We start from the raw sequence: 55,654 nt of genomic DNA, 5'->3' as shown, positions 1-55,654 counted from the left end.
AGCGCGTCCCACTTCGTGCCGTGTTCGCGGATGTGGTCGCCCATCAAGGCCGCACCCTTGCGTCCGCGATCGTTCAGGCCCCGGTCGAAATCGCGCTTGTCGCTCTGGCCCCAATCGGATTTGGCATGGCGAAGGAGACCGAGGATCTTCACGTCTGTTCGCGCTCCATTGCCGAATCCGTAGCGTTCGGGTCCTCTGCTCCAACACCCTTGGCGACGCGCTGTAAAGCCTCGTCGAGCGTGACGCGCAGAACCGGCGTGCCTTCGGGGAAGGCGGAAAGCAGGCGGCTGGGGAAGGCGGAGGAGAGGACGACGAAGTGGCCCGCATCCTCGCGCGTGCGGATCAGGCGACCGAACGCCTGGGCGAGGCGGGCGCGGATAATGCGATCATCGTGCCGTTTCGCGCCGCCCTCTTCCGCCGCGGCGGCGGCGGCGCGGCGGGCACGGTGAAGGATGGTGGGGCGGGGCCACGGCACGCTTTCCATGACGACGCAGCGCAAGCTGCGGCCCGGCACGTCCACCCCGTCGCGCAAGGCATCGGTGCCGAGCAGGCTGGCGCGCGCATCGTCGCGGAAGATGTCGGTCAACGTGCCGGTGTCGATCGGATCGACATGCTGGGCGTAGAGCGGCAGGCCGGTGCGCGCCAGCCGGTCGGCGATCCGGCCATAGACCGCGCGCATCCGGCGGATGGCGGTGAACAGGCCTAGCACGCCGCCGTCGCTCGCCTCGATCAGCCGGGCATAGGCGCCGGCAAGGGCGGGCAGGTCGCCGCGCCTTATATCGGTGACGATGAGGACTTCGGCGCGCTTCGCATAGTCGAACGGGCTGGCGGCCTCGACCTGCTTTGGCGCAAGGTCGAGATGCGGTGCGCCGCTGCGGGTGATGGCATGGGGCCAGTCCGGCCCTTCCTCGCCCCGGTCGGTGAGGGTGGCGCTGGTAAGCATAACGCCGTGCGCGGGTTCGAGCACGACCTTTGCAAACGGCTGCATCGGATCGAGCCAGTGGCGATGGAGGCCGATGTCGAATTCGCGCGCATCGTTGCGATCGACGGCGAGCCAGTCCACGAAATCGGGGTCCGCCGGGCCGCCGAGCCGGGCGAGCAGCGCCTCCCACGCGGCCAGCAGGTCCACCCGCCAAGCCAGCGAATGCCGCGCCCCCTCGATCCGCGCGCGGCCCTGTCCGTCGAGCCAGTCGGGCGCGTTCTCCAGCACCGCCTCCAGCCGCCCGCCGAGCTTCTGGAGCGGTTGGCGGATCGCGGCAAGCGCCTGCGCCGCCACCATCGCCGCCTCGACGAGTTCGCCGGGAAGCTGCGCAGTCTCGGTCTCGATGCCGTAGCCTGCCTCCTGCCCGCTTTCGTCGCGCGCATAGGTGGTCGCCCGAACCTGCGCCAGCAGCGCCTCCAAAGGACCGAGCGGTGCGCCTTCCGCCAGCCGCCCGAGCCAGCCTTCCGACGGCAGTTCCTGCGCCGCCTTCACCGCCGCCTCGATCGCTTCGCCGCCCGCATCGTCGTAGCTGGCGACATCGGCGAGGCGGGCCGAAAGACCGCGCCTGCGCCCGCGCGAATTGCGTTCGGGGCCGACGATCCAGCGCCGAAGCTCGATCGCCTCCTGCCCGGTCAGCGCGGCGGAGAAGGTGGAATCCGCGGCATCGAACACATGATGCCCCTCGTCGAACACGATGCGGGTCGGGCGGCCGCCCTGATCGCGCCCCCGCGCCGCATTGACCATCACCAGCGCATGGTTGGCGATCACGAGGTCCGCCTGCGCGGCGCTGCGCGCGCTTCGTTCGATGAAGCACTTCCGGTAATGCGGGCACCCGGCATAGACGCATTCGCCGCGCTGGTCGGTCAGGGCGGCGATGCCCCGCTTCCTGAAGAGGGTGCCGAGCCAGCCGGGCAGATCACCGCCAATCATGTCGCCGTCCTGCGAATAGGCGGCCCAGCGCGCCACCAGATGCGCGAGGATCGCCGGACGCCCCGCGAAGCCGCCCTGCAGCGCGTCTTCCAGATTGAGCAGGCAGAGATAGTTCCCGCGCCCCTTGCGCACCACGACCGGCGGCGAACCGTCGGGCCGGGCGGAGGGCCATGCGCGCCCGCTTTCGCGCCGCAGCTGCCGCTGGAGGTTCTTGGTATAGGTGCTGACCCACACCGTGCCGCCCGCCTTTTCCGCCCACAGCGAGGCGGGGGCGAGATAGCCCAGTGTCTTGCCGATCCCGGTGCCTGCCTGCGCCAGCAACACGTGCGGCCGTTTCTGCCGGTCGCGCGGGGCGAACACGCTGCCCGCCCCTTTCGCGAACAGGCGCTGACCCTCGCGCCGCTCCGCTCCTTCGCCGGTCAGGCGTTCAAGATGCGCCTCGATCTCCGGCTCGTCGATCATCACCTGTGCAGGGCTCGGGCGTTCGGGCGCATCCTCCCATTCGGGTAAGCGGCTGAACAGCCATTTCTCCGCCCGTTCGGGCTTGCGAACATGGGGGCTGAGCACCTGCGCCCATGGCCACCGCAGCCGGGTGAGCGATTGCAGGGTGGACCACGCGCCTTCGCGCTGCGCCCACTCCGCGCTCTCGCACACCGCGACCAGCGCGCCCGCCGCCTGTTGCAGCAGCAGCGGCACGGCGGCATCATCTTCCGGCTCGACCAGCCCCAGCGCATGGGCGAGGCCCTTGGGCGTCGGCACGCAGAACTCCGCCGGATGGACGAACGCGAACAGTTCCAGCACATCGAGCCCCGAAAGATCGGGATAGCCCAGCCGGCTCGCCACCAGCGGCGCGTTCATCAGCAGCAGCGGCGTATCCGCCGCCGCCATCACCGCCTCGCCCTTGGAACACCCTCGCGTATCTCCATTCGCATCGCGCAGCCAAGTCCCGGCATGGCTGGCATGCAGGGCGGGGAGGGGGAGGGGCTGGCTCACATCGGGAGCGTTAGAACATCGGGGGAACGCGGGGCAAGTGGGCAAGTAGGGTGAGTGGTTTTACGGGGTTTGATTGCGCGACGGGATTTGGGGGGGAAGCGCGACGGCGCTAGAGAGGTCCGCATGGAGCGACATCTGACATTACGAGACTATGTGCGGCGGCGCACTGGGGTTCCGCTGGGTCATCGCGATTCGATGCGTAACATGCTCGACCGATCCCTGGGTGCGGCAAATTTTGGCGGCTTCTGGCGGCACTGGAACCCGATCTGGAGCTACGGACTAGCACGCTACATCATGGCTCCACTCACCCGGGCCATTCCATTTCCCGCTGCACTGGTACTAACGTTCGCCGCCAGCGGTCTGGTTCATGACCTCGTGATCATGGCCTTACGCAGGGAACTGGCCTTGCTGTTCACACCTTGGTTCGTGCTTTGCGCCTTGCTTGTGGTACTGGGTAATCGGTTGGGGTGGCGGGTAACGCATAAGCCGTGGGCAGTCCGCGCCGCTCTGAACCTGTTCCAGCTCGCCGCTACGGCTGGCATCGCGATGTTCACGATGGATAAGTTCGGGCTTTGGTGATCGGATACTGTTCGACACGAAGCTGGCGACATTTTGAACTTCTCAGAAAGGCGGGTGATCGCTTTCGATCCGAGATACGATCGCCTTCAGCGCCGGAAAATGGGGCCGTTAGCTGGCTGTTGGGCTTCGGGTCCGAATTTGGCAAAACAGCCAATCCGCTTTTAGGCCATTTGTTCATGCTGCCGGACGGCAGATATTGGGGTGGAAAGTGGACATTGCGCCAGCACTCGCGCGAAGGCATCATGCTCGGATGAACTATTCTGAAGCGCAATTCGTCGTCGAAGTGACAACGGACGATGAGATTGTCTGTCGAGCGCCCAGGCAGGCTGAACAGCGCATCAAGATGACAGACCTTGCTGCTGTTTATGTAAAGACAAACGACGGTGGCCCTTGGGGAGCAGACGTTTGGTGGCTTTTAAACGACAACACCGGCGTAACGAAGGTCGCCTTTCCTCAGTTGGCAACCGGCGAGATGGAGGCACTCGCTCGGCTGCAACAACTGCCCGGCTTCGAATTACGGGGAATGAACTCGACCGACAATGCGCGTTTCGAATGCTGGCCATCACCCGTCGAGTGAATGTCGGCAATTGGGTTGTTAACTGGCTGTTAGGTTTCGGGTCCAATCGCGTCAAAGCAGCCAGTCCGCATTTAGGCGGTTCATTCTACCTGTTGAACGGCTGCAATTGGGTGGGAAGCGGACATAAACGCTCATGACCTTTAGCGTGCTAATTGAGCTGCATCGTTCGCCGCAGCAACTGCTTCGATGGCCGCCGCTTCTACGGCATCTTGTAAGTCTGTCACCGCCTTGGGCGATATCTGAAAGTCCAATGACCGGGCCAACTCAATCGTCCCAGTTCGCGCGTTAACAATAATAAAACGCGCGTTCTCGGCTTCGTCCCAGACAATGGCGCTAAAGGTGTCGTCGTCGAGCTGCTGCGTTGTATCGAGAGCATCGATTTCGCGAGCGATCGTGAAGCGATTGAGGTCGGGAAAACTTACGAACACAAAATCGAAGACTGGTGTTTCACCACGCATTCCAGTCTTGATCAATGCAGCGCGACCGATGTCACCGACAGGCTTCTCTTGATAGATCAATGCTGTTGGATCACTGGCAACTCGCACAACATTTCCTGTACTCATCGACACGTAGCGAACATCACGAACCGCTTCATCGTCTCCAGGAACTTCCGATTTGTAGGCGGTTATGATCCCTTCCGATGTTTCAATTTCCTCGCCGTTTACCCGTTGGTCTTCTATTGGAGACTCCCATTCCTCAAATTGATTGGGCTCTTGTATAGCCTTCCACAGCAAAACGGAGAGCACTGCTGCTGCCACGAGAGCCCAAGTCAGGACAATCGCAAGTGCGACCTGGTTGTATCGCCGAAGCAAACGAACAATTCGCATTGGTCCACCTACAGAGACATTCGCCGCAAACCTTGCACGGTATTGGCAATAGCGCAAATCGTGGGGCGTCGTTGTTATCCCTAGACGAGGATGTTAGAAATGGGGTCGCTAGCTGACTGTCCGGTTCCGAGTTCAATCGCGGCGAAGCGGCCAGTCCGCTTTTAGGCGATGCATACCACCTGTCGAACGGCTGCAGTTGGGGTGGATAGGCGAATGGCTGCTTGCGTCCGATCGGACGAAGAGCCATCACGGCTATACCTGCAGGACGAGTTGCTCGCCGACCTTCTTGACTTTGTTGCAATGAAAAAGGTCGAGCGTGCTTTTGGCGTACAAAGCTCCCTCCAGCGACGTAGGCCAAGCACCGGGCTCGTCATTCACACCAACAGGTGACCAGCAGACCACCGTTCTGCGATCCGAACCTTCAGATCGAAAAGCCTTGATCGGCGGGCCATCTGGATAGCCTGCGAGTTGTGCCGCCGACCGCAGCTTGATTGCTTCGTCCCCGGAGATCTCCGTCAGCGTCGATCTCCCTTGCAGCCAAAGGCCGGCAGATCCCGCGCGTCGCTCACGCACCGTTATCACTTCAGCATCATGTAGAACCGTCTGTCGATCCAGACAGACCCCTTCCTCCCAGCATGATGGATCGAACGTCGCCACCAAAACGACTTTCGAGAACCGAAACACGTTCTCCTGTTCCTCTTCACCAAACCCCGTGCCTTCGATCAAGGGGCGGAAGCTGAGCGCAAGACACCTGTCTTCGTTGCGAATCTCAATGGTCATCGTGTCGGGGCATAATGAGCACTCCCAGCCATAGCACTCGCTAAGCTGGCCTGTGAGCTTGACCCGTTTTTCTGCAAAGTCGCCAGGGCTTGAGCGAAGTTGCAAAATGGTCGCCGAAACCGCGCTGTCGCCCTCTGAGGCAGACGCCGATCCGGCAGCAAAGTCCCGACATGCTGCCCCCCCAATAGCCGCGCCGATTAGGGCGACGAATGCAAAGGTTCGAGCTGTCCAATTCATCAACCCAGCATGTGAGAAAAAGCCAAAAGCTGCAATGCGTCAGCACAGCGCCGGTTGTCCAAAATTGGGTCGTTAGCGGAAAGTCGGCTATTAGGCGAAAAGTTCGCCGAAGCTGTCCTACACATCCCATTTTCGGTTACCCGAAAACAATGACGCCCGTCAGTAAATTGCACGTCGTTCCTTCTTCCCGGCCGTCGCACGCCCGCCCCGATAATTCGATCAAGGCCGTGTTCCACCCGTTCCATCGAGCAGGGACGGTGCCCCGCCATTCCAAATTTCGTCCAACATTTCGCACTTGCAGCATTTGGTTTGCCGACTTACGATTCGACGATGCCCGACTTCTTGGCCGTGCACCTCTCCTTCTTGCCGATATGGGCCGTGATAGCGCTCGTGGCCGCTGCCGCCGTCGCAATCGTTCTGGTGCTGCATTACCTCGGGTTCTGCCTGTTGAAGCGGCTGGCGCGGGGCACCGAGAGCCACTCCGACAATATCGTGGTGCGCAAGCTCGAACGGCCGAGCCGTTGGGCTGTCGGGATGCTCGCCATCGTCGCCGTTGCGGCGATCTTCCCGGCGCTGGGTGCGATATGGGAAGGGATCGGCGCATTCGTCATGCCGTTCTTCATCGGCTGGACGGTGATCGCGGTGCTGCACGCGCTGGTCGAGGTCATGATCCTGCGCAACGACGATTCGATGGCCGACAACCGGGCGGCCCGTCGCCGGCGTACGAAGCTCGCCATCTTCAACCGCATAGCCACGTTCATAATCGTCTTCGTCGTATTCGGCCTGATGCTGCTGGCGATCCCCGGGGTGCGCGATATCGGGGTCACTCTGGTAGCTTCGGCCGGTCTAGCGGGCCTCGCCGTAGGTGCGGCAGCGCAACCTGCGCTTAAATCCCTGATCGCCGGCATCCAGATGGCGCTGACCGAGCCGGTCATCGTGGGCGACGCCGTTGTTATTGCCGATGAGTGGGGCTGGATCGAGGAGATCCGTACGACCTATGTCGTGGTAAAGGTCTGGGACGAACGCCGGCTGGTCGTGCCGACGTCCAAGTTCCTCGACGAGACCTTCCAGAACTGGACCAAGACGACCGCGCAATTGCTGGGTACGATCATGCTGTATGTCGATCCTGCTACGCGGCTCGATCCGATCCGCCGGCAATTCGAAAAGCTGGTCGAAAGCAATGCCCGCTGGGACGGGCGCGTGAAGCATATGCAGGTCACCGAACTGACGCGCGATGCGATCGAGGTACGGTTTCTCGTAACGGCGAAAGATTCGCCGACGCTCTACGATCTGCGCTGCGACATTCGCGAGGCGCTGATCCAGTGGCTTGCCCGCGAGATGCCCGAAGCGATCGTGCGCAGCCGCATAGCCCCCGTTGCTCCGGTCGAGATTGCGGGACCGCCGTCGGGCGAGGTGCTGCACCAGATGGGCACGACGAACGCGTAAGCCGCCCATTTCGCTCTTGCGAAGGCGGCGGTCTCGCGCGACATGCAGCGGCATGAGCATGACCGAACTGATCGACGCCGCCCGCACCTCCAAGGCCTGGCCCTTCCAGGAGGCGCAGCGTTTGCTCAAGCGCTATCCGGATGGGGTGAAGCCGGACGGCTCGCCGGTGCTGTTCGAGACGGGTTACGGCCCCAGCGGCCTGCCGCATATCGGCACCTTCCAAGAAGTGCTGCGCACCACGCTTGTCCGCCGCGCGTTCGAGGCGCTGATCGGGGCGAAGCCGGAAGACGGCAGGACGCGCCTCGTCGCCTTTTCTGACGATATGGACGGCCTGCGCAAGGTTCCGGACAACGTACCGAATCCACAAGTGCTGGCGGAAAACCTGCACAAACCGCTGAGCCGCATTCCCGACCCCTTCGGCACCGATCACGGCAGCTTCGCCGCGCACAACAACGCGATGCTGCGCGCATTCCTCGACCGGTTCGGCTTCGATTACGAGTTCATCGCGGCGAGCGATCGCTACAATGCGGGCGCGTTCGACGAGGCGTTACGGCAGGTGCTGCGCAAGAACGATGCCATCCTCGACATCATGCTGCCCACCTTGCGAGAAGAACGGCGGCAGACCTACTCACCGGTCCTTCCCATCAGCCCGACAAGCGGCAAGGTTCTGCAAGTTCCGGTCGAGGTGGTGGATGCCGAAGCGGGCACGATCCGCTTTGCCGACGAGGACGGGACGAATGTGGAGCAAAGCGCGCTCGGCGGGCGGGCCAAGCTGCAATGGAAGGTCGACTGGGCGATGCGCTGGTACGCGCTCGGCGTCGATTACGAGATGTACGGCAAGGACCTGACCGATAGCGGCGTGCAGTCGGGCAAGATTGTCCAGGTGTTGGGCGGACGCAAGCCGGACGGGCTGATCTACGAACTCTTCCTCGACGAGAAGGGAGAGAAGATTTCCAAGTCCAAGGGCAACGGCCTGACGATCGAGGAATGGCTGGAGTACGGGACCGAAGAAAGCCTCGGCCTTTACATCTTTCCCAATCCAAAAAGCGCCAAGCAGCTTCACGCCGGCGTTATCCCGCGGGCGGTGGACGATTACTGGCAGTTCCGCGAACGGCTGGCAGAGCAACCGCTCGATAAACAACTTGGCAACCCGGTGTGGCATCTGGCGCGTGCCAATGGCGGGTTCGAGGGCGCGGAAGCGCCGGGGGCGGGGGATCGCCTGCCGGTGACCTTCGGCCTGCTCCTTAACCTGGTCGGTGTGCTGGGCGCGGAAGCGGACCGGGAGCAGGTGTGGTCCTATCTCGGCAACTACGTCGAGGGAGCGGACCCTGAGACGCATCCCGAACTCGACGCGCTGGTGACGGCAGCGCTGGCCTACAACCGCGAATTCGTTGCCCCGACTATGCAGCGCCGCGCACCGGAGCCGAACGAGGCAGCCGCGTTGCGGATGCTGGACGAGGTGCTGGCACGTTCGGACGAGGATACTTCCGCCGAGGATTTACAAACGCAAGTCTACGAAATCGGCAAGCGTGAGGAATTCGGCTTCGAAAATCTACGGAATTGGTTTCGCGCGTTATATCAAATACTGCTGGGAAGCGATCAGGGCCCGCGTATGGGGAGTTTCATTTCCCTTTACGGGGTTGCCAATACGCGTAACCTAATCAGGGAATCACTTAACCGATAGCAGTCATGTGGGGGGCATATGACGGACGATGACGGGGCATCGCCGCACAATACAGGGGATCAGGCAGGAGAACCGATCGGTAACCGAACGGTAAACAGCGGGCCGAACGCCAGACCGGAAGAGTTGCAGATCGATCCGACCGGTCTGTTCATTCAGGCAATCGAACAGACCCGGATGGCGCTTGTAGTAGCCGATCCGTTCGAAGAAGACTGCCCGATCGTTTATGTGAACGAGGCATTCGTTCGGCTTACCGGCTATTCGCGCGAAGAAAGCATCGGCCGCAATTGTCGTTTCTTACAGGGGCCCGATACGTCGCCCGAAACGGTTGCGCGAATGCATCGAGCGATCGAAGCGGAAGAAACGATCGTCGTCGACGTTCAAAATTACCGTAAGGATGGATCCGTTTTCTGGAACGCCCTGCATATCGGTCCGATTTTCGGAGATAACGGCGAGCTTGCCTATTTTTACGGTTCCCAATGGGACGTTACCGAGCTTCTCGAAGCCCGGGAAGAGCAGATCCGGCAGGAAATTATCGCGCAGGAATTACAGCACCGTACCCAGAACCTGTTTTCGGTTCTTTCAGCGATGATCACGATTACCTCTCGCGGTGAGACAGACGCCAAGATTTTCGCCGAGAAGCTGAAAGCTCGTATCCGCGCTTTGAGCAAAGCGCATACTGCCTCGATCGCAGCAGGAGGCCGGGCTGGCGAGCCGGCCCACTTAAAGGAACTCGCGCAAACGATCATGCAACCCTATCAGCGGGAAGAGCGCGAGGCGATAAGGTTCGTCGGAGATGAAGTTGCGCTACCCCGGTCGCTCGTCACACCGGTCGGGCTGACCCTGCACGAATTGGCGACAAATGCGATGAAATACGGTTCGCTAGCGGGGGCCCGGGGTACGGTCAGTCTCGATTGGTCACACCAGAATGACGAGATCGTTATCCATTGGCTGGAAGACGGCGAAAAGCCGGATGCCGATGAATTGGCTTCGGTGACGCCGACCGGTAACGGGTCGCGTTTGATGCTGGGTATTCTCCAGCCACACGGCGGGACCTTGAACCAGTATTTCGACGAAGCCGGTTTCCGCGCGGAGATCCGGTTACCATTACCTGACGCGCATCGGACGCCTCAATGATGCTTGCGCGTGCGATACCACTTGGTCAGCACGTATTTTGATCCCTTGATGACGGGTGTGCCTGCATGTTTCGTATCGATGTTCGGCGTGCCGTCGGGTTTCGCATTGTTCCAGATCAGCAACACGCCCGGCTTCGGCTCGATCGAGGCGCCCACTTCGGTGAAGTGCGTATGCCCGCCTTCTTCGACCACGTTGAGAAACGCCATCGCCGTCCAGCAGCGTTGGCCGCCACGCTTGCGTTCGTCCTTCCAGTATTCCTGATCAGTGTAGAACCAGTCGTTGTGCGGCTTGAACTCCTGGCCGGGCAGGTATCGTTGGCCTTGGATGTTCTCGCCGCATAGCGGGTTCATACCCAAGCAATCGTCGATCCTCCGGCTAATCGATTTTACGAACGGATCGTGCGGGTCGAAATTGCCGGAATAGGATGTGCGGAACTTCTCGATGTAGGCGGTGCGATGCAATTCGCTCGGCCGGGCCACCACGTCGATCATGGTGATAAAACGGCGGCATTCGTCGGGGCTGAGGAAGTCCGGAAGGGCGAAGATTTCCGCCTTCTTGGTCGGCACCTTGTAGATATCGGGATCGCTTTCCAGCCGCTCGCGGACCTTGGCGCCCACCCGGCGCAGCGCATCCTGATCAGGGATCGTGGCAGTCTTGCTCATGCCGCTTCGATATTCATGCACCGCCGCGAGAGCAAGACTTTGCCTTGCCGTAACGCCGCGAGGCGTTAGGTTCGCGCGACTTCCAGGGAGATGTATATGGGCCTGACCACGACTGCGAAATCGCGCTATTCCTACGGTGCGATGATATTTCACTGGATCATCGCGGTCGCGGTTATCTGGAACTGGCGTTTGGCCGAGAACGCGCATCATGCCTCGCCCGAAGAAGCGGGCGCGATCTTTGCGGATCACAAGGCGCTGGGCATTACCATTCTTGCGTTGACCGTCGGCCGAATCCTGTGGCGCCTTACGCACAAGATGCCTGCCTTGCCGTCGAATTACGCAACTTGGGAGAAAGTTCTCGCCCGTGCGACCCACGCGGTCTTCTACTTCCTGCTGATCGCGCTGCCGCTGGCGGGGTGGATCGCCAATTCCCTGTCGGGCCGTTCGATCGACGTATTCGGGCTGTTCACAATTCCGCCGCTTCCGGTCGGTGAGAACGACAAGCTCGGGGGCGACATCTATTCGGTCCACGCGACGGCGGGTTCGATCATGATCTATCTGATCGGCCTTCACATTCTCGGTGCCTTGAAGCACACGTTATTCGACAAGGATGGCGGCATCTTCCGTATGCTGCCTTTCGGCAAGGTCGGGACGACTGCCCGCCACTGAACGGAAAAAGCCCCCGCCGAACATACGGCAGGGGCTCTGTTCTTGCGTCTTTTCAGCGCGGTTATTCGCCAGTCGCTTACCAGAAGAAGTCGTTGATTACGTCGACCACTTCCCCGCTGTAAATATTTACCAGCAACACATCGTCATAGTAGCGGACCCAGCGATACGGGCCGTAGACCTCGGGCAGGCGATACTGCCACGGATCGTTGATCCAGTAGCGGCTGCCGTAAAACGCGCTTCCCAACTGGAAGCCGATGTTCACCCGGTTGTAGCGGTAATTGCGATACGGCGAATAGTACCGACCGAGCCGGTAGAGACTGCGATTGCTGTGGCGATAGCCACGCCAGTCGTAGCGGCGGTTGTCGCGCCAGCGGCGGGTGTCCCACCGGTCGTAATTATGCCAACTACGTCCGTCGTAATACCGGGCGCGGCGATCACGGCGGGCATCGCGAATGTCCTCCCGGCGGTCGCGACGGGCATCGCGCACGTTCTCGCGGCGCTGGTCGCGGCGGGCTTCACGGCGAATGCGTTCGATCCGCTCGGCCTGTTCACGCGCCCCGTCACGGGTCCGGCGCCGGTCAACATATGTGCGATTACGATCGCCGGTGTAGCGAGTGTTGCGACCGTTTGTTGCACGTTCCCGCGCGGCGCGGCGGGCGGCTTCGCGCGCAGCCTGTTCGCGCGTGCTATCTCGGCGTGCCTCCCGGATGTTATCGATCCGTCGCTCCTGCCGCTGCTCGCGCGTGTTTTCGCGGCGATCCTGCCGGGTATCGCGGCGTTCGGCCCTACGTTCCTGGCGGTTGTCGCGCTGCTCGCTGCGACGCTCCTGCCGGACTTCGCGTCGTTCCTGACGAGCTTCGCGCCGTTCCGGTCGGGCCTGTCGTCGTTCCTGTCGGACCTGACGGCGCTGCTGTACCTGCGGGCGACTCCCGCGTTCGACACGAGCGCGACTTGGATTGCGGTCTCGCTGTTCGGCGCGCTGGCTTTCCGCGGCCTGGGCAGGCGCGGGCAGGGCGGTGAAGGCAAGAGCGGCAGCAAGCGCGCCAAGCGCGGTGCCTTTCATTAGCTTGGTCAACGTCATCGTAGCGTTCCTTTCCTGAACCGAGCCGTCCCATCACCACCGGCCTTTCGATGACCGTGTTCTACCATATCGCGCTGACGCCTTTCTGAACCGCTTATATATGCTGCTGTTCATAATAAATCTCTTTGAGATGAACAATTCGAGGCGGACACTTTTGCGCAGTTCGCCCGTTGCCGGTCCATGATCGAAACGCTCGATGCTGTAAGAGATGACGCCATTCGCCGCCTGAAAGAAGGGGCAGAAAGCCGCTATTCCGCCATGCATACGCCTGTCCTCGCAACCGCCGATGCCGATGTACGGGTGCTGGTCCTGCGCGGATTCGACGCGGACAGTTGGACATTACGGTTCCACACAGATTCGCGATCGCCGAAGGTGGACGCGATTGCGGCCGACCCGCGCGTCGGCGTCCTCGCTTACGATGCGGAAGCGAAGGTCCAGCTCAGGCTAAGAGGCACAGGGCGGGTAGAGCGCGATACGGAGCTTGCCGATTCAGCTTGGAGCGAGAGTACGGAATTTGCGCGGCGTTGCTATCTGGGCGCGGCTCCGGGAGAGACCCGGGACGGACCGAACAGCGGACTTCCCAATTGGGCGGAAGGGGAACAGCCGACCGAGGAGCAACTTGCCCCGGTGCGTGCGAATTTCGCGGTGCTTCTGGTTAAAGTGGAGGAGATCGACTGGTACTGGCTGTCGAACGACGGCCACCGCCGCGCACTGGTTCGCCGCGACGGCGGGCGCTGGCTGACGCCGTGACGTCGCATTAGCGACGCTCGAACCCGCTTAGCCCTTCGGGTTCGATTTGCCTTTGCTCGATGCGCTCGACATCGGCGCGGGGCGGGCCGTCATGCATCGCCGCGATCATCCGTTCGACGGCATCGCTTGCGCCTTCAAGCTGCGCCTCGACCGTACCGTCCGGCCGATTGCGAACCCAGCCAGCGAGGCCAAGCGAGCGGGCGGTATCGACCGTCCAGTCGCGGTAGAACACGCCCTGCACGCGGCCGTGCAGGATGAGGTGGCGGGCGGTGGTCGGACCCTGTGTCATAAGCCGATCCGACTGTCCGCCCACCGCATAATGGTCAAGCGGCCTGCTTGATGTCGCGCAGGGTGAGGTCGAAAGTGATGTCTTCGCCCGCCAGCGGATGGTTGCCGTCGGCCTTGATCTGCTCTTCGCCAACTTCGACGACATAGAGCGTCATCGGCGTGCCGTCGGGCTGCTGCGCCTGCAGTGCCATGCCGGGCTGCGGGGCGGGTTCGGGCGGCAGGTTGGCGCGCGGAATGTCGATCACGAGTTGATCGTTGCGCGGACCGAAGGCGTTGGCGCAGTCGATCGCGATCACCTTGTTCTCGCCGACTTCCATGCCAGTGAGCGCCTGTTCGATCTGCGGGAAGGTCTGTCCCGCGCCGAGCTGAACCTGCTGCGGCCCGACTTCCTGCGTGCTGCCGACCACCTCGCCGTCGCCGCGCTTGAGGGTGTAGTCGATGGTTACGGTGTCGCCGTTATTGGGAGTTGTCATACATATCCTTTGAAGATTTCGCGTGTCCGGCAGAAAAGCGTCGGTCCGAACGCACCCGCGATCCGGGCACTGTCACGCGCGGGTCTGTCAAAGATGGGTGGGGGGTGTCAAATCTGCTTCTATCAGGCAGCTTCGCGTTTACTTGAAGGCGCTTCGTTAACATCATTTCGGCGTTGCGAACTTCTCAGCCAAAGTTCTCCGATCTTTTCATCGAGCGCCGCCGGTTCGAAGGGATCTAGTCCCGAACCAGGGTAGAACGTGACTTCTCCGAATTTCGGCTTTCCGTCGATCTCGTAGAAATCCACGCGTGCAAAATCGAAGCCTTCTGCAATACGTTCTGCGTTGGAAATCATGCTGTCCAGATTTTGCGGAGCCGGGACGGAAGCTTCGTTCAGCTGAGAGATCTGGTTCCATTCACGATCAAAAAGGATCCAGCGGTGATTGCTGTTTCGTTCGACATGGACCTGAATGAGGGCAGCAACACCGGAAAAGACGTAAATTTTGTAATCTACGGGAAGGATCGGCCCTTCACCGAGATAGGGTTCGACGATCAGGCCGCGTGGCACGCTTCGATAAGCCCATTCATCCAGCCATAAGCCATAAGATTTCGCGGGCCATCGGTTGATATGTTTGCGTGCTCGTTCGAGATCGGCACAATCGTGGCAAATCACGTTCTGGTTGCAGCCGTGGCTCGCCTTAACGATTACGGGAAACAGCCAATCCGGTTCTGTCGGCAAAGTCGTCCCGGTCCAGATTGTGGGGATCGTCCAATCTTCACCGAACAGGCGTGAAGCCACGGTTTTGGCGGTCACTTTATTGACCAACAAGGGCATTCGCGGATCGCGATCCACCAGCTTTCGCCGCTGAACCAGCTCGGTAAAGCGTTTTGGGTTTTTAAGATCAGGGAGCCGGCCGTGTCGCCAAAGATAGGTCAGACTTATCCTGAGCTTGGGATAAGGGATCAGCCACCGTGGCAGGGCCGGCAAATTTCGCAGATTCACGCCGGGGGATACGGGCAAGCCGGTGTTCCGTTCCCCCCGGCGCGGATCGCGCGAGTTATCTGGTCAGCTTCTTGTAGGCCAACCGCGTAGGCCGGTCAGCGGCGTCGCCCAACCGGCGCCGCTTGTCTTCCTCGTAGGCCTCGAAGTTACCTTCGAACCATTCCACGTGGCTGTCGCCTTCGAACGCCAAAATATGCGTCGCCAGACGGTCCAGGAAGAAGCGGTCGTGCGAGATGACCACGGCGCAGCCGGCGAAGTTCTCGATCGCCTCTTCCAGCGCGCCTAGCGTTTCCACGTCGAGGTCGTTGGTCGGCTCGTCCAGCAGCAGGACGTTGCCGCCCTGCTTCAGCATCTTCGCCATGTGGACGCGATTGCGTTCACCGCCCGACAGCTTGCCGACGTTCTTCTGCTGGTCCTGCCCCTTGAAGTTGAATGCCCCGACATAGGCGCGGGTGGACACGTCGTGGCCGTTGACCTTCATGTAATCATGGCCGTCGGAGATTTCCTCCCACACATTGTTGCCTGCGGTGAGGTCGTCGCGGCTCTGGTCGACATAGCCGAGGCGCACGGTGTCCCCGACTTCGATCTTGCCATCGTCCGGCTCTTCCTGCCCGGTGAGCAGCTTGAACAGGGTCGATTTGCCCGCGCCGTTCGGCCCGATTACGCCGACGATGCCGCCCGGCGGCAGCATGAAGGACAGGTCTTCGAACAACAGCTTGTCGCCATAGGCCTTGGTGAGGTTCTTCGCCTCGATCACCTTGCCGCCGAGGCGTTCCGGCACCTGGATAACGATCTGCGCCTTGCCCGGCTTGCGATCGTTCTGCGCGTCCTGAAGCTGCTCGAATTTCCGGATACGGGCCTTGGACTTGGTCTGGCGCGCGGCCGGTGTCTGGCGGATCCATTCCAGTTCGCGTGAGAGCGCCTTCTGGCGACCCGATTCCTCGCGGCTTTCCTGTTCGAGGCGTTTGGCCTTCTTTTCGAGATAGGTCGAATAATTGCCCTCGTAGGGGTAGTAGCTGCCCCGGTCGAGTTCGAGGATCCAGCCCACCACATTATCGAGGAAGTAGCGATCGTGGGTGATCATCAGCACCGCGCCGGCATATTCCTTGAGATGGTTCTCCAGCCATTCGACGCTTTCGGCATCGAGGTGGTTGGTCGGCTCGTCCAGTAGCAGGATCGAGGGCTTCTGGATCAGCAGACGCGTGAGGGCGACACGGCGCTTCTCGCCGCCCGATAGATCGGTGACGGGCCAATCGCCCGGCGGGCAACGCAGCGCTTCCATCGCGATCTCGAGCTGGTTGTCGAGCGTCCACCCGTCGACCGCGTCGATCTTGGTCTGCAGCTCGCCCATCTCGTCGCCGAGCTTCTCGTAGTCGGCATCGGGTTCCGCCATTTCGGCGGCGATGGCGTTGTAGCGTTCGACGAGATCGGCGGTTTCTCGCGCGCCGTCCTTCACGTTTTCGAGCACGGTCTTGCTCTCGTCGAGCTGCGGTTCCTGCGCAAGGTAGCCAACGGTGATGTTCTCGCCCGCCCAGGCCTCGCCGGCGAAATCGGTGTCGATCCCGGCCATGATCTTCATGAGGGTTGATTTACCCGCGCCATTGGGCCCGACGATGCCGATCTTCGCGCCCTGATAGAACTGCAGGTTGATATTGCTGAGCACCGGCTTGGGGGCACCGGGGAAAGTCTTGGTCATGTCCTTCATGACAAAGGCGTATTGCGCGGCCATCGGGCGGGTTCCTTCGGGTCGTAATCTGGAAAAACGGTGACGGCGGGCGAGCCGCCATACGATCGGGCTTGCAGATAAGGGCAGCGGCGCGTTCGGGCAAGCCTGTGGCGACTTTGCACGCCCACGCGCATTCGCCCTTGGCTTTGCCGCGCGGCCTGATAGCTAGCGGGACCATGAAAACATCGCTTCTCGCACTCGCCGCTCTTTCGCTCGCCACGCCCGCTTTCGCGCAGACCGCGCGGGAGCAGGCAGAGACCGCCCGGCAGTCCGACGAATGGGCATGGGACTTCGTGGAAGGCATCACCACCGAAGTCGGTCCGCGGCAGGCAGGAACCGAGGCGGAAACGCGCGGACGGCAGTGGGCCGTGCGCTGGCTGACCGCCAATGGCTTCGCAAACGTGTCCGATGAACCGTTCGAGATGCAAACCTGGGTGCGCGGCTCCGAACAGGCGTATGTCACCGCGCCCTATGCACAGCCGCTGCGTATCACTGCGCTCGGCAACAGCGCCTCGACAGGGCCGGACGGGCTGGAGGCCGAAGTCGTCTACTTCCCGACCTATGCCGATCTGGAAGCTGCGGCACCGGGTAGCCTGACCGGCAAGATCGTCTTCATCAGCCACGATATGCGGCCGACGCAGGACGGTTCGGGTTACGGCTTCGCCGGCCCCGCGCGCTGGACCGGAGCCGGTCTCGCTGCGAGCAAGGGCGCGGTCGCCACCGTCATCCGCTCTGTCGGCACCGAGAACCACCGCACGCCGCATACCGGCGGCACGAGTTTCGCCGAAGGACAGCAGCCGACGCCCGCCGGAGCTCTCTCCAACCCCGATGCGGACAACCTGGAGCGCATGTTCGCGCGTTCCAGCGACACGCCGATCCGCATGCGGTTGGTGATGACCCCGCGCAATGTCGGCACCACGACCAGCGGCAATGTCGTCGGCGAAATCGTCGGCCGCGATCCTTCGCTGCCGCCGGTGCTGCTCGCCTGCCATCTGGATAGCTGGGACCTTGGAACCGGCGCGGTCGACGACGGCGCAGGCTGCGGGATAGTGGCCGCCGCTGCGAAGCACGTCGCCGAAATCGGGCAGCCGCTGCGCACCATCCGCGTGCTGTTCGCAGGCGCCGAGGAAACCGGTTTGTGGGGCAGCCGCGCCTATGCTGCCGCCCATGCGGACGAACCCATGTATGTCGGCATCGAAAGCGATTTCGGCGCGGACCGCATCTGGCGGCTCGACACCAATTTTACTGGCAGCGAGGCGGCGCTCTACCGCGAGCTTGCGAATGCGGTAGCGACCTTTGGCGTCGCACCCGGGGGCGAAGTGGCGACCGGCGGAGCGGACCTCAATATCGTGCGCGAACAGGGCGGGGCGCTGGTCGACTTGCAACAGGATGGAACCCGCTATTTTGACTTGCACCACACGCCCGACGATACGCTCGACAAGATCGATCCCATGCAGCTTCGCCAAAACGTCGCGGTGTATACGGCGGTGGTGAACGTGCTAGCCAACCGTGCGGAGCCGATTGCTTTGCCCATGGCTACAGAGGCGACTTCCGAATAAGACCCAAGGTTTAGAAATCCCGCCGGAGCAAGCGCGGCAGCATAGCCAACTGGAACCCGGCACGCGCTATCAGGAATAGCGCGAACGACAGCCATAGCCCTTGGCTGCCCAAGGGCCAGCTGAGCCAGAGCGCGGCGACGTAGATGACAGTCGCGCCGATCATGGTGACGAGCAGCGCCTTGGTCCAGCTCGCGCCGACGAATACGCCATCGAGCACGAAGCCTGCCGCTCCGGCAAACGGGATGATGACCAGCCAGATCGCCAGTGACTGAGCGACTTCGGCAACGTCCGGCGTTGCGGCGAAGCTGGCCAGGATCGGGTCGGCAAACAGAGCGAATGCGCCTGCCACCACGGCCGCCGCCGCCATGCTGCGTAGCAGGATTGCGCGGATATACGCAGAGAAGCCCGAACGGTCGTCCGCACCGCGACGCTCTCCGTTCAGCACTTGCGCGGCATTCTCGAATCCATCGAGCAGAAGGGCGGTAAAGACGAACAACTGATAAATGATGCCGTTCGCGGCCAGCACCACCGGTCCGCGCTCCGCCGAAAGCCGGGTCAGGCCGGCAAGCGCGATGGTCAGCACCACGGTGCGCAGGAAGAGATCGCGATTGACGGATAGGAATGGGCGAAGCGCGCTCCACCGAGCGACGCCGCCTGCCCGCACGCGCCGCAGCAGTTCGCCCCCCTCACGGCCCGCGAACAGCAACGCCGCGATGGCCGCAAGCTTGGCGAATTCCGCAATGAAGCTCGACCAGCCGATCCCCGCAATGCCCCATTCGAGGCCGAGGACGAAGAACAGGCCCAGCGCGACATTGATAAGATTGTACGCCACCTCGATCGCCAGGACGGTTTTCATGCGCCGCTGGCCGACGAGGAAGCCGATGGCGGCGAAGTTCGCCATGACGGCGGGTGCGCTCCAATAGCGGATATCGGTGTAAATGCGTGCATTGGCGAGCACGCGGTTCTCCGCGCCCAACAGGTCTAGCAACAGAGGGAGCAGGACGGGCTTCGCGACGAGCAGCAGCGCCGCGATGACGAGGCCGACCAGCAAGCCGCGAAGCAGCACCGTTACTTGCTCCGCTTCGCCCTGCCGTACGCCCGCCTGTGCGACCAATCCGGTGGTGCCGGTCTTGAGAAAGTTCATGACGGTGAACAGCACCGCGAACAGCCGCGCTCCTATATCGACTGCGCCTTGCGTGGGGGCATCTTCCAGGCGGCCGACGATCCACATATCGCCGATGCCGATCAGCGCCGTGGCGACATTGGTCACCATCGCGGGCAAGGCGATAGCCCAGATGGCACGCGTATCGAGCGAGCGGGGCGGGGCGGAAGAGGTCAAAACGCGCTACTCCCGCGCTGTCGCATGCATGCATTTCGCGGATACGAAATGGTGGTCGGGGAGACAGGATTCGAACCTGCGACCCTCTGCTCCCAAAGCAGATGCGCTACCAGGCTGCGCTACTCCCCGACACGGAATCGGCCGTCGATGCGGGCGGCGGTGGTGGGCCCGGCAGGACTCGAACCCGCGACCTAGCCGTTATGAGCGGCCAGCTCTAACCAACTGAGCTACAGGCCCGTCGCCGCCGCATCAACGATGGCAGCGCCTAGCGCCGCGATTGTCCGAGAGCAAGCCGCATCGAACATCAACCCGCCACATTGCGCGATTGGCGCTGCGAGGGAGGCATACTGGCCACGCCTGCACTGAGCGGAAGGTCGAGGACGAGCCGATCGCCTTCCCGATTAAGATCGCCTCCGGCGGCACGGACCTCCGCACGCGCAAGCCGCAGCGAGAAGCCCGCCCCGAATATGCCGGAACTCAACGGCCCCGCCATCGCCCGCGTTTCTGCGGCGAAAATATCTTCGCAGGTGCGCAGCATCGTCGGCAGGGCGGCTTTGAAGTCGATACGACCGTCATGAACCGAAAGGTCCAGTGCAATCCGTTCGCCCGCCGCCGTAGCTCCCGCGAGTGTCGCGAGGAGACGCCACGCCATTCGCTCCGCTTCGCCGGATGCTATGGCGATCGTAGCGGTCTCGCTTTCGAACCTCGCATCGAGGCGGGCGACGCGTGGGGCGAGCACGTTTTGCAATTGGGCGACCTGGTCCCGGACGATGCCTGCAAAATCGGACGTGCCTTCGTCGAGATCTAGGGCGCCGGTCTCGAGCCGGGCGAGGCGGTCCAACTCGTCGAAGCCTGCGAGGATCCGCGCGGCATCGCTGGTGATGCTGGCGGCGATCGAACGATATTCATGCGGGACCGGGCCAATCATCTGTTGCTGGATAATCTCGGCATAACCCTGCATGGCATTCACTGGGGTGCGCAGTTCGTGGAGCAATTGTCGCAATTTGTCGGCGTCGCGCTGCTGCGGCGTGGGGCCGGAAGGCGCAGCACGGCGCAGGCGACCGAGATATCCGTCGAAGCTCCCGCCATCGCGCGTGAATTGCGGCATGGCATCGACAATCCAGTCGCCTTCTATCCCTGCACCGCCGCGTAGGGTAATGGCGATGCCGCGAGCGGGTTGATGCAAAGCGAGCGCTTTCGCGAAATTCGCAAATCGCGAAAGGTCGATGCCGATCGATTGCGCGGCCGCCCGGCCAGCAGCCCATTGGATGCGGCCTGATGCATCGGTCGCGAAATCGACCACGGCAAGTCGTTCGCCGGCAGATTTGGCCTCATCGCTAGCGCTCGATTTCAGGCGATCCTGCCGGGAAAGCTTGAACGCCTCGATCCGCGCCAGAAGCGCGCGAATCCCTGCGGAGGTTTGACCGAAGCCCGGATCGGGTTCTTCCGTGCGTGAGACGTCGGATGTTGCGGGACGAAGACGCCGTAACTTGAGGGGCGCGGGCGGGGCAGGTAGCTCGACAGTGCGTGCCGACCGGTCCAATTCCCGCGGTAGATCGATCGGTTCGGGCAACGGCAATGCGCGGTCCATCACGCCGAGCCTGTCGAGCGCGGCAACCGCCTGTTCGGGTAGGTCCTTGCGGTTCCTCAAGAATCCGCGCGCGTGGATGGGAAAGTTCGGGATCAGCTCGGCCCATTCCTCGCCGGTCAATTGGGCGCGAGCGAGAGCGGCAGCGGCAATATGCGGATGTGCATCGCCGAACCAGCGCACCAGTTCGGGATTGCGAAACCGCCAGCCGGTTTCGCCCACGATCGCGGTGCGGCTGCGAATATCGATGCTGTCGCCCAAGGCCAGGAGCCGGAGATACGCCGCCCGCCGCAAACCGTCATCGCCGCCCTGCGGCCGTTCGCCGAGCAGGTCGAGCAACTGCCGGAACTGCGTACGCGCCGAACGCTCGCCGGTTGCACGGCTGCGCAGCACAGTAGCAAGGCGATCGTCGAAATGCATAGAACGTCGGAACTCGGCGGCGATGGTCGGAGCCGCTTTATTACCGAATAGAGTTTATAAATGGTGAAGATCGCTTCAGCTGCTCGCAGCGTTTCAGTGCGTTGCAATTGAACGGAGTTGCTGGCAGACATAACAATCTTAGGCCGCGACACGGGAATGGATGCATTTCGTTCCACAGGACGGCTCCGGTCCAGCCTGATGGGGAAGGCGAGATGGCAAGCTTGGATGAAATCGATCGGCGGCTCCTGCGCGAATTGCAGAACGAGGGACGCATCACCAATGTCGAACTCGCGCAGCGCGTCGGCCTGACAGCGCCCCCGTGCCTGCGGCGTGTGCGAACGCTTGAAGAAAGCGGCGTGATACAGGGCTATCACGCGGAACTCGATCCCTCGAAGCTCGGCTTCTCGATCACCGTCTTCGCAATGGTCAGCTTGAAAAGTCAGGCGGAAAGCGCGCTGCGCGAATTCGAGGAGGCGATGCGCGACCTCGACGAGGTGCGCGAAGTTCACATGCTCAATGGTGAAATCGATTTCATTTTGAAGATCGTCGCGCGGGATTTGCAGGCGTTTCAGGAATTCCTGACCAGCAAACTGACGCCCGCGCCGAACGTGGCCAGCGTCAAGACCTCGCTTACCATCCGGACGAGCAAGAACCAGCCGGGCGTTCCCCTGAAGTAGGAGGACTGGCCTTGGGTACGCTGGTAGGCGCCTGCCTCTGCGGCGCGGTGACCATCTCTCTTTCCGAACCCAAACCACATATAGAGGTGTGCCAATGCACGATGTGCCGCCGTTGGGGCGGGGCATTTTTTGCGGGGCAGGATGGCGGCGAGGTGGAGATAGCCGGAGAAGCGCACGTTCGCACATTCCAGTCGAGTGCATGGGCGGAGCGCGCCTTTTGCGATAGGTGCGGCAGTCACCTGTGGTTCCGGTTTCTGCCAACCGGCTATTGCAGTTTCTGCGCCGGCCTGTTCGACGCTTCAATCGACAAGCCGATCGAGAAGGAAATCTTCTGCGACGAGGCCGCGGCTTGGACCCATCTCACCGGCGATCACGATCGCAAGACCGGCGCCGAAATCATTGCCGAAGCGGAGGCGGCCGGCTTCACGTTCGAATGAAAGCGCGGCCCGCCGAATTCTATCCGCGCGTCTTCAGCCAGTCTTCCAGCCATTTTATCGAATAATCGCCGCTCAGCACGTCGTCCTGCTCGAGCAGTTCCTGGTGAAGTGGGATGCTGGTCTTCACCCCTTCGATCACCATTTCACCCAGAGCGCGCCGCAGGCGCATGATGCACCGTTCGCGCGTGCGACCGTAAACGATCAGCTTGGCGATCATGCTGTCGTAATAAGGCGGGATGGAATAGCCGGCATAGAGCCCGCTATCGACGCGCACATGCATACCGCCCGCCGCGTGATAATGCGAAATTTTGCCCGGGCTCGGGGCGAAGGTGAACGGGTCCTCGGCATTGATACGGCATTCGATGGCGTGGCCGCTAAACTCGATATCGTCCTGCGAACAGGACAAGTCCTTGCCGTCGGCAATGCGGATCTGTTCGCGCACCAGATCGACGCCGGTAATCGCTTCGGTGACCGGATGCTCGACCTGCAGGCGGGTGTTCATTTCGATGAAATAGAACTCGCCGTTTTCCCACAGGAATTCGATCGTACCGGCGCCGCGATAGCCCATCTTGGCCATCGCATCGGCGCAGATGCCGCCCATCCGCATCCGCTCTTCCTGCGAGAGGACGGGGGAGGGGGCTTCCTCCAGAACCTTCTGGTGGCGCCGCTGGAGCGAACAGTCGCGTTCGCCCAAATGGATGGCATTACCGCGCCCGTCACCGAAAATCTGGAATTCGATGTGCCGCGGATTGCCGAGATACTTCTCGATATAGACGGTATCGTCGCCAAAGGCGTTCTTCGCCTCGGTCTTGGCTTGGCTCATCAGGCTTTCGAGCTGGCCCTCTTCGGGTACGACCTTCATCCCGCGCCCACCGCCGCCGCTCGCAGCCTTGACGAGGACGGGATAGCCGATCTCGGCCGCAACCTTCTTGGCTTCCTCGATGGTTTCGACGGCGCCGTCCGATCCCGGAACGAGCGGCAGACCGAGTTCGCCCGCGCTTTTCTTCGCCGCCACCTTGTCGCCCATGGTGCGGATATGTTCAGGCTTCGGCCCAATCCAGATCACCTCGTGCGCTTCGACGATCTCGGCAAATCTGGCGTTCTCGGAAAGAAAGCCGTAACCCGGATGGATCGCGTCGGCATGGCTGAGTTCGGCAGCCGAAATGATGTTCGCTATATTGAGATAGCTTTCCCCGGCGGCGGGCGGCCCGATGCAGACCGCATGGTCGGCAAGGCGAACATGCATGGCATCGGCGTCGGCGGTGGAATGCACCGCGACGGTCTCGATGCCCATTTCATGCGCGGCGCGGTGGATGCGAAGCGCGATCTCGCCGCGATTGGCGATCAGGATACGGGTTATCGGCATGGATCAGGCGATGACGACGAGCGGTTGGTCGTATTCGACCGGCTGGGCGTTCTCGACGAGGATCGATTGTACCGTCCCCGCGCGGTCGGCGGTGATCGGGTTCATGACTTTCATCGCTTCGACGATCAGGACGGTCTGGCCCTCGGCGACCGTATCGCCGATCTTGATAAAATCGGGGGCGTCCGGTTCGGGGGCGAGATAGACGGTCCCGACCATCGGCGACTTGATCGCGTTGCCCGAAGACGCGTCCGCGGCCGGTGCCTCGCCGGCGGAAGCGGCGACAGGTGCCGCAGCGGGCTGCGCCATGGACGCCGCGGGGGCCGCCGCAATCGGCGCAGCCGCCATCGCTACGCCGCCGCGCGAGACGCGGATCTTGCGGTCGCCATCCTCCACTTCGATTTCGGTAAGCCCAGTATCGGCCAGCATTTCGGCGAGCTCGCGCACGATCGCTGTATCGACATTCATGCCGGACGTGCTGCCGGCTTTGCCCTTGGTGTCGGCCATGAAACCCCTTGCCTTTGTTTGCCCGCGCCTATGCTCCCAGGCGCGGCGCAAGGCAAGGGGCGGGCGTCAGGCGGCGATCTCGGCTGCTTTTTGCAAGGCAACGATATAGCTGCGCGCACCCAAACCTTTCACGCAATCGGCCGCCGCAATGCCGACATAGGAAAGATGGCGGAACGGCTCGCGCGTTTCGGGGTCCGAAAGATGGACTTCGATCACGGGCACCGAAATGCTTTTGATCGCATCGTGCAGCGCAATCGAGGTATGCGTATAGGCCCCGGCATTAAGCAGCACGGCGGTGGCCCCTTCGCGATGCGCTTCGTGCAGCCAGTCCACCAGATCGCCTTCGTGATTGCTCTGGCGAAAGACGATGTCGAACCCGTATACATCGGCCTCCGTTCGGCAATCGCGCTCTATGTCCGCAAGCGTCGCGGTACCGTAAATCTCAGGCTCGCGGGTGCCGAGGAGGTTGAGATTGGGGCCGTTGAGGATGAATATGGTGCGGGGCATGCGCATTCCCTATGCGTTCGTCGGCCTAGCTGTCGATGCCTTTGATCTTCCCCCATTGCCGCGCCGCCGTATAGCCGAGATAGCCCGTGCCGAAGAGTGCATAGAGTTCGTCCGGAAGCCCGCGCAGATAGCGGGTGATGCCCGCGCCGATATCCTGCGCCGCATGGGGCGAGAACGCGGAAAGGATGCCCATCGGAAGGGCGAACAGCAGCATGACATACATCACGTAGATGAAGCTGGGGCGCGCCCGGCTCGTCCACGGATCCGCCGACTGCGCTTCGGCCACGATCGCCGAAAGCCGCGCCTCGATTTCCTTCAATTCCTGCGTACTTTGCAACTGGATCAGTTCGAGCTTCGCTTTCGCCCGCGCCTCCTTATCGGGAATGATCTTGTCGATAATTGAAGCGATCGGTCCGATGAGGGTTTCGATAATGGCCATGCGCGTTCTCCGTTCGAGTCGGAGTTGCGATTAACCAAATCGGTTCGTGTAGGAAAATCGAATACGCTGTCCGTCAGAAGAGCGAGGTTAGGGATGCGTTATCGTCGGTCCACGCCGCCTCGCGGGGCGGCGGTAAGGGGGACCAAAGCCCGCCTGTCGATCCGAGGGCGTCTCGCAATGCCGTGCGGTTTCGCCCTAACGCGATCCATCGCGATTGCGACAGGCCTTCGGGAAGATCGCCGAGATCGTCGCGCACCAAACCGTACCAGCCGCCCTCACGCCCTAGAGCCGAAACCATCGGCGCAAGGTCCACGAACCGGTTGGAAATATGCACGAGCAAGACGCCGTCATCTTCGAGCACATCGCCGTAAACGGCGAATGCTTCGCGCGTCATCAGGTGGATCGGAATGGCATCCGACGTGAAGGCGTCGACTGCGAGCACGTCGAACGTTTCGCCGCTCTGCTGCGAAAGCTGGAGGCGCGCATCGCCGAACACGATTTTGGCCGAGGGCGCGCAGGACGACAGGAACGTGAACGGGCCGCCGCGCGAATAGCGTAGGACTTGCGGATCGATCTCGAAGAAGGTCCAGTCCTGCGCGGGTTTGCGATAGCAGGCCAGCGTTCCGACGCCCAGACCGACGATACCGACCTTCGCATCGCGATCCGCTGCGGCGAGAACGAGTCCTGCTCCTGAACCCAGTCCGTAATATGCCGTTGGTTCCAGCCGTCTTTCCGGAGCAATCCATTGCTCTCCGTGCATTGTCGTCCCGTGATTGAGCCGCAACATGGCGCCATCCGCACTTTTCTGCACGCTGTAGACGCCGAAATAGCTGCGCGAGCGCTGGCCTGCAAAACTGGTCTCGATCGTCGCGTACCCCCCCATGCCGAGCATCAGAAGAGCGAGCACTCCGACATACAGCCTGGCGCGACCCACGCTGGCAGTTCCCAAAAGAATGAGCAAAGCTGCCGCGAGCAGGATCTGCACTCCGGCGCTGGCTTCGACGGCGAAATGAAGCCAGATCGAAAGCGCCAGAGCGAGCAAGGCAAGGGCAATCCCGAAGCGGGGCGAAGCTTGCACACCTGCAAGGCACCTCCCGGCCATCGCCAGAAATGAACGTTGTGGCAGAAGCAGGGCCGCGGCGAGCAGAAGCAGGGCATGTTCGTACACCCAGTCGAATATCAAGGGCGCAATAAGTGCCGTAAACGTGCCGCCAAGCGCGCCGCCCGCGGCAACGACGAGGTAGAAGAACGTCAGACGCGATGGCGCAGGGCGGAGTGCATACAGCCTGCCATGAAGAGCGACCGCCAACACGAAAAGGAGCGCGACCATTGCCAATGCAATCGCGGGGTTGGACTGGCCGCCGGATATCATCGCCAGTCCACCGACCAACAGCAAGGGGATGGGCGCATAGGTTCCGAGTATACGCGCCCAGTCGCCGGTGTCGGAAAACGCTACGGAGAAGCTCAACAGGTACAGGCCGAGCGGAATGACCCAGAGCAGGGGCATCGCCATCAGATCGGTGGTCAGCAGTGTCGTGGTCGACAGCATCAGCCCCGACGGCACAGCCGCCAGTGCGATCCAGAGTACGATAGTCCGCCCCGAAACGCGCGTTTCTTCCGCCGTGTTCAGGGTTTCGGAGGGCGCTTCTCGAACGGCCTTCCGGCGCACGATCAAGGCGGCCAGCCCAACGAGGACTATCAGCAACACGAAACCCTTCGACCACAAACCGCTCTGTTCGCCGAGCGCCAGCCGCGGTTCCACGAAGAAGGGATAGGCGACCAGACCGGCAAAACTGCCGAGGTTAGACGCTGCGTAGAGGCGATAGGGATTGCGACCCGAGATCCCGGCATACCAGCGCTGCATCAGGGACGCTTGTGCGGAAAGCAGCAGGAAGACCGGGCCGATCGTGGCTACGAACAGAACCGGCACCCAAAGCGCTTCCGATCCGCTCGGCGCATCCGGAATATGCGCAAGACTGATAGGCAGGCTTATCGTGGAAAGCGATAGCAGGCCGATATGGAGCAGGGCCTGCGTTTGGATCGCAAGACGTCCGATGGCGTGGGCATAGCCATATCCCCCGAGCAGCAGGATCTGAAAGACCATCATGGCGCTGTTCCAGACGCCGGGTGCGCCGCCGAGCGGCGGCAAGGCAAGCCGCGCTACCAGTGGTTGGACGACGAACAGAAGGAAGCTGCCGAACGTTATCAGTACGGCGAAGAGCAAGGCGACCGCAAAGCCGGGAAGGGCGCGTTCGCTCATGTTCGTCCTTTATCGACCGTTCGATTGGGAAGGATTGATCAACGCTTCGGTAACGAAGCGACGGCTAATCATTTTCCCCCTTAGCGCCCGGGATCAATCGGCGCAAAGCCCTTCATCGAGCAGATCGAGCGCAGTCTTCATAGCAGCAATCCGAACACCATCACGACCGATTTCGCCGAAGTGCTCTTCCCGGTGAAAACGATGTCCGTTCTTACATGCGAGCGCGAAGTGAACGAGACCTTCTTCATCGTCCTCACCCCCTGGCCCAGCGAACCCGGTTATGGATACGACGTAATCCGCCTGCGACCGATCGAGTGCACCCTCAGCCATGGCTTCCGCCACTTGTTGGCTGACCGCCCCACAATCGTCGACCATTTTGCGTTCGATACCGAGAAGATCGCATTTCGCTTGGTCGGAATAGGAGACGAAACCGCGATCGAACACGCGACCATAGCCATGAACATCGGTCAGCAGTGCGGCAAGCATTCCACCGGTGCAACTTTCCGCCGTTGCGAGCATGACCCTGGCAGACTTCGCTTTCTCGAGTACCTGTTCCGCCTGTTTGATAATGTGACGCGGGATCGCACCTTCCAGTTCCTCGTCCATCGTTATTCTCCCTTCGCTTTGGCATAGCCTTCTCGAGCTGGTTCGAGACTGTCGAGAAAAGTCTCAGCGCTATCGAGATATTCCTGCCGCCGGTCTTTATCCATCCGGTCCCACGTCGAATAAATGCGCCCGATCCGAGGGTTCTGTTCCAGCTTGTCGCGGTGGCGGTCCATGAAATACCAGTAGAGCGGGTTGAACGGACAGGCGCCTTCCCCGGTCTTTTTCCTGGGGGAATAGGTGCAGTCGCTGCAATAATCGCTCATCTTGTTGATGTAGTTCCCGCTCGCCGCGTAAGGCTTGCTGGCGAGATTGCCGTCGTCGGCATAGAGGATCATCGCGGCGACGTTGGGCAGTTCCACCCATTCGTAGGCGTCCGCATAGACGACGAGGTACCAGTCCTGCACCTCGCGCGGATTGATGCCCGCGATCAGGCAGAAATTGCCGAGCACCATCAGTCGCTGGATATGGTGGGCGTGCGCGTTGTCGCGTGTGGAGCGGATGCAATCGGCAAGACAGGCCATGTCGGTCTCGCCGGTCCAGAAGAATTCCGGCAGGCCGCGCTGGGCATTGAGCGCATTCGCCTTCTGCAGATGCGGCATCTGGTGCCAGTAGAAGCAGCGGATATATTCGCGCCATCCGATGATCTGACGGATGAACCCCTCAACCGAATTGATCGGGGCCTTACCCTCTTGGTAGGATTTTTCGGCGCGCTGGCACAGCTCCAGCGGATCGAGCAAGCCGAGATTGATGCTGGTAGACAGCATGGAATGATACAGGTCGTCCTCGCCGCAAACCATGGCATCCTGATAGGGACCGAACTTTTCGATCCGTTCGGCGAAAAAGGCATCGGCGGCTTTCTCCGCCTCGTCGCTGGTGACCGGCCAGCGGAATGTATCGAGACTTCCGAAATGGTCGGCGAAACGGTCCTCGACCAAATCGATTACCTCGCAGGTGATATCGTCCGGCTCGAACTTTGGGCGTTCGGGGGCGGACATCCCCTCTTTGGGCGGTTTGCGGTTTTCGCTGTCGTAGTTCCAGTCGCCGCCTTCGGGCTTGTCACCATCCATAAGCAGCCCGGTTTTCCTGCGCATTTCGCGATAGAAGAATTCCATACGCAGGTTCTTGCGATCCTCCGCCCATTCCTCGAACTCGGATTGCGGACAGAGAAAACGGTCGTCGCGCAGGATTTCGACTTCGCAGGCGAACTTGTCCGCCCATTGGTCCATATCCTCGCGCACGCGCCATTCGCCGGCTTCGACGACGCTTAGCATGCGCGGTTCGTGTTCCTCGATCGCCCGGGCGACCTCGCCGGTGAAGCTGCCGGCATTATCCTCGTCATCGAGCCTGACGTAATCGACCGTCCACCCGGCATCGCGCAGCTCTTGCGCAAAATGGCGCATGGCCGAAAAGATCAGGACGATCTTCTGCTTGTGGTGTTTGACGTAGGTCGCCTCTTCCACGACCTCCATCATCAGGACGACGGTATCGTCCTTGGTGCGGCCGCGCAGGGAAGCGAGATTTCGGGTGAGTTGATCGCCGAGGATCGGCACGAGTACGGGGCCGGACATTCTGTGCAAATGCCCGGCCCGCGCGATGGTGCCTTACAGCAAGGCGATCTCTTCGTCGGCTTTTGCCAACCCTTCTTTGATCGCGTCGGGGCCGAAGCCGGCGTTCTGGACGCGAACGATATGTACGTCATCGATGCCGATAAAGCCGAAGAAGGTCTTCAAAAGGCTTTCCTGATTTTCGGCCATGCTGTCGTTCTCGTATGTGCCGCCGCGCGCCGAGGCGATGACGATCTTGCGCCCGCCCGCTAGCCCTTCCGGGCCACTTTCCGAATACTTGAACGTTACGCCCGGCACGCCCAACCGATCGATCCATGCCTTGAGCTGGCTCGGGATCGAGAAATTGTACATCGGCGCGCCGACGATGACGATGTCGCTATCGAGAAATTCATCGAGCACAGCACGCTCTTCGGGATAGGCTGCCAGCACCGCATCCTCGTGCGTTTCGGGCGGCGTACGAATAGCCTTGGTCGTGATCGAATTGATATGCGCGAGCGGGTTGTCGCCGAGATGCCGTTCGACCAACTTCGCATCAGGATGCTTTTCCTGAAAGTGCTGAACCAGCTTTTCGGTAAGCTGCTGCGAGATGGACTGTTCACCGGTCGTCGCGCTGTCGATACGTAGGATTTGCAAGTTAGAACTCCGCTTGTGTTTGGTTGCCACCGATATGGCGCGCGGCGTCCGGCGGACAAGGGAAGCGCTCGGCTATCGGGTCAGAGAAGACGGGGCGTCGCCGGAGCGCCGCCCACCCACGGCTCGGGCGTTCGGTCGATATGCAGCGCGCCTTCGAACGGTCGGCACAGAGCTTTCGCTTCATTGGGAGGCCCTGCCAACCAGGTCTCGCGATCGGACTGGCCGACAATCACCGGCATCCGGTCATGGATCGAAGCGACGTGGATACAGGCTTCGGTCATTACCATCGAGTAACAGGCACCCCATTCGGCACTGTCCCGCCAGATGCCAGCGACGGTCATCGTCTCGCCATTGGCGAGCGAGAACCAGGTACGCGTCTTCGCGCCCTTCGATCCTTCCGCCTCTGCGAAAGCGTCGACCGGGATGAGGCAACGCCGGGATACGAAGCTGCTTTTCCAGAAAGGCCCATCAAGCTTATCGGTCCGCGCGTTATTGATCGGTTTGGGCTTCAATGGCTGCCCCTTCGCGCCAGTACGCGCCAAGGGGAACCCCCAACTCATCGCTTTGAGTCCATCTGCAGCAGCGACCAGCCCGGTATAGCCGGGATAGATTTCAGCGCTGCTATTCAAACCCCGCTCAGCGTCGAGATCGAACAGCTTGGCGACTTCGTCCGCATTCTTGGTCATGCGATAGAGATTGCACATGGCCGCTTCCTTACACGAAACTGTAGGGGTCGATATCCACGCCGATGCGCACGCCTGCCGGATGGTCGATCTCGCTTAGCCATTGGCGAATGATCGCCTGCAATTGCACATTGCGGCGGGCATTGATGAGGAAGCGATAACGATAGCGGCCGCGGAGCAAGGCCATCGGCGCGGGCGCGGGGCCGAGGATGACAAGATCGTCGACATGGGGCCGGTGGCCGCCGATCTTCTGTGCCGCCTCGCGCGCTTCGGCATCCTCTTCCGACGAAACGATGATCGAGGCCCAGCGGCCGAAAGGCGGAGCGCCGGCATGGCGCCGCGCTTCGGTTTCGGCTTCGTAGAATGCGTCACGATCGCCTGCTGCCAGCGCCGCGATTACGCTAGCTTCGGGGTGGCGGGTCTGGAGCAGGACTTCGCCCGGCTTTTCGCCTCGGCCCGCACGCCCCGCCACTTGTGCGACTTGCTGATAGGTCCGCTCGCCCGCGCGCAAGTCGCCGCCTTCCAAACCGAGATCGGCATCGACCACACCCACCAGCGTAAGTTCGGGAAAGTGGAATCCCTTGGTCACAAGCTGCGTGCCGACGATCACGTCGATCGCACCCGCCTCGACCTGTGCAATGAATTCCGCCGCGCGACTCGGCGAATTAAGCGTATCGGAGGTGGCGACGAACACGCGGGCGTCCGGCAGCCGCTCGGCCACTTCATCCGCAATGCGCTCGACACCGGGACCGCAGGCGACGAGGCAATCGGGTTCGCCGCATTCGGGGCAGGTTTCCGGTTGCTTCGTCTCGTGCCCGCAATGGTGGCAGGCAAGCTTTCGGGTAAAGCGATGCTCGACTAGCCAGGCGCTGCAATTGGGGCACTGGAAGCGGAAACCGCAATTGCGGCACAGCGTCAGCGGCGCATATCCGCGGCGATTGAGAAACAGCAGCGATTGTTCGCCGCGCGCCAGCCGCTCCTCGATCCCGTCGACGAGCCGGTGCGCCAGCCATTGTCCGGCACCCGGTTTTTCTTCGGTAAGGTCGATGGTCGCGATGCACGGCAATTCCGCCCCGCCGAAACGGCTTGGCAGGTCGAGCTTTTCGTACACGCCGCTTTCCGCCATCTGCAGGCTTTCAAGGGCGGGAGTCGCGCTGGCGAGGACGACCGGTACCTGTTCGAAATGCGCGCGCATCACGGCCACGTCGCGCGCATTGTAGCGCACGCCGTCCTCTTGCTTGAAACTGATCTCGTGCGCCTCATCGACAACGATCAGGCCGAGGTTCGCGAACGGAAGGAACAGGGCAGAACGCGCGCCGACCACCACCTGCGCCTCTCCACTCGCGACATTGCGCCAAGCACGTCGCCGCTCGGTCGATTTGAGCGAGGAATGCCACACCACGGGCTTCGCGCCGAAGCGTTCCTCGAAGCGATGGAGGAAATTTTCGGTGAGCGCGATTTCCGGCAGTAGGACAAGGACCTGCCGCCCCCGCCGCAGCGCCTCGGCCATCGGTTCGAAATAGGTTTCGGTCTTGCCCGATCCGGTCACTCCGTCGAGCAGGAAGGGCGCGAAGCTCTTGGCGCGCACGGCATCGCACAAGCGGTCCGCAACGTCTCTTTGGTCTTCGCTCAATTCCGGCTGTGCGAAATCGGGCCGCGCCGCGTCGTAAGGCCGGTCGCAATCGACCTGTACCGGTTCGAGCGCGCCCTGGTTGACCAATCCGCGCAGCACGCCTTCCGATACGCCTGCAATGCCCGCCAGTTCGCGGATCGTCGCCTGCTCGCCCTCAAGCGCCTCGAGGGCCGTCTGCCGCTGCGGGGTCATGCGCTCTGGCAGTCCGCCGGTCAGCCGGTACTCGGTGATCGAGGCCGGCCCTTTCAACGCACCGCCGGACGACAACGCCATGCGCGCGACACTGGCGAGCGAGGCGACGTAATAATCGGCGGTCCATTCGATCAGGCGCCGCAGTGCTGCAGACAGGGGTGGGACGGGCAAAACGCCACGCAGATTGCGCAGCTTTTCGGCCGGAACCTCGCTTCCAGGCAGCCGTTCCGCTTCCCACACGATGCCGATGATGGTGCGCGGGCCGAGGGGGCATTCGACGACCGAACCCGGCTCCACCACCATACCGTCCGGCACCTTGTAGTCCAGCGGGCCGAGGGCGGCATTGAAAACGAGGCAGCGCACGCGGTTCATCGAAGCGATCATATGGGCGGTGTAGGGCTGGCCAAGCAAGGGTGGGATATGAGGAGAACCTGCGATATGACCGATATTCTCGTGCAACCTACCGGCCGGCGCGCCTTTCTCGGCAGTATTTCCCTCGGCGGCGCGGCGCTGGCGCTGGCTGGATGCCAGAGCTTCCCGGCGCTCAGTTTGACCGATGCGATCCAGCGGCTGCTTTATCTTTCCAGCGAGCGCGCCTTCGACCGCATGCTGCAGCAGAACGGCTTCTGGGACCAGCAGATCGCGCAGCTCGGTCTCGACAATGTGCTCGGCGCGCGGGGCGGCGTCCTCAACTCGATACTGACCTCGGCACTGTTCAAGGACCGCCTGTACGATGCGTTCGGCGAAATCGCTTATCGCGGCGCTGCACGGGCTGCGCCCATCGTGACCGATGCCGTCCGGGTGATCGGAGTGCAGGGTGCGATCGATCTGGTAAACGGCGGACCAAGATCGGCGACCTCCTATTTGCGCGGCCAAATGGGTACGCGACTGATAGAGGCGATGGTGCCCGAACTGGGCGACGCCATGCGGGTCGCGAGCGATCCGCTGGTCGGTCAAGCCTTGTCGGCCCTTGCCGGAGTGAATGTGCCGCAAGTCGCCAATCGCGTCGCTACCAGCATCGACAACACTATCTGGGGCGAAATTGGAAACGAGGAAGCGGAAATTCGCCGCGATCCGGGCGCGACCCGCGATCCGGTCCTGATCGGCGTCTTCAGAGGTGGTGCAGCGCTGCGTTAAGGTTAACCCGCGTTAATCTGTTTCAGGGCGGCACCGAATCCAACTGTGCCGGCCTGTAACGCCCGGATTCCCTTGAGTTCTCATCCTTAAAACAACGTGTACCTCGCTCGTCATCGGGTTCGCAAACTCCGATCTTTGGAAGGGATACGTTATGTTTGGTAAGTCTTTTTTAACCGCGGCTGCGATCGGCGCTATCGCCATCGCTGCCCCGGCATCCGCAACCACAACCATCGAAACGTCGGGCACGATCGACCTTCGTGGCAATGGCGGTAACGGCAGCTACGGCAACAGCCGGACCTTCAGCGACGGCTCAACGAGCGTGACGGCGACGGGCTGGTCCATCGACAACCAAGGCGTCGTTCGCCAAGGCGCGCTCGGCCGGTGGGACCGTGGTCTCGGCGTCCTGAACTCTTCGACGGACAACTCGCACACGGTCGATAATTCTGGCTGGATCGACTTCGTGGTGTTCCAGTTCAATACATCGGTCGCTCTCGACCAGGTATCGTTCTTCACCGGCTTCAATAACCTGTACGATACCGATGCCACGATCGGCTTCGGTAACCTGGCGAGCGCTTTCGCAGGTGATCTTTCGAATTTCAGCTTCTACGATCTGCCGGGCATGCGCGGGAACAACGTCCGCGGCGTCAACCCCAATGGCTCGTTCGGCAACACGTGGATCGTCGGTGCATCCGCAGTCAACACCGATGGCCATGCCGACGGCTTCAAGATTGGCGGCTTCACCTACGATACCGCCGGAGCCGTTCCGGAACCGGCCACCTGGGCGATGATGCTGCTGGGCTTCGGCTTCGCCGGTGCGGCGATGCGCCGGACCAAGGAAAAGACCCGGATGACCGTCTCTTACGCCTGAGGCAAATCTATATCGGTGCAAGGGGCCGCTGACTTCGCGTCGGCGGCCCCTAATTCGTATTGTTGCGGGACGATCTTCGGTCCATCAGGATCCAATGAGATCCGTCTGGTTTATCGCTTCGATCTGTTTGCTGTCGCTATCTGGTTGCACGACCCCCGATACAATGTCGAAGCGCGAGTTAGGCGTACAACTCTATACGGTTCGCGTGGACATGGCGCGCGATCCGGTCGCAACATTGCGCCGGGTTGCTGCACTCGGGTATGACGAGGTCGAATTCGCGGGGACCTTCGGCAAACCCCCTGCCGCACTGTGCGAAGAAACGAAAATACTTGGCCTCGATGTCGCCGCCGCGCATGCGGATTGGCAGATGCTCCGCGACGATCCCGCGGCCGCGATCGCCGAGGCAAAGGCGCTCTGTGCCGATACCGTCATGCTCGCATGGCTCCCGCCGGAGGAGCGGCAGACGCTAGCGCAGTGGCGCGGCTGGATCGCGCGGCTCAACCGGATCGCCGACTTGGCCGCGGCGCAGGACATGCGGCTCGCCTATCATGCCCACGACTTCGAATTCGCTAGTATGGAGGGTGTCCGCCCCGTCGATCTCCTGATCACCGGGCTCGATCCGCGCATCGGCTTCGAGATGGATACGTACTGGATTGCCAAGGCTGGCGTTGATCCCCTGACATTCCTGCGCGATCATGCCGATCGCATCACCCATCTGCACCTGAAGGACATGACAGCGGATGGCGACATGGCCGATATCGGCGCCGGTACGCTCGACATCGCCGCCATCGTATTGCAGGCCGAGCGACAGGGTGTGCGGCACTTCCTCGTCGAGCGCGACGATGCCCCCGATCCGTGGGCGAGCCTTGCGGCAAGTCTTGACTCGTTGCGCGCAATCCCCTTGCAGCGGAGCGAACGATCCCTTCGCTAATTCGAGGCACCGCCCCATGAAGTTCTTCGCCGACACCGCCGAAATCTCCGAGATCGAGGAACTGGCCGAAACCGGCCTGCTCGACGGGGTGACCACCAATCCCTCATTGATCGCGAAGTCGGGCCGGGATTTCATCGAGGTGACGAAGGAAATTTGCGGGCTGGTAGATGGCCCGGTCAGCGCCGAAGTCGTCGCGCTCGATCACGATACGATGATGAAAGAGGCGGAAACGCTGCGCAAGATTGCGGACAATGTCTGCATCAAGGTGCCGCTGACCATGGACGGGCTGAAGACCTGCAAGAAGTTGACCGGCGACGGCACGATGGTCAATGTCACCCTGTGTTTCTCGGCCAATCAGGCGCTGCTGGCAGCGAAGGCGGGGGCCACGTTCGTTTCGCCCTTCATCGGCCGGCACGACGATAACGGGTTCGACGGGATGGAATTGATCCGCGACATCCGTTTGATCTACGACAACTATCTTTACGACACCGAAATCCTCGCCGCCTCGATCCGCCACGCGACCCATGTGCTTGAAAGTGCGCGGATAGGTGCCGATGTTGCCACCATGCCGCCGAAAGTCATCAAGAGCCTCGTCAGCCATGTGCTGACCGATAAGGGCATCGAAGGCTTCCTCGCGGATTGGGGCAAGACCGGGCAGACGATTCCGACTTCGTAAGTGGCGGACCAGACCCCTCTCGACCGTTTCAAGCAGGCACTGACTGGCACCGCGCGTGCGCTTTCGCACGAGCCCGAGGTGGAGGTCGCCTGGAGCGCGGACAATCCCGCGCAGTCCGGCCGCAACTTCCGCGTGCCGCTGCCGGGCCGCACCTTGCCGCCCGCGCAAGCGAAGGAAGCGCGCGGATTTGCCGACAGCTTCGCGCTCCGCCTGCGGCACCACAGCGAGAAGGTACACGCCGCCGGGGCACCGCCCGAACCGATCGCGCGGGCCTGCTACGATGCGATCGAGCAGGTGCGTTACGAAGCTCTGGGCGCGACGCGCTTCTCCGGCATTCGCGACAACCTCTCCTGTGCGGTCGAGATGCGCACGGCGAGCGATCCTATTGTTCGCGCCGACGAGGCGAAAGAAGTGCCGCTGCCGACCGCGCTCTCGCTCATGCTGCGCGAGGCGCTGACCGGCGAGGCGATCCCCGAGCGGGCACAGGCGGGGGTCGATATGGTGCGCGACGACATCCTTTCGCGCATCGGCACCGACCTCGATAGCTTGACCGATGCGCTGGGCGATCAGCGCGCGTTCCAGTCGCTCACCCTCGACATGCTGCGCAATCTCGACCTGACCCTGCCGGAAACGCCGGAAGACAGCGGTGAGGACGAGACCGGCGACGAAGACGGCGAAACGCCCGAAGACGAGTCCGATACCGACGAGGAAGACGAAGGCGAGGCCCAGCCGCAAACCACCGAAGCTCGCGGCGAGATGGCCGACGGCGAGGCGGACGGCGATGCCGAGCAGGACAGCGACGGCGAACAGGAAATGGACGACGGCGATCCGTCGGACGAAGAAGGCGAGGGGATGCAGCCCGTCCGCCCGAACCGCCCGTGGACCGATCTGCCGGAAGACTTCGACTACACGCATTACACCGAGAAGTTCGACGAGGTGGTCGAGGCGCCCGAGCTGTGCGACCACGAAGAGCTCGACCGGTTGCGCACCTATCTCGACAGCCAGCTCGCCGGCCTGCAGGGCATCGTCACCCGCCTCGCCAACCGGCTTCAGCGCCGCCTGATGGCGCAGCAGAACCGCAGCTGGGACTTCGATCAGGAAGAGGGGCTGCTCGATGCCGCACGCCTTACCCGGGTAGTCGTCAGCCCCGGCCATGCGCTAAGCTACAAGATCGAGCGGGATACCGAGTTCAAGGATACGGTCGTCACCCTGCTTATCGACAATTCCGGGTCGATGCGCGGCCGCCCGATCTCCATTGCCGCGATCAGTGCCGACATCATGGCGCGCACGCTGGAACGCTGCGGCGTGAAGACCGAGATCCTCGGATTCACCACCCGCGCCTGGAAAGGCGGGCAGAGCCGCGAGGCATGGCTCGCCGACGGCCGCCCCGCCAATCCCGGCCGCCTCAACGATCTGCGCCACATCGTCTACAAGAAGGCGGACGAGCCTTGGCGCCGCGCGCGCCGCAATCTCGGCCTGATGATGCGCGAAGGGCTGCTGAAGGAGAACATCGACGGCGAGGCGCTGCTGTGGGCGCACACCCGCCTCCTCGCCCGCAGCGAGGACCGCCGCATCCTGATGGTCATTTCCGATGGCGCCCCGGTCGACGACAGCACGCTGAGCGTCAACGCGGCGGGCTATCTGGAAAGCCATTTGCGCAAGGTGATCGACTGGATCGAGAAGCAGTCGCCCGTGCAGCTGGTCGCGATCGGCATCGGTCACGACGTCACGCGCTACTACAAGCGCGCGGTGACGATCATGGATGTGGAACAGCTCGGCGGGACGATCATCGAGCAGCTTGCGGGGCTGTTTGAAGTGGAGGGGTAAATGAAACGAGATATGGAGACAATCCGCGCTCTACTTCTTTGGATGGAAGACCAAAAAGAAGGGCTCTTTCTCTATTCCTCACTTCCGGAGATGCCTGACGCGACAACCACCGTAGAGCATATAAGGATGCTTGTATCCGGTGGATTTCTTGAAGAAACACCACAAAGAGCATTTCGCATAAGCTGGGAAGGGCACGAGTTCATAGATAAAGTGCGCGATCCTGAGGTGTGGAGAAAAACCAAAGAGGGTGCCTCCAGACTTGGCTCTTGGAGCGTAAAATTGCTTGGGGAAATGGCGAGCGGTTTCATTCGAGTAAAAGCTAATGAACTCGGGCTACCCTTAGGGTGACTCCAACCGAAGCCGTCGCCACCCGCCGCTCCGTCCGCGCGTTTACCGACCAGTTAGTCGAACGTGAAACCCTCGCCCGCGTGCTCGAAAAGGCGCAGCGTTCGCCTTCGGGCGGCAATGTCCAGCCGTGGAACGCTATCGTCCTGACCGGCGAGCCGATGCAGACGCTGTTCGACCGGGTGGCGCAGGAATTTCCCAAGGGGCGCGCGGCACTGAAGCCCGAATACGATATCTATCCCGACGGGCTCGACGGCCGCTATGAAGAGCACCGCTTCGGGGTGGGCGAGGATATGTACGCCGCGCTCGGCATTGCGCGCGAGGACAAGGGCAAGCGCCTCCAATGGTTTGCGCAGAACTTTCGCGCGTTCGGGGCGCCAGTGCTGATGCTGGTCCACACGCCGAAATATATGGGCCCGCCGCAGTGGAGCGATATCGGCATGTGGCTGCAGACGGTCATGCTGCTGCTGCGCGAGGAAGGGCTCGACAGCTGCGCGCAGGAAGCCTGGGCCGCCTACAGCCCGCAGGTGCGCGAGGTGGTCGACATTCCCGCGGACCATATCTTCTTCTGCGGCATGGCCATCGGCTACCGCGATCCGGACGCTCCGGTGAATGCCTTCGATGTGGAGCGCGCAAGGCTGGAGGATAGCGTGCGCTGGGAGGGGTGGCGGTAACTGCGTCATCCCGGCTTGCGCTGCGATGGCGTGACTGTAACACGCACCCCATGCCAGACACCCCGCTCAAGCTGTTCAATTCGCTAACCCGCCAGCTCGAAACCTTCGAGCCGGTTCACGCTGGCGAGGCACGGGTCTATACTTGCGGGCCGACGGTCTACAATTACCCGCATATCGGCAATATGCGCGCCTACGTCTTTGCCGACGTGCTGGGCCGGGCGTTGAGCTGGAAAGGATACGATCTCCGTCACGTCATCAACATCACCGATGTCGGCCACCTGACGGACGATGCGGATAGCGGCGAGGACAAGCTGGAAAAGGCTGCCGCCGGATCGGACCGCACGATCTGGGATATAGCGCGCCATTACACCGAGGCGTTCAAGGCCGATATCAAAGCGCTCAATATCCGCGAGCCGGCGGAATGGTCGGTCGCCACCGATTACATCGAGCCGATGATCGAATTCGCGAAGGGCATCGCGGACGAGCATTGCTACGAACTCGACGGCGGCCTTTATTTCGACGTCTCGACGGTGAAGGATTACGGGCGCCTGGCCCGGGCGGTCACCGAAGACGGCGAGGGCCGGATCGACACGGTCGAGGGCAAGCGTAATCAGGCCGACTTCGCGATCTGGCGCAAGACACCTCAAGGTGAAACGCGGCAGATGGAATGGGACTCGCCGTGGGGCAAGGGTGCGCCGGGCTGGCATCTGGAATGCTCGGTCATGGGGGAGAAACTGCTCGGCTTTCCATTCGACATCCACACCGGCGGGATCGACCATCGCGAAATTCACCACCCGAACGAGATCGCGCAGAACCAAGCCTTTTGCGGCTGCGGATCACTGGACGAGGCGACGCATTCGGGAGCGAAGATATGGATGCACAACAACTTCCTCGTCGAGCGGTCCGGCAAGATGTCGAAGTCGTCGGGCGAGTTCCTTCGACTGCAATTGCTGATCGACAAGGGCTACCACCCGCTCGCCTACCGCATGATGTGCCTGCAGGCGCATTACCGCAGCGAGCTGGAATTCAGCTGGGAAGGGTTGTCAGCTGCAAGTCGCCGTCTAAGTCGCCTTGTCCAAAATGTGCGGAGGATCCGACCTGACTCAAAGTTCTTTGCTTTACTCAGGCGCGAATATCCTGAGAATAGTCCGAGCCAAACTGGGCTAAATAACCGCCTCCTTGAAATACTTGATCATCCCATAAAGCGCGATCTCAAACAGTTTGAGCAAGCAATATGTGATGATCTCAATACGTCAGAAGCTTTGACTGTCCTAGAAAGAGTGGTAAAAAACAAACGCTACAAAAAGCGACATAAATCGCTTGCTATCGCACTCATGGACGAGGTTCTTGGGCTAGGACTTATACGTTTAACTCGGCGGAAGCTCCGCACGAAGAATATACGAAACAATGCACCTATCTCGGTCGTGAATGCAGACATCGACGGGGTCATAAATGCTCGCCGGTTACTTAAAAGAGCAGGAGAGTATCAGTTGTCCGACGAGCTTCGCCGCGTCCTAAATGATTGGGGCGTCGAGGTGATGGACGGCGATCCGCTCGGCTGGGAGTGGAAGCTAGGCTGAGTTGCGGTTAGGGACTTAATCCGAAGAGGAGAGTCTCACCCATGACCAAAGCCGTGATGTCCGCCCTGATCCGCCCGTTGGTGGAGCTGCGCCTGCCCGAATGGGTGGAGCCCCTATGGTTCACGACCAAGGAGCAGGCGCTGGAGATCGCTCCGCAAGCGGAAATCGGCTGGTTCGACTTCAACCAGAAAGAGCCGATGGTCGAGACGGTGAAGGCCGCGACGAACCTCAAGTGGCTAAACTCGATCTATGCCGGCCTCGAATTTCTTCCGCTCGATTTGCTGGAAGACCGCGGCACCGTGGTAACCAACGGCGCGGGCATCAACGCGCTGACCATCGCGGAATATGTCGTTATGCTGATGCTCGCCCACGCCAAGGGATACCGCGATGTGGTGCGCGCGCAGGACCGGCACGAATGGCTAGGCGATAGCCCCGGAAAGCGCGAACTGGCGGGCGAGCGCGTGCTGCTCCTCGGCCTCGGTGCGATCGGCAGCCTGATCAAGACCCGGCTCGAGGCGTTCGACATGACAGTCGTGCCCGTACGCCGCTCAGGCGGGGAGGGCGCGCTTTGTCCCGGCGAATGGCGCGAAAAGCTGGGTGAGTTCGACTGGGTGATCCTCGCCGTGCCCTCGACCGACGAGACCCGCCACATGATAAGCGCCGCCGAACTCGCCGCCATGCGGCCCAATGCGGTGCTGGTGAACATCGCGCGGGGCGATGTCGTACAGCAGGACGATCTGGTCGCCGCGCTGGAAGCCAAGAAAATAGAGGCCGCGCTGCTCGACGTGACCGATCCCGAACCGCTGCCCGAAGATCACCCGTTATGGGCGCTGGAGAACGCGCAGGTCACCATGCACCTGTCGGGCCGCGCGCAAACGAAGATGTTTCAGCGCAGCGCCGACCGGTTCATCGAGAACCTCGGTCGCTGGCACAGAGGCGAACCGGTCGAACCGCGCGTTGATCTCTCGGCGGGGTACTGACCCGGTCAGGGTGCGGGTACGATCTTCAACTCGTAGGGAATGTACAGGAACACTTCCGCCGGGCCGGAACGGGCCCATTGGACCGGCATGTTCAGCCCGGTCACTTCCACCTTGTAACTCTCGCCCATCCTGCCTGCCATCGCATTCGCATCCTGCGCGATCATGGCGGCTATTTCCGGACGATATTCGTCCGGCCCGACGATGGAGAGGGTATTGTCCCCCCATTCGTCCATCTGCGCCCGTCCAACTTCGGGTACGGCTTCGATGAAGCGTTCGATCTGCGCCTGTGCGGCATCGCCGCTTTGCCTTCCGCCGAGCGGCGCTTTCACCAGGAAGATCACGCGCTCGCTATCGGGTCGGCTATCATTCTGAAGCGACACCTCTTCCGCATTGACCACTGTGAGCGGGGTAAGAATGAAATCGCCATAGGCCAGTTCGACGCCGATCGATTCCGCGCGGCGGATCGCGTCGGTCAGCATGGTCCGGATCTCGCGCCGCCGCTGAGCTGGATCGCGGGTATCTCCGCGAATGGCGACGCTCTGGACGAGAAAGTCCGCCGGCTTGCGCAGCCCGATCGCTGGCATCGTATCAGAATAGTCGTCCTGATCGATCCGCGTGGCCGTAACCACGATCTCCAGCCCTTCGAGATCCTGTGCCTGCAGGGGAACGGCCCCCAGCATCGCCGCGAAGCAAGAGGCTATTAAGCATGAACGCATTTAAGATTTTCCCCTCGGAAATGCGATGTCTGACAAGCGCTTAGGAAATGGTCAAGCGTCATGCATCTTCCAGCAACAGCAGCTCGCACCGGACCGCGAGGCGGGGTAAGGGTACGAGCCGGTGATCGACTTCCGCCACGGTCGCATCGGCTACGAGATGGCCGGGGATAGCGAATTCGTTTTCGGGCAGTGCGGCAATGAACCGTTCGCCTGCCTCTACCGCGTCCTCGCCCGCGAACAGGATCCCCACCGTGTGGCGCGAACCGGCGAATGTGATGCTCGCCCAGGTGCGCTCTTTGTGATCGACGATCTGGCCGTGGTGGTCGCACAGGCGCAGCAGGGCGTCGCGCAGCCTGTCGCCAGGGGAAGAGCGACGGGCCTTGCGGCGGGGGAGGAAACGTTCAGCCGACATCGGTGTTCTCCCGACCGGCTTCGCCCTGCGCGGCTTCGAAACCGCGCATGAAGCCAACTATGCGTGCTTCAGTACCGCTTCGCGGTTCCCGGCCCATCCTGAGGTCGAGCACGAAGCGCGGATCGTGCGCGGCGAGGCGGCCGAACTTCGTCGGGGGCATTTTGTATTGTCTGAGAAAAGTCTCGATGGATCGAATGAGCATGTGTGGCGCTTCCCTGATTGATCGGGACAGCGAGTCGCTGTCTGTTCCTAATTTGTTCCACTCGAAATCCTACTTGTCTAGGAAAAATCCTATGCTATAGGAATTTTGATGAAACCCTCGGAAAACGGCGAGCAGCAAGCCCGTAAACGATTGCAGGAAGCGGCTCGGGAGCGCGGCACCAGCCTGGCGGCGCTTTCGCGTGTCCTCGGGCGGAATGCAGCTTATCTGCAGCAATACGTATCTCGCGGAAGTCCACGCCATCTCGACGAGCCGGACCTCCGGAAAATCGCGGAATTCCTCGGGATTCCGGCAGGGCAGATCGAAACACGCCCCCACGGTCCGGTGGCCTCTTCCAGTGCTATGCGATCCGAGGACTGGATCGAGGTCAGGCGCCTGCCGCTCGATGCTTCTGCCGGGCCGGGTTCATTCTCGGTGCAGGAAATTTCCTTCGATGTTTACCGTTTCAGTCGCAAATGGTTACGCGAAATGGGGCTTGAAGGTGCCGACCTGTCCGCCATTCGCGTCGAAGGCGACAGCATGGAACCACTGCTACGTTCGGGAGATGAAATCTTCGTTGATCGCAACAAACGCGCCGGCGAGGGCATCCATGTAATCCGCATCGGCGATGCGCTGCACGTGAAGCAGGTTCATGCCAGCGCGCCGGGGCGGATCAAGCTGATAAGCGCCAACGACGCCTATGCGCCGATCGAACTCACCCGTGACGAAGTAGAGATCATCGGACGCGTCGTGTGGAAGGGCGGCCGGGTGTGATCGGGTAATCGCGAAACGGAACGAACCGACGCGGATCGCGTAAATAGGCACGTTCCTTCAGCCGGGTGGGCCAGGCGACAACACGCGACCGGAGACCGATATGCGCAAGACACTTCTCATCCCCACGATCCTCGCTGGCACACTCGCCCTCGGCGGCTGTGCCCAGTATGGCGGCGGCCTTCTCGGCGGCGTCGGCAACGACAGGTACGATGACCGGTATGGTGCCGGCTACGGCTACAACCGCGGCGGCGATTTCGAACGCGCCGCGGCGGATGCCTGCGGCCGCGAAGCCTCGCGATATGGCCGCGCACGGGTGGACGAGGTCAATCAGGAAGGCCGCGATACCGTCATCGTCACCGGGTATATCGACAGCCGCCAGCGTGGCGGCGACGGGCGTTTCGGCTGCACGTTCCGCAGCGATGGACGGATAACCGATTTCCGGCGCTTCTAAGCTCACACCAAACCGGCAGTTGTAATCCGAAGCGTCGGCGGCCATTTTCCGTGGCATGACCGACGCTTCGACCATTCCTCCGATGAAAGCCGGCATCGTGCCGGTCACACCCTTGCAGCAGAATTGTTCGCTCATCTGGTGCACGACCACCAATAAGGGTGCCCTGATCGACCCCGGCGGCGATCTCGACAAACTTAAGGCCGCGGTCGCCAATACCGGGGTCGAGCTTGAGAAAATCCTGATTACGCACGGTCACATCGATCATTGTGGCGAAGCGGGGGTGCTTGCGAAAGAACTCGGCCTGCCGATCGAAGGACCGCATGAGGACGACCGGTTCTGGATCAGCCGTCTCGACGACGACGGCAGGAAATACGGCATCAACGGGCAAGTGTTCGAGCCTGATCGCTGGCTGGAGGATGGCGACACGGTTACCGTCGGCGAGTTGACGCTGGAGGTCATCCACTGCCCCGGCCATACGCCGGGCCACGTCATTTTCTTCCACCGGCCGAGCAAATTCGCAGTCGTCGGCGATGTGCTGTTCCAAGGCAGCATCGGGCGGACGGACTTTCCCATGGGAAACCATCAGGATCTGATCGACGCGATTACGCAGAAACTCTGGCCGCTGGGCGACGACATCACCTTCATTCCCGGGCACGGCCCCACGAGCACATTCGGGCAGGAACGCAAGACCAATGCCTTCGTCAGCGACGCGGCCCTTGCCTGAACGCTTGCAAGCCGCGTCAAACTCGCTATAGCGCGCGCCTTCACCGTCACGGTCGGGATATTCGGGTCGCTCGCGCATCTTGTGCGACGCCGGACCATCCTTTAGGGGCGGCCACACGAAACCACAGATTTATTTGAGGAACAGGTGCCGTCATGGCTGTCCCCAAGAGAAAAGTATCGCCCCACCGCCGCGGCAACCGCCGCGCTCACGATTCGCTCAAGGTCGAGGCGCATCACGAATGCTCCAATTGCGGCGAATTGAAGCGTCCGCACAATCTTTGCCCGCATTGCGGCTATTACAACGGTCGCGAAGTCATCGCCGTCGGTCTCTAAGACCGTAGCTTGAACCGGAGAGTGCCATGAGTCTGCCGCGTATCGCGCTCGATGCGATGGGCGGCGACGAAGGCGTGCGCACCACGATCGAGGGGGCGGCCATCGCGCGCCGCCGCCATGATCGCTTCAAGTTCCTGCTGGTCGGCGACGAAGCGCGGATTTCCGCCGCGCTCGCGGATCATCCTGGCATGGCCGGCGCTTCCGAAATCCTCCACTGCGACGACGTGATCGGCGGGGACGAGAAGCCCTCGCGCGCGCTGCGACGTGCCAAGACGACGAGCATGGGCCTTGCCGTGGATGCCGTGAAGCGCGGCGAGGCGGGCGCTGCCGTATCGGCCGGGAATACCGGCGCGCTCATGGCGATCAGCAAGCTTGCCCTGCGCACGATGCCGGGGCTCGACCGTCCGGCGCTTGCCGCCCTCCTGCCGACCTTGACCGACGATGACGTGATCATGCTCGATCTCGGTGCGAACCGCGAATGCGACGCGCGCAATCTGGTGCAGTTCGCGATCATGGGCGCGGCCTATTCCCGCATCGTTTCGGGCAAGGAACGCCCGCGGGTCCGCCTGCTTAATATCGGCACCGAAGAAACAAAGGGCACCGAGGACATTCAGGACGCCGCCAACGAGTTGCGCGCGGCAACCGGGCTCGCGATGGAATTCGAGGGTTTCCTGGAAGCGGACAAGATCAATCGCGGCGAATGCGACGTGGTGGTGACGGACGGGTTTTCCGGCAACATTGCCCTCAAAGCTATCGAAGGTGCGGCACGGTTCGTGACCGACTTATTGAAGAGTGCCTTCAGTTCCTCTCTGCGTTCCAAGATCGGCTTCCTCGTCAGCCGTCCGGCAACCGAACTGCTGCGGCATCATCTCGATCCGAACAACCACAACGGCGCCGTCTTCCTTGGCTTGAACGGGATCGTCGTAAAAAGTCATGGCAGCGCGAATGCCCTCGGCGTCGCCAATGCGGTCGAAGTGGCGGCGCGTCTACTGGAAGACGACATCATCAATCGCATCAAACACGATTTGAGCGCCGTCGGCGAACACGGGCTGAGCGGTAAATGATCCGCTCCCATATCGTCGGCAGCGGTTCCGCCTTGCCGGAACGGTGCGTGTCCAATGCCGAACTGGCGGAAAAAGTAGATACGAGCGACGACTGGATCGTCGAGCGTACCGGCATTCGCCAGAGATACATCGCCGGTGATCATGAAACCACGGGCTCGCTGGCGACAGAGGCGGCGCGCAAGGCGTTGGCCGACGCCGGCGTCGAAGCGGACGAAATTGGCCTGATCGTCCTCGCCACCGCGACGCCAGACAACACCTTTCCCGCCACCGCCACCACGGTGCAGAACGCCCTCGGCTGCAATGGCGGCATCGCCTTCGATGTACAGGCGGTGTGTTCCGGCTTCCTCTACGCGCTGGCCACGGCCGATTCGATGCTGCGCACCGGCATGGCGCAAAAGGCGCTGGTCATAGGCGCAGAAACTTTCAGCCGTATCCTCGACTGGGAAGACCGGACGACCTGCGTCCTATTCGGCGACGGGGCGGGCGCGGTCGTGCTCGAGGCACGCGAGATCGCCGACGGGTTCGGCGGCATCCTGTCGACCAAGCTCCATGCCGATGGTGCGCACAAGGAGTTGCTTTACGTCGATGGCGGTCCCTCGACTACGGGCGAAGTCGGCAAGCTCAGGATGAAGGGTCGCGAAGTGTTCCGCCATGCGGTCGTGAACCTTGCCGACGTACTGACCGAAGTCTTGGCGAATGCCGGAGTTGCGGCTAGCGAGATCGACTGGGTCGTGCCCCATCAGGCCAATTCGCGCATCCTCGACGCGACGGCTCGCAAGCTCGGTCTCGACCCGGCAAGGATCGTGGTCACCGTCGGCGAACATGCGAACACGTCTGCTGCCAGTGTGCCGCTCGCCTTCGATGTCGCGCGCAAAGACGGCAGGATCAAGGAAGGCGATCTGGTCATGTTCGAAGCAATGGGCGGCGGGTTTACATGGGGTGCCGCGCTTGCCCGGTTGTGAGACAGGGTGAAAAATTGCCACAAACTTGGCAATTGGTCGATAATACAGTAGGTTGAAGACGACTTCACTCAGGGTCGCATCTGAGGGAGGATTAAAATGGACATGATGCGTTCGGTGGGCACGTTGACCCGTGCGGATTTGGCAGATACGATCAATCGGAAGATGGGCTTGAGTCGGTCCGACTCGCTCGACCTGGTCGAGGCGATCCTGCGTCACATCTGCGATGCGCTGTCCGACGGCGAGAACGTGAAGATTTCCGGCTTCGGCAGCTTCGTCCTGCGTGACAAGAAGGAACGCGTCGGCCGCAATCCGAAGACCGGCGTCGAGGTGCCGATCACGCCCCGCCGTGTGATGACCTTCCGGGCAAGCCAGCTCTTGAAAGAGCGTATCGCCAACGGCTAGGGCCGTCGAATGGCGACATTCGACGACGGCAAGGACAAGGGTGCGCTTCGCACCATCGGCGAAGTCGCCTCGGCAACAGGTATCAAGGCTCACGTACTACGATACTGGGAACAGCAGTTCCCGCAGTTGCGCCCGCTAACACGAAATGGCGGGCGCCGGTATTACCGACCCGAGGACATCGCCTTGGTCGAGCGGATCGACCGGCTGGTCAATCGCGAAGGATATACGCTAAAAGGGGCGAAGGCGGCCTTGCAGTCCGACGACGCACCGGAAGCGCCATCCTCGTCGACCGATGTTCTTCAGACACTGCGCGGGATCAGGACCCGTCTGGAAAGCGCACTCGCCATATAGGCTCACTCCGCAGCGAGCAATTCCTCCGCCCCGCCGAGATCGACGCTGACAAGGCGGCTGATGCCCTGTTCGATCATCGTAACGCCGAACAGCCTGTGCATGCGGCTCATGGTCACGGCATTGTGCGTAACGATAAGATAGCGGGTCGTCGTCTCTCGTGTCATCTGTTCGAGGAGGTCGCAGAAGCGGTCGATATTCGCATCGTCGAGCGGCGCATCGACCTCGTCGAGCACGCAGATCGGCGCGGGGTTCGTAAGGAACAGCCCGAAGATCAGTGCGATTGCCGTCAGCGCCTGTTCTCCGCCCGATAGGAGGGTAAGCGATTGCAGGCGTTTGCCGGGCGGCTGCGCGAAGATTTCGAGGCCGGCTTCCAAGGGATCGTCGCTGTCTATCAGCGCCAGATGGGCTTGCCCCCCTTCAAAGAGGCGAGTGAACAGCCGGCGGAAATGCGCATCGACCTGTTCGAACGCATCGCGAAGCCGTTCGCGGCCCTCGCGATTAAGGCTGCCGATCGAGCCGCGCAGCCGTGCGACGGCCTCGCGCAATTCATTCTGCTCGGCGGCATTACTGCCAAGTTCGGCCTCGATCCGAGCCAATTCGTCGGCGGCGACGAGATTGACCGGACCGATTCGTTCGCGGCTGACGGTGAGCCGCTCCAGCGTGTCACTCTCGCTCTCGGCGGACCCGACGTCGTTCTCCGTAAAATCGAACCGGGAAGGAAGGAGCGGGGGTGGGGCCTGAAATCGCTCGCCGGAAATCCGGCCCATCTCGATCCGGCGGGCATCCTCGTTCTCAGCCTTGGCGACGAGACCGGCGCGTGCCTCCCGGGCGGCAGCAAGGGCTTCGGTTGCTTCGGACAGGTCGGCATCGGCCTGTCGTGTTGCCTCTTCCGCCGTTTTCAGAACCTCTTCCGCCGCCGCCAGATCGCGTCTTAAACGTTCGCGCACGGCGTCGCCTTGTTCGATCTCGCGGATCAGGCCTTCGGGTTTGGCTGCAATTACGGCGCGCTCTTCGGCGATATCCTCGAACCGCCGCTCCATGCCCGATAGCCGCTTTGCCGCCTCGCCCGAACGTGCCTGCCAGCTCGCCATGTCGGAACGCTGCGCCGCCACCCGTTCGCGCGCGACGGCAAGTCCCTGATCGTGCGCTGCCAGTTCCGCCAAGCGCGCTTGCAGTGTCGCTCTCGCAGCTTCGTTGCGTTCACGGGCAATGTCGAGCGCCTCGCGTCCCGCTTTCGGATCAGGAAGGGCATCCAATTTCGTCCGAGCCGCGCTGTGTTCCGCTGCTGCGGCGTCGCGCTGTTCGGTCGCGTCCTTTTGCAGCCGGTCCAGTTCGGCGAGGCGTGCGGTATTGCGGTCCCGCGCCGCCTCCGCTCGATCGAGCGCGCGTAAGGCCTGCCGTTCCGCGTCGAGCGCAGCGGCGAGCTCGCGATCCTGTCTGTCCAGATCCGTTTGCAGCGTGGCCAGTTCTGCCGCCGCCCTGTCTTCCGCCGCCTTCGCATCTGCGACTGTGCGTTCGAGGTCGGGCATCTGTTTCGCAAGATCGGCGAAGCGGTTTTCCGCCTCGAGCCGAGCCGCGTCCGCCGCGCCCTCGCCGCGAACCACCAGTCCATCCCACCGTCGAAGCACGCCATCCATGGTCACGAGAGTATGGCCGGGCGGCAGGTTGCGACCGTCGTCCTCTTGCGTGACGGCGGTGAGCGCGAGCGTTGCACGTACCTCGTCCGGACATTCTTGCAGATGATAAAGCAGGCTGTCGGCAGGGGGCGAGAGGGCTACGGCACCGGTCCAATACCGGCCCTCCGCGCCCTCTGCCGCGCCGAGGACCGCCTTGCCGTCACGCCCGAGCGCCGCTGCTACCGCGCGTTCATAGCCCTTTTGGGGGACCATTCGATCGATGGCCTGCGGCCGTCCTGCGCGCTTCTCTCTCGCTTTGGCTCGCGCGTCGCGATCGCGTTTCAATGCGACGTATTCCCGCTCGATCCCCGCGAGATCGGCGCGAGCGGTGGACAGCGCACTGGACGTTTCGTCGCGCGCGGCTTGCAAGGCGGACTTCGAAGCTCGTGCCGCTTCGAGCGCTTCGCGTAGTTCTGCCACATTGCTCTGCGCGCTACGAACCGCAGCCTGAGCTTCGGCGACGGCGGCTCCGGTATCGTTCTTTTCCAACGCCGACCGCTGACCGGCCAATCGCACTACGTCCGCTTCCGTTCGCTCCAGCCGCGACCGAATTTGTGACAGTTCGGCCTCGACAACCCGCCATTCGGCCTCAACCCCGGCATTGTCGGCGGTCGCCTTGGCCAGTGCGAGTTCGGCGGCCCGGCTAGCGCGCTCCGCTTCGTCGGATTGTGCGACGAGGGCGGGGCGGCGCTCCTCGTCCTCGGCGAGTGCTCTCTCGCTATCGGAAAGTGAGGTTTCGAGCTTCGCCAGGGCTTCGGCGGCGTCGCGTGTCAGGCGATCGGCATCGCCGCGATCCTCCTCCAGCCGAGCGCGCTGACGGTCGAGATCGGCGAGGCGCTGTTCCGCCGTTTCGAGCTGAGTTGCAAGCGCCGCCATACGGTGGCCATGGGCGCTCGCATCGTCGCGCCGGTCGGCGAGTTCCTCCCGCGCATCGGCAAGTGTTTGTGCAGCATCACGCTGCGTTTTTTGGAGTACGGCGACCTCATCCTGCGCCTCCGTAACGCGTTTGTCCGCGTCTTTCGCTGCACGCTTGGCTTCGTTCGCCGCCGCCGCCGCGTCACGCCACCGCGCGTAGATCAGGCGTGCTTCCGCCCCCTTTATCTCGTCTGACAGCTTCGAATAGCGTTCCGCCTGCTTGGCCTGTCGCCGCAGCGAAGCAATCTGGCTGTCGAGCCCGGCCATCAGGTCTTCGAGGCGTGCGAGATTGGCTTCCGTTTGCCGCAGTTTGCTTTCGGCATCGCGCCGACGGACGTGAAGCCCGGCGATGCCCGCCGCCTCTTCCAGCATCTGGCGCCGTTCGACGGGCTTTGCCGCGATGACCTGCGCGATCTTACCCTGGCTGACCAGGGCGGGGGAGTGCGCGCCGGTCGCCGCATCGGCGAAGGTCAGCGCGACATCTTTTGCCCGAACGTCCTTGCCATTGACCCGGTAGGCCGAACCCGCCCCGCGCTCGATCCGGCGAATGACTTCGAGATCGTCGCCGTCCGCATCCTGCCCGGAAAGGACGACTTCGGCGAAATCGCGCGGCGGCCGGCCGGCGGTGCCCGCAAAAATTACGTCCTCCATCCCGCCCGAGCGCATGGACTTGGGCGAATTCTCGCCCATCACCCACCGGATCGCTTCGAGGAGGTTGGATTTGCCGCACCCGTTCGGCCCGACCACGCCGGTCAGGCCCGGTTCGATGCGCAAGACGGAAGGTTCGACGAAGCTCTTGAAACCGCTCAACCTGAGCTGCCGTATGAGCATTCGCCGAACCGTCGTCTCAGCCGTTCATCAACGAGCGCCCGCGCGCTGCAGGATCGGTTCGATACCGGCCCAGGTGTTCTGTTCGAGACGCTGACCGTTCAAGAAGAAGGTCGGCGTGCCGGTGACTTCCATGTCGGTCGCCGATTGCTGCGACTGATCGGCAATCTGCTGAATCTTGGTGGACTCAGAGAGACATTGCCGTGCCTGATCGGCGGAGAGGCCGCGCGCGGCAAAGAAGTCGGTCAAGCCGGCTGCCTGCGAAAGTACGACGAAGCGCTGCTCCGGCGGGGCGTTCATGGCCGCTTCGTATCCTGCCGGATTGGATTGCAACGCCTGCCCGAACTCTTCGAGCGAACCCCACGCCTGATCCGAAAGAGCATGATAGCTTTCCGGCGCTCCGCACTGGGCTAGAACATCGATGGTTACATCGAGCGGATCGCGCAGCAAGGGGCGGATTTCGTAGCTCACGATGCCCTGCGAAATATAGTTTTCCTGCAACGGGATCGCCGCATTCTGCGAGAATTGCGCACAATGGCCGCAGGTATGGCTGGCATATTCGACGAGTTTGAGCGGTGCGTCGGGGTTGCCGAGGACGAAGCCGCCTTCTGCAGTCTTGGTTGCCGTATCGACCCAGCTTGTACCGTCGGGCGCTGCGATGGCGGCGATCGGCTCACCTTCGAGAACGCCGGCCTCGGCGGTATCGGCTGCATCGCTGTTGCCGCACGCTGCGAGAGCGAGGGCGAGAGGGGCAAGAACGGTCAGGGTCGTCAGGCGCATCAATAATCCTCAGAATGCGTAGGTCGTAAACGGGTCGGCCGGGACGGGGGCGGAGCAATCCACACCTCGCCCGGCGAATTTTGCTTAGTAATAGCTGTCGAGCAGCGGTTGGAGTGTCGGCCAGTTGTGCACGCCTTCCAGCGTCTCACCGTTGAGCACGAAGCTGGGTGTGCCGACGAGCTTGAAAGTCTCGGTATCCTGGCCGCTCTGTTCCGCGATCCGGCGGGCCTTTGCCTCGTCGGTCAGGCACTTATCGAGTTGCGCGCGGGTATAGCCACGGCCTTCCATGATGTCGTAAAAATCGAGATCGCTGGCAATGGCCTGCGCGCGCGAGCCGAAGCTGCCGAACTTCCACCGCGCCTGCTGTGCCTGCGTCGCGTTCTGGGCCTTGGCCATCCATTCGGTCTGGCGTGCCATGATGGCTTCGTGGTTCCTGAAGAACTTCGAGGGCTCGCCACACTGGGTGGCGAGGGTCGCCGTAAGGTCCACCGGATCGCGCACCAGATGGCGGATTTCGTAGCTGATCTTGCCGCTTGGCACGTACAGCATCTTGAGCGCGCCGTCGCCGGTGCGCGCAAAGGTTGCACAGTGCGAACAGGTGTAGCTCATGAATTCGACGAGCTTTGCCGCGGCTTTGGGATTGCCCATGCGGTGGCCGCCGGCATTCTCCACGATGGTCGCGTTCCAGTTGCCCTTGGTCGGCCCGGCATTACCGGTCGGCAGGTCTTGCGCCGAAGCCCCGATCGCCAAAGCACAGGCAAGTGCCGCCGCACCCGACAGCCAAAAAGAGCGCTTCGCCATCACGTAACAGTCCCCTTCGTATCCAAGCCGCGCGCCAGAGATTCGAGCACCGCGCGCAGTTCCGGATCGCCGATATCGCGTAAACTGTCGCCCAATTCCATCGGAATCGGTTTCAGCGAGGGCGGCGATTTGGCCGTTGTCTTGCTCGCCGGCGGCTTAACCGCGCCTTGCCGCAGCTTGATACGGGCAACCGCGCGATAGCCGAAGAACGTGTTCACCCGCTCCATGATTTCCGCCAGAACCTGCTGGATCAGCGGGGCATGGGCGGGAAGGACGACGAGTTCGAGAATGCCGTCCGATTTCTCGCCGGGCGGGAAGCGGATCATCTCAGGCGAACACACCTTGGCATGGGCATCGCCCACGATCTCGGGCCAGCGGCTGACGATCGAGGACTGTACGAAACCGAAGCGGCGAAAAGCGGGGCGGCCGATCTGCGGCATCAGGTCGGAAATCGCCTTCGCCTGGCCGCCGCGCGGCCGTTCGTACGGCTTCGCCGTCTTGCCGCGCGGTCGGCCGGCTTTTCCGATGGTCTTGTCGCTTCCCATGTCCGCCTCGCCCATGCCATAGGCAGCGAAAGAGTTCCAGCATGGCCCCATCCGTTTCCGACAGTCTTCTGGCGTGGTACGATACGCACCACCGCACATTGCCTTGGCGCGCGGCCCCGGGCGAGCCGGCGACCGACCCCTACCGCGTATGGCTGTCGGAAATCATGCTCCAACAGACGACGGTCGCGGCGGTGAAGCCGTATTTCGAGGCGTTCACCGCACGCTGGCCGACGGTCGACGCTCTGGCCGCCGCGCCCGAGGAAGATGTCATGGCGGCATGGGCAGGTCTCGGTTACTATTCGCGGGCGCGCAATCTGGTGAAGACCGCAGCGCTGGTAGCGGAGCGAGGCGCGTTTCCCGATACCGAAGCGGCATTGCGAGAACTGCCGGGGCTGGGCGCCTATACGGCGGCCGCGATCGCCGCCATCGCCTTTGGCCGCCGCGCCGTGGTGGTGGATGCCAATGTCGAGCGGGTCGTATCGCGCCTGTTCGCCATCGAAGAGCCGCTGCCGAAATCGCGCAAGACCATTCGCGAACGGACCGAAACGATCACGCCGCAAGCGCGGGCCGGCGATTTCGCCCAGGCGATGATGGATCTGGGATCGGGCATCTGCACCACGCGCAATCCGAAATGCCTGCTGTGTCCATTGCGGGACTCGTGCGAAGCACGCGCGAGCGACGAGCCGGAGCGGTTTCCGGTCAAGTCAGCGAAGAAGGACAAGCCCGTTCGCCGCGGAGTCGCCTACTGGATAAAGAGGGACAGTTCCGCTTGGCTCGTCACTCGCCCGACCAAAGGGGTTTTCGCGGGAATGCGCGCCCTTCCGTCGGACGGATGGTCTGCCCGAGCCGACGGATCGGGAGATGAGCCGCTTTCCGGGGTGTGGCGTTCGATCGGAGGCGTACAGCACGGCTTCACGCATTTCGCGCTACAGCTGGACGTCAAGCGATACGAGGGAACGGAAATGCCCGAAGGTGACGGCGAATGGTGGCCGGTCGATCGATTGGCCGAAGCCGGGCTCCCGACGCTGTTCGCAAAAGCGGCGCGATTGGCGCTTGCCGAGCCGGACTGAATGTGCGGTATCGCACCGTGCAATTGGCTGTTAATGCGGTCATGCGCATCTTCCATCCGCTTTTCCAATTTCGAGGACAACCCATGGCTTATCGCGAATTCGAACCTGCCGCCCTGTCACGCCGCTCGCTGCTGCGCGGCGGCGCGTTTCTCGGTGCGGGTGCGATGGCCGCGAGCGCGCCGTTCGGTCGCCGCGTATTTGCACAGATTGCCATACCGGAGTGGACCAATATCCGCGCGCTGGAAGACAAGTATGTCGGCACCGGCAAGCTTGCCAACATGGTCGCCGCGCTCGGCATGGGGCAGCAGGCACCCCAGATCATCGCGCAGGGCAACCTGGCCTTCGGAAGCGAAACGAAAGCCGATGGCGACAGTCTCTACCGCATCTATTCGATGACCAAGCCGATC

General features: G+C 62.2%; 57 protein-coding genes, 2 tRNA genes and 1 pseudogene (2 of these 60 only partly in view). 29 read left to right on the top strand and 31 right to left on the bottom strand.

Annotated features, from left to right (window positions below):
- Positions 1–152, bottom strand: partial view of a SixA phosphatase family protein gene (locus tag E3U23_RS05425; RefSeq protein WP_279350182.1) — the 5' end (the start) only. Its footprint begins 376 nt before the window's first position; the window shows 152 of its 528 coding nt (coding positions 1–152); it begins with the start codon at positions 150–152; its stop codon lies off the left edge, out of view.
- On the bottom strand, positions 149–2,905 hold the full coding sequence (locus E3U23_RS05420; RefSeq protein WP_279350181.1) for an ATP-dependent DNA helicase: 2,757 nt from the start codon (positions 2,903–2,905) through the stop codon (positions 149–151). Before E3U23_RS05420 ends, E3U23_RS05425 begins: the two co-directional genes overlap by 4 nt.
- 195 nt (positions 2,906–3,100) lie before the next feature.
- Here E3U23_RS05420 and E3U23_RS05415 point away from each other — a divergent pair, with 195 nt between their 5' ends.
- Together E3U23_RS05415 and E3U23_RS05410 are read left to right on the top strand one after the other, a co-directional pair.
- Entirely contained in the window at positions 3,101–3,484 is a 384-nt protein-coding gene (locus E3U23_RS05415; protein ID WP_279350180.1) for an MBOAT family O-acyltransferase, read from the top strand.
- 250 nt (positions 3,485–3,734) lie between these two features.
- Entirely contained in the window at positions 3,735–4,061 is a 327-nt protein-coding gene (locus E3U23_RS05410; protein ID WP_279350179.1) for a hypothetical protein, read from the top strand.
- Between the two features lie 140 nt (positions 4,062–4,201).
- Here E3U23_RS05410 and E3U23_RS05405 read toward each other — a convergent pair whose 3' ends face one another.
- Positions 4,202–4,819, bottom strand: coding sequence for a hypothetical protein (locus E3U23_RS05405; protein ID WP_279350178.1), 618 nt, complete (start codon positions 4,817–4,819; stop codon positions 4,202–4,204).
- Between the two features lie 321 nt (positions 4,820–5,140).
- Positions 5,141–5,905, bottom strand: coding sequence for a hypothetical protein (locus tag E3U23_RS05400; RefSeq protein ID WP_279350176.1), 765 nt, complete (start codon positions 5,903–5,905; stop codon positions 5,141–5,143).
- Positions 5,906–6,235: 330 nt separating this feature from the next.
- On the opposite strand from E3U23_RS05400, the gene E3U23_RS05395 reads away from it, so the two are divergent.
- The 3 genes from E3U23_RS05395 to E3U23_RS05385 are packed head-to-tail and all read left to right on the top strand — an operon-like array spanning position 6,236 to position 10,169.
- Positions 6,236–7,351 (top strand): mechanosensitive ion channel family protein, encoded by a 1,116-nt coding sequence (locus tag E3U23_RS05395; protein ID WP_279350175.1) that lies wholly within the window; start codon positions 6,236–6,238, stop codon positions 7,349–7,351.
- Between the two features lie 52 nt (positions 7,352–7,403).
- Positions 7,404–9,035, top strand: a complete 1,632-nt coding sequence (locus E3U23_RS05390) for a lysine--tRNA ligase (RefSeq protein WP_279350174.1) — start codon at positions 7,404–7,406, stop codon at positions 9,033–9,035.
- Positions 9,036–9,053: 18 nt separating this feature from the next.
- Positions 9,054–10,169, top strand: a complete 1,116-nt coding sequence (locus tag E3U23_RS05385; RefSeq protein ID WP_279350173.1) for a PAS domain-containing protein — start codon at positions 9,054–9,056, stop codon at positions 10,167–10,169.
- Here the strand turns inward: E3U23_RS05385 and E3U23_RS05380 are convergent.
- Entirely contained in the window at positions 10,163–10,831 is a 669-nt protein-coding gene (locus tag E3U23_RS05380) for a prolyl hydroxylase family protein (RefSeq protein WP_279350172.1), read from the bottom strand. The two genes, E3U23_RS05385 and E3U23_RS05380, sit on opposite strands and share 7 nt — an antisense overlap.
- Before the next feature lie 96 nt (positions 10,832–10,927).
- Between E3U23_RS05380 and E3U23_RS05375 the strand changes: the two genes are divergently transcribed.
- The gene (locus E3U23_RS05375; protein WP_279350171.1) at positions 10,928–11,500 is read left to right on the top strand and encodes a cytochrome b; all 573 of its coding nucleotides are present in this window, start codon (positions 10,928–10,930) and stop codon (positions 11,498–11,500) included.
- A gap of 76 nt (positions 11,501–11,576) precedes the next feature.
- Here E3U23_RS05375 and E3U23_RS05370 read toward each other — a convergent pair whose 3' ends face one another.
- Positions 11,577–12,581, bottom strand: a complete 1,005-nt coding sequence (locus tag E3U23_RS05370; protein ID WP_279350170.1) for an RcnB family protein — start codon at positions 12,579–12,581, stop codon at positions 11,577–11,579.
- A gap of 180 nt (positions 12,582–12,761) precedes the next feature.
- Between E3U23_RS05370 and E3U23_RS05365 the strand changes: the two genes are divergently transcribed.
- Complete coding sequence (locus tag E3U23_RS05365; RefSeq protein WP_279350169.1) at positions 12,762–13,331, top strand: pyridoxamine 5'-phosphate oxidase family protein; 570 nt, start codon at positions 12,762–12,764, stop codon at positions 13,329–13,331.
- 7 nt (positions 13,332–13,338) lie between these two features.
- Here E3U23_RS05365 and E3U23_RS05360 read toward each other — a convergent pair whose 3' ends face one another.
- From E3U23_RS05360 to ettA, 4 genes are all read right to left on the bottom strand, one after another.
- A complete protein-coding gene (locus E3U23_RS05360; protein ID WP_279350168.1) occupies positions 13,339–13,620 on the bottom strand; it encodes an acylphosphatase in 282 nt (93 codons plus the stop codon).
- Positions 13,621–13,654: 34 nt separating this feature from the next.
- A complete protein-coding gene (locus E3U23_RS05355) occupies positions 13,655–14,092 on the bottom strand; it encodes an FKBP-type peptidyl-prolyl cis-trans isomerase (protein WP_279350167.1) in 438 nt (145 codons plus the stop codon).
- Positions 14,093–14,214: 122 nt separating this feature from the next.
- On the bottom strand, positions 14,215–15,111 hold the full coding sequence (locus tag E3U23_RS05350; RefSeq protein WP_279350166.1) for an ATP-grasp fold amidoligase family protein: 897 nt from the start codon (positions 15,109–15,111) through the stop codon (positions 14,215–14,217).
- 37 nt (positions 15,112–15,148) lie between these two features.
- The gene (gene ettA, locus E3U23_RS05345; protein ID WP_279350165.1) at positions 15,149–16,822 is read right to left on the bottom strand and encodes an energy-dependent translational throttle protein EttA; all 1,674 of its coding nucleotides are present in this window, start codon (positions 16,820–16,822) and stop codon (positions 15,149–15,151) included.
- 173 nt (positions 16,823–16,995) lie between these two features.
- On the opposite strand from ettA, the gene E3U23_RS05340 reads away from it, so the two are divergent.
- On the top strand, positions 16,996–18,378 hold the full coding sequence (locus E3U23_RS05340; protein WP_279350164.1) for a M20/M25/M40 family metallo-hydrolase: 1,383 nt from the start codon (positions 16,996–16,998) through the stop codon (positions 18,376–18,378).
- A gap of 10 nt (positions 18,379–18,388) precedes the next feature.
- Here the strand turns inward: E3U23_RS05340 and E3U23_RS05335 are convergent, their stop codons facing one another.
- The 4 genes from E3U23_RS05335 to E3U23_RS05320 form a co-directional block, all read right to left on the bottom strand.
- Positions 18,389–19,717: an MATE family efflux transporter gene (locus E3U23_RS05335; protein WP_279350163.1), complete on the bottom strand. Its 1,329-nt coding sequence runs from the start codon at positions 19,715–19,717 to the stop codon at positions 18,389–18,391.
- Between the two features lie 52 nt (positions 19,718–19,769).
- Positions 19,770–19,846: transfer RNA gene (locus E3U23_RS05330), tRNA-Pro, on the bottom strand.
- 31 nt (positions 19,847–19,877) lie between these two features.
- A tRNA-Ile gene (locus E3U23_RS05325) sits at positions 19,878–19,954 on the bottom strand.
- Between the two features lie 67 nt (positions 19,955–20,021).
- On the bottom strand, positions 20,022–21,725 hold the full coding sequence (locus tag E3U23_RS05320; protein ID WP_279350162.1) for a histidine kinase dimerization/phospho-acceptor domain-containing protein: 1,704 nt from the start codon (positions 21,723–21,725) through the stop codon (positions 20,022–20,024).
- Between the two features lie 212 nt (positions 21,726–21,937).
- On the opposite strand from E3U23_RS05320, the gene E3U23_RS05315 reads away from it, so the two are divergent.
- Positions 21,938–22,402 carry an Lrp/AsnC family transcriptional regulator gene (locus E3U23_RS05315; protein ID WP_279350161.1) on the top strand — a complete coding sequence of 155 codons (465 nt, stop codon included), beginning with the start codon at positions 21,938–21,940 and terminating at the stop codon, positions 22,400–22,402.
- 11 nt (positions 22,403–22,413) lie between these two features.
- On the top strand, positions 22,414–22,839 hold the full coding sequence (locus E3U23_RS05310; RefSeq protein ID WP_279350160.1) for a GFA family protein: 426 nt from the start codon (positions 22,414–22,416) through the stop codon (positions 22,837–22,839).
- Positions 22,840–22,858: 19 nt separating this feature from the next.
- On the opposite strand, the gene accC is transcribed toward E3U23_RS05310, so the two are convergent.
- From accC to E3U23_RS05260, 10 genes are all read right to left on the bottom strand, one after another.
- On the bottom strand, positions 22,859–24,205 hold the full coding sequence (gene accC / locus E3U23_RS05305; RefSeq protein ID WP_279350159.1) for an acetyl-CoA carboxylase biotin carboxylase subunit: 1,347 nt from the start codon (positions 24,203–24,205) through the stop codon (positions 22,859–22,861).
- 3 nt (positions 24,206–24,208) lie between these two features.
- Positions 24,209–24,709, bottom strand: a complete 501-nt coding sequence (accB, locus tag E3U23_RS05300) for an acetyl-CoA carboxylase biotin carboxyl carrier protein (protein WP_279350158.1) — start codon at positions 24,707–24,709, stop codon at positions 24,209–24,211.
- A gap of 66 nt (positions 24,710–24,775) precedes the next feature.
- On the bottom strand, positions 24,776–25,222 hold the full coding sequence (locus E3U23_RS05295) for a type II 3-dehydroquinate dehydratase (RefSeq protein WP_279350157.1): 447 nt from the start codon (positions 25,220–25,222) through the stop codon (positions 24,776–24,778).
- A gap of 19 nt (positions 25,223–25,241) precedes the next feature.
- Positions 25,242–25,655 carry a holin family protein gene (locus E3U23_RS05290; protein WP_279350156.1) on the bottom strand — a complete coding sequence of 138 codons (414 nt, stop codon included), beginning with the start codon at positions 25,653–25,655 and terminating at the stop codon, positions 25,242–25,244.
- A 73-nt stretch (positions 25,656–25,728) separates the two neighbouring features.
- A complete protein-coding gene (locus E3U23_RS05285; RefSeq protein WP_279350155.1) occupies positions 25,729–27,915 on the bottom strand; it encodes a fused MFS/spermidine synthase in 2,187 nt (728 codons plus the stop codon).
- 93 nt (positions 27,916–28,008) lie between these two features.
- Positions 28,009–28,521, bottom strand: a complete 513-nt coding sequence (locus tag E3U23_RS05280) for a CinA family protein (RefSeq protein WP_279350154.1) — start codon at positions 28,519–28,521, stop codon at positions 28,009–28,011.
- Between the two features lie 2 nt (positions 28,522–28,523).
- Positions 28,524–30,089 (bottom strand): cryptochrome/photolyase family protein, encoded by a 1,566-nt coding sequence (locus tag E3U23_RS05275; RefSeq protein WP_279350153.1) that lies wholly within the window; start codon positions 30,087–30,089, stop codon positions 28,524–28,526.
- 33 nt (positions 30,090–30,122) lie between these two features.
- Entirely contained in the window at positions 30,123–30,719 is a 597-nt protein-coding gene (locus E3U23_RS05270) for an FMN-dependent NADH-azoreductase (protein WP_279350152.1), read from the bottom strand.
- Between the two features lie 80 nt (positions 30,720–30,799).
- Entirely contained in the window at positions 30,800–31,423 is a 624-nt protein-coding gene (locus tag E3U23_RS05265) for an SOS response-associated peptidase (protein ID WP_279350151.1), read from the bottom strand.
- Positions 31,424–31,433: 10 nt separating this feature from the next.
- Complete coding sequence (locus tag E3U23_RS05260) at positions 31,434–33,611, bottom strand: primosomal protein N' (RefSeq protein ID WP_279350150.1); 2,178 nt, start codon at positions 33,609–33,611, stop codon at positions 31,434–31,436.
- Between the two features lie 54 nt (positions 33,612–33,665).
- Here E3U23_RS05260 and E3U23_RS05255 point away from each other — a divergent pair, with 54 nt between their 5' ends.
- From E3U23_RS05255 to E3U23_RS05215, 9 genes and pseudogenes are all read left to right on the top strand, one after another.
- Positions 33,666–34,364: a DUF4197 domain-containing protein gene (locus tag E3U23_RS05255; protein WP_279350149.1), complete on the top strand. Its 699-nt coding sequence runs from the start codon at positions 33,666–33,668 to the stop codon at positions 34,362–34,364.
- A 748-nt stretch (positions 34,365–35,112) separates the two neighbouring features.
- Positions 35,113–35,232: pseudogene (locus tag E3U23_RS14335) on the top strand (PEPxxWA-CTERM sorting domain-containing protein); the annotation flags it as partial.
- Between the two features lie 163 nt (positions 35,233–35,395).
- Positions 35,396–36,163 carry a sugar phosphate isomerase/epimerase family protein gene (locus E3U23_RS05245; protein WP_279350147.1) on the top strand — a complete coding sequence of 256 codons (768 nt, stop codon included), beginning with the start codon at positions 35,396–35,398 and terminating at the stop codon, positions 36,161–36,163.
- Positions 36,164–36,179: 16 nt separating this feature from the next.
- Positions 36,180–36,839, top strand: coding sequence for a fructose-6-phosphate aldolase (gene fsa / locus E3U23_RS05240; protein ID WP_279350146.1), 660 nt, complete (start codon positions 36,180–36,182; stop codon positions 36,837–36,839).
- Positions 36,840–38,666 (top strand): cobaltochelatase subunit CobT, encoded by a 1,827-nt coding sequence (cobT, locus tag E3U23_RS05235; protein ID WP_279350145.1) that lies wholly within the window; start codon positions 36,840–36,842, stop codon positions 38,664–38,666.
- A complete protein-coding gene (locus E3U23_RS05230; RefSeq protein ID WP_279350144.1) occupies positions 38,667–39,014 on the top strand; it encodes a DUF2513 domain-containing protein in 348 nt (115 codons plus the stop codon).
- Positions 39,011–39,685 (top strand): nitroreductase, encoded by a 675-nt coding sequence (locus E3U23_RS05225; protein ID WP_279350143.1) that lies wholly within the window; start codon positions 39,011–39,013, stop codon positions 39,683–39,685. The genes E3U23_RS05230 and E3U23_RS05225 overlap by 4 nt, the downstream gene beginning before the upstream one ends.
- Positions 39,686–39,735: 50 nt before the next feature.
- Complete coding sequence (gene cysS / locus E3U23_RS05220; RefSeq protein ID WP_279350142.1) at positions 39,736–41,265, top strand: cysteine--tRNA ligase; 1,530 nt, start codon at positions 39,736–39,738, stop codon at positions 41,263–41,265.
- Between the two features lie 41 nt (positions 41,266–41,306).
- Positions 41,307–42,245 carry a D-2-hydroxyacid dehydrogenase gene (locus tag E3U23_RS05215; RefSeq protein ID WP_279350141.1) on the top strand — a complete coding sequence of 313 codons (939 nt, stop codon included), beginning with the start codon at positions 41,307–41,309 and terminating at the stop codon, positions 42,243–42,245.
- 5 nt (positions 42,246–42,250) lie between these two features.
- Here the strand turns inward: E3U23_RS05215 and E3U23_RS05210 are convergent, their stop codons facing one another.
- The 3 genes from E3U23_RS05210 to E3U23_RS05200 form a co-directional block, all read right to left on the bottom strand.
- Positions 42,251–42,925 carry a TonB-dependent receptor gene (locus tag E3U23_RS05210; protein ID WP_279350140.1) on the bottom strand — a complete coding sequence of 225 codons (675 nt, stop codon included), beginning with the start codon at positions 42,923–42,925 and terminating at the stop codon, positions 42,251–42,253.
- 94 nt (positions 42,926–43,019) lie between these two features.
- Positions 43,020–43,373 (bottom strand): hypothetical protein, encoded by a 354-nt coding sequence (locus E3U23_RS05205; protein WP_279350139.1) that lies wholly within the window; start codon positions 43,371–43,373, stop codon positions 43,020–43,022.
- Positions 43,363–43,533: a hypothetical protein gene (locus tag E3U23_RS05200; RefSeq protein WP_431732659.1), complete on the bottom strand. Its 171-nt coding sequence runs from the start codon at positions 43,531–43,533 to the stop codon at positions 43,363–43,365. The genes E3U23_RS05205 and E3U23_RS05200 overlap by 11 nt, the downstream gene beginning before the upstream one ends.
- Positions 43,534–43,683: 150 nt before the next feature.
- On the opposite strand from E3U23_RS05200, the gene E3U23_RS05195 reads away from it, so the two are divergent.
- The 8 genes from E3U23_RS05195 to E3U23_RS05160 all read left to right on the top strand — a co-directional run bounded on the left by E3U23_RS05195 (position 43,684) and on the right by E3U23_RS05160 (position 48,632).
- The gene (locus E3U23_RS05195) at positions 43,684–44,346 is read left to right on the top strand and encodes a LexA family transcriptional regulator (RefSeq protein ID WP_279350137.1); all 663 of its coding nucleotides are present in this window, start codon (positions 43,684–43,686) and stop codon (positions 44,344–44,346) included.
- Positions 44,347–44,446: 100 nt separating this feature from the next.
- Positions 44,447–44,797 (top strand): hypothetical protein, encoded by a 351-nt coding sequence (locus E3U23_RS05190; protein ID WP_279350136.1) that lies wholly within the window; start codon positions 44,447–44,449, stop codon positions 44,795–44,797.
- A gap of 82 nt (positions 44,798–44,879) precedes the next feature.
- Entirely contained in the window at positions 44,880–45,521 is a 642-nt protein-coding gene (locus E3U23_RS05185) for an MBL fold metallo-hydrolase (RefSeq protein WP_431732665.1), read from the top strand.
- A 152-nt stretch (positions 45,522–45,673) separates the two neighbouring features.
- On the top strand, positions 45,674–45,853 hold the full coding sequence (gene rpmF, locus E3U23_RS05180; RefSeq protein WP_160607606.1) for a 50S ribosomal protein L32: 180 nt from the start codon (positions 45,674–45,676) through the stop codon (positions 45,851–45,853).
- 26 nt (positions 45,854–45,879) lie between these two features.
- The gene (plsX, locus tag E3U23_RS05175) at positions 45,880–46,917 is read left to right on the top strand and encodes a phosphate acyltransferase PlsX (RefSeq protein ID WP_279350134.1); all 1,038 of its coding nucleotides are present in this window, start codon (positions 45,880–45,882) and stop codon (positions 46,915–46,917) included.
- Positions 46,914–47,879: a beta-ketoacyl-ACP synthase III gene (locus E3U23_RS05170; protein ID WP_279350133.1), complete on the top strand. Its 966-nt coding sequence runs from the start codon at positions 46,914–46,916 to the stop codon at positions 47,877–47,879. The genes plsX and E3U23_RS05170 overlap by 4 nt, the downstream gene beginning before the upstream one ends.
- Positions 47,880–47,981: 102 nt before the next feature.
- Entirely contained in the window at positions 47,982–48,281 is a 300-nt protein-coding gene (locus E3U23_RS05165) for an integration host factor subunit alpha (protein ID WP_279350257.1), read from the top strand.
- 9 nt (positions 48,282–48,290) lie between these two features.
- Positions 48,291–48,632 (top strand): MerR family transcriptional regulator, encoded by a 342-nt coding sequence (locus E3U23_RS05160; protein WP_279350132.1) that lies wholly within the window; start codon positions 48,291–48,293, stop codon positions 48,630–48,632.
- A 2-nt stretch (positions 48,633–48,634) separates the two neighbouring features.
- On the opposite strand, the gene E3U23_RS05155 is transcribed toward E3U23_RS05160, so the two are convergent.
- The 4 genes from E3U23_RS05155 to E3U23_RS05140 all read right to left on the bottom strand — a co-directional run bounded on the left by E3U23_RS05155 (position 48,635) and on the right by E3U23_RS05140 (position 54,192).
- Positions 48,635–52,054, bottom strand: a complete 3,420-nt coding sequence (locus E3U23_RS05155) for a chromosome segregation SMC family protein (RefSeq protein ID WP_279350131.1) — start codon at positions 52,052–52,054, stop codon at positions 48,635–48,637.
- Positions 52,055–52,081: 27 nt separating this feature from the next.
- Positions 52,082–52,831, bottom strand: a complete 750-nt coding sequence (locus E3U23_RS05150) for a thioredoxin domain-containing protein (protein ID WP_279350130.1) — start codon at positions 52,829–52,831, stop codon at positions 52,082–52,084.
- Positions 52,832–52,915: 84 nt separating this feature from the next.
- On the bottom strand, positions 52,916–53,632 hold the full coding sequence (locus tag E3U23_RS05145; protein WP_279350129.1) for a DsbA family protein: 717 nt from the start codon (positions 53,630–53,632) through the stop codon (positions 52,916–52,918).
- The gene (locus E3U23_RS05140; RefSeq protein WP_279350128.1) at positions 53,632–54,192 is read right to left on the bottom strand and encodes a DUF721 domain-containing protein; all 561 of its coding nucleotides are present in this window, start codon (positions 54,190–54,192) and stop codon (positions 53,632–53,634) included. Before E3U23_RS05140 ends, E3U23_RS05145 begins: the two co-directional genes overlap by 1 nt.
- A 26-nt stretch (positions 54,193–54,218) precedes the next feature.
- Here E3U23_RS05140 and mutY point away from each other — a divergent pair, with 26 nt between their 5' ends.
- Complete coding sequence (mutY, locus tag E3U23_RS05135) at positions 54,219–55,247, top strand: A/G-specific adenine glycosylase (protein WP_279350127.1); 1,029 nt, start codon at positions 54,219–54,221, stop codon at positions 55,245–55,247.
- Positions 55,248–55,330: 83 nt separating this feature from the next.
- Positions 55,331–55,654: the start of a serine hydrolase domain-containing protein gene (locus E3U23_RS05130; RefSeq protein WP_279350126.1), read on the top strand. Its footprint extends 990 nt past the window's final position; only the first 324 of its 1,314 coding nucleotides appear in the window; the start codon lies at positions 55,331–55,333; the stop codon falls past the right edge of the window.

It is taken from the genome of Erythrobacter litoralis, assembly GCF_029760855.1.
In the GTDB taxonomy this organism is placed as follows: Bacteria; Pseudomonadota; Alphaproteobacteria; order Sphingomonadales; family Sphingomonadaceae; genus Qipengyuania; species Qipengyuania litoralis_A.
This window is presented reverse-complemented; position numbering and strand designations above follow the sequence as displayed.

Excerpts from the sequence above, each read along its gene's own strand:
- E3U23_RS05165 (WP_279350257.1), top strand. The coding sequence starts at position 47,982 with ATGATGCGTTCGGTGGGCACGTTGACCCGTGCGGATTTGGCAGATACG.
- E3U23_RS05400 (WP_279350176.1), bottom strand. The coding sequence starts at position 5,905 with ATGAATTGGACAGCTCGAACCTTTGCATTCGTCGCCCTAATCGGCGCG.
- E3U23_RS05365 (WP_279350169.1), top strand. The coding sequence starts at position 12,762 with ATGATCGAAACGCTCGATGCTGTAAGAGATGACGCCATTCGCCGCCTG.
- fsa (WP_279350146.1), top strand. The coding sequence starts at position 36,180 with ATGAAGTTCTTCGCCGACACCGCCGAAATCTCCGAGATCGAGGAACTG.
- E3U23_RS05385 (WP_279350173.1), top strand. The coding sequence starts at position 9,054 with ATGACGGACGATGACGGGGCATCGCCGCACAATACAGGGGATCAGGCA.
- E3U23_RS05230 (WP_279350144.1), top strand. The coding sequence starts at position 38,667 with ATGAAACGAGATATGGAGACAATCCGCGCTCTACTTCTTTGGATGGAA.
- E3U23_RS05390 (WP_279350174.1), top strand. The coding sequence starts at position 7,404 with ATGAGCATGACCGAACTGATCGACGCCGCCCGCACCTCCAAGGCCTGG.
- E3U23_RS05145 (WP_279350129.1), bottom strand. The coding sequence starts at position 53,632 with ATGGCGAAGCGCTCTTTTTGGCTGTCGGGTGCGGCGGCACTTGCCTGT.
- E3U23_RS05380 (WP_279350172.1), bottom strand. The coding sequence starts at position 10,831 with ATGAGCAAGACTGCCACGATCCCTGATCAGGATGCGCTGCGCCGGGTG.
- E3U23_RS05255 (WP_279350149.1), top strand. The coding sequence starts at position 33,666 with ATGACCGATATTCTCGTGCAACCTACCGGCCGGCGCGCCTTTCTCGGC.
- E3U23_RS05170 (WP_279350133.1), top strand. The coding sequence starts at position 46,914 with ATGATCCGCTCCCATATCGTCGGCAGCGGTTCCGCCTTGCCGGAACGG.
- E3U23_RS05355 (WP_279350167.1), bottom strand. The coding sequence starts at position 14,092 with ATGACAACTCCCAATAACGGCGACACCGTAACCATCGACTACACCCTC.
- E3U23_RS05185 (WP_431732665.1), top strand. The coding sequence starts at position 44,880 with ATGAAAGCCGGCATCGTGCCGGTCACACCCTTGCAGCAGAATTGTTCG.
- E3U23_RS05205 (WP_279350139.1), bottom strand. The coding sequence starts at position 43,373 with ATGTCGGCTGAACGTTTCCTCCCCCGCCGCAAGGCCCGTCGCTCTTCC.
- E3U23_RS05370 (WP_279350170.1), bottom strand. The coding sequence starts at position 12,581 with ATGACGTTGACCAAGCTAATGAAAGGCACCGCGCTTGGCGCGCTTGCT.
- E3U23_RS05375 (WP_279350171.1), top strand. The coding sequence starts at position 10,928 with ATGGGCCTGACCACGACTGCGAAATCGCGCTATTCCTACGGTGCGATG.
- E3U23_RS05290 (WP_279350156.1), bottom strand. The coding sequence starts at position 25,655 with ATGGCCATTATCGAAACCCTCATCGGACCGATCGCTTCAATTATCGAC.
- E3U23_RS05360 (WP_279350168.1), bottom strand. The coding sequence starts at position 13,620 with ATGACACAGGGTCCGACCACCGCCCGCCACCTCATCCTGCACGGCCGC.
- cysS (WP_279350142.1), top strand. The coding sequence starts at position 39,736 with ATGCCAGACACCCCGCTCAAGCTGTTCAATTCGCTAACCCGCCAGCTC.
- E3U23_RS05295 (WP_279350157.1), bottom strand. The coding sequence starts at position 25,222 with ATGCGCATGCCCCGCACCATATTCATCCTCAACGGCCCCAATCTCAAC.
- E3U23_RS05275 (WP_279350153.1), bottom strand. The coding sequence starts at position 30,089 with ATGTCCGGCCCCGTACTCGTGCCGATCCTCGGCGATCAACTCACCCGA.
- E3U23_RS05395 (WP_279350175.1), top strand. The coding sequence starts at position 6,236 with ATGCCCGACTTCTTGGCCGTGCACCTCTCCTTCTTGCCGATATGGGCC.
- E3U23_RS05215 (WP_279350141.1), top strand. The coding sequence starts at position 41,307 with ATGACCAAAGCCGTGATGTCCGCCCTGATCCGCCCGTTGGTGGAGCTG.
- plsX (WP_279350134.1), top strand. The coding sequence starts at position 45,880 with ATGAGTCTGCCGCGTATCGCGCTCGATGCGATGGGCGGCGACGAAGGC.
- E3U23_RS05245 (WP_279350147.1), top strand. The coding sequence starts at position 35,396 with ATGTCGAAGCGCGAGTTAGGCGTACAACTCTATACGGTTCGCGTGGAC.
- accB (WP_279350158.1), bottom strand. The coding sequence starts at position 24,709 with ATGGCCGACACCAAGGGCAAAGCCGGCAGCACGTCCGGCATGAATGTC.
- E3U23_RS05340 (WP_279350164.1), top strand. The coding sequence starts at position 16,996 with ATGAAAACATCGCTTCTCGCACTCGCCGCTCTTTCGCTCGCCACGCCC.
- ettA (WP_279350165.1), bottom strand. The coding sequence starts at position 16,822 with ATGGCCGCGCAATACGCCTTTGTCATGAAGGACATGACCAAGACTTTC.
- E3U23_RS05415 (WP_279350180.1), top strand. The coding sequence starts at position 3,101 with ATGCGTAACATGCTCGACCGATCCCTGGGTGCGGCAAATTTTGGCGGC.
- E3U23_RS05140 (WP_279350128.1), bottom strand. The coding sequence starts at position 54,192 with ATGGGCGAGGCGGACATGGGAAGCGACAAGACCATCGGAAAAGCCGGC.
- accC (WP_279350159.1), bottom strand. The coding sequence starts at position 24,205 with ATGCCGATAACCCGTATCCTGATCGCCAATCGCGGCGAGATCGCGCTT.
- E3U23_RS05155 (WP_279350131.1), bottom strand. The coding sequence starts at position 52,054 with ATGCTCATACGGCAGCTCAGGTTGAGCGGTTTCAAGAGCTTCGTCGAA.
- E3U23_RS05265 (WP_279350151.1), bottom strand. The coding sequence starts at position 31,423 with ATGTGCAATCTCTATCGCATGACCAAGAATGCGGACGAAGTCGCCAAG.
- E3U23_RS05150 (WP_279350130.1), bottom strand. The coding sequence starts at position 52,831 with ATGCGCCTGACGACCCTGACCGTTCTTGCCCCTCTCGCCCTCGCTCTC.
- E3U23_RS05160 (WP_279350132.1), top strand. The coding sequence starts at position 48,291 with ATGGCGACATTCGACGACGGCAAGGACAAGGGTGCGCTTCGCACCATC.
- E3U23_RS05190 (WP_279350136.1), top strand. The coding sequence starts at position 44,447 with ATGCGCAAGACACTTCTCATCCCCACGATCCTCGCTGGCACACTCGCC.
- rpmF (WP_160607606.1), top strand. The coding sequence starts at position 45,674 with ATGGCTGTCCCCAAGAGAAAAGTATCGCCCCACCGCCGCGGCAACCGC.
- E3U23_RS05210 (WP_279350140.1), bottom strand. The coding sequence starts at position 42,925 with ATGCTGGGGGCCGTTCCCCTGCAGGCACAGGATCTCGAAGGGCTGGAG.
- E3U23_RS05315 (WP_279350161.1), top strand. The coding sequence starts at position 21,938 with ATGGCAAGCTTGGATGAAATCGATCGGCGGCTCCTGCGCGAATTGCAG.
- E3U23_RS05320 (WP_279350162.1), bottom strand. The coding sequence starts at position 21,725 with ATGCATTTCGACGATCGCCTTGCTACTGTGCTGCGCAGCCGTGCAACC.
- E3U23_RS05410 (WP_279350179.1), top strand. The coding sequence starts at position 3,735 with ATGAACTATTCTGAAGCGCAATTCGTCGTCGAAGTGACAACGGACGAT.
- mutY (WP_279350127.1), top strand. The coding sequence starts at position 54,219 with ATGGCCCCATCCGTTTCCGACAGTCTTCTGGCGTGGTACGATACGCAC.
- E3U23_RS05280 (WP_279350154.1), bottom strand. The coding sequence starts at position 28,521 with ATGGACGAGGAACTGGAAGGTGCGATCCCGCGTCACATTATCAAACAG.
- E3U23_RS05200 (WP_431732659.1), bottom strand. The coding sequence starts at position 43,533 with ATGCCCCCGACGAAGTTCGGCCGCCTCGCCGCGCACGATCCGCGCTTC.
- E3U23_RS05285 (WP_279350155.1), bottom strand. The coding sequence starts at position 27,915 with ATGAGCGAACGCGCCCTTCCCGGCTTTGCGGTCGCCTTGCTCTTCGCC.
- E3U23_RS05195 (WP_279350137.1), top strand. The coding sequence starts at position 43,684 with ATGAAACCCTCGGAAAACGGCGAGCAGCAAGCCCGTAAACGATTGCAG.
- E3U23_RS05260 (WP_279350150.1), bottom strand. The coding sequence starts at position 33,611 with ATGATCGCTTCGATGAACCGCGTGCGCTGCCTCGTTTTCAATGCCGCC.